The sequence below is a fragment of the Lysobacter sp. TAF61 genome, from assembly GCF_052113485.1.
Classification (GTDB): Bacteria; Pseudomonadota; Gammaproteobacteria; order Xanthomonadales; family Xanthomonadaceae; genus Lysobacter_J.
On the sequence record NZ_JBFRDH010000004.1, the window covers coordinates 341124 to 398794 of the forward strand.

The following is a 57671-nucleotide window of genomic DNA, read 5'->3' on the forward strand; positions in this document are numbered from 1 at the left end:
CACCGCCAGGCCAAGGAAGATGAAACCGAACACGCGCTGCACCGCGACCATCCACGGGCCGCTGGTGGGCAGGCCCTTGCCGGCGGCAACGCCGAAGGCGAGCAGCGGCACGCCCATGCCCATCGCCAGCAGGAACAGCGCGGCGCCGCCGAATAACGGATCCTGGGTCTGGCCGATGTAGAGCACGCCGGCCGCCAGCGGCGGTGCCACGCATGGCCCGACGATCAGGGCCGACAGCGCGCCCATCACGGCAACACCGGCCCATGAGCCACCGCGTTGCTGGTCGCTCATCGAGCCGAGCCGGTTGCGAAGTCCGGCCGGCAACTGCAGTTCGTACAGGCCGAAGCTGGACAACGACAGCACCACGAACAGCAGCGCGAATGCGCCGATCACCCACGGATTCTGGAACGCGATCTGCAGGTTGGCGCCGACCAGGCCGGCGACCACGCCGGCGACGGTGAACACCAGCGCGCTGGACAGCACGTAGACGAACGACAACGCGAATGCGCGGCGCGCGCCCAGGCCCGGGCCATGGCCGGCGATCAGGCCCGACAGGATCGGGATCATCGGCAGCACGCAGGGCGTGAACGAAAGCAGCAGGCCAAAGCCGAAGAAGCTCGCCAGTGCCCACCAGCGGTTCGGCCCGGCGAGCGAGGCCGCAAGGCGGCTGTCCTCGGCCAGGTCAGAAGCGGGCGCGACAGCAGCGCCGCCGCTTTGCTCGCTCCCCTTCAAGGGGAGGGCCGGGGAGGCGATGGGCTGTCGGTCAGCCGCCGCCGCAACCGCCCCCACCGCAACCACCCCCGCCGGCAACGCAACCTCCACCGTCCGCGTCATCGGCGGATAGCAGATGCCGTCGGTCTGGCATCCCTGGAAGCCGGCCGTGAGCCGCACCGTCGCCGCATCGGCCTTGCTGCGCGTCAGTGCGATCGGCAACTCGACCTGGTCGAAATAGACAATGACGTTGCCGAAGTGTTCGTCGCGATGAGCCACGCCCTGCGGCCAGTGCGGGCTCCCCAGCGCGATGCCGGCCTTGCCCGCGGCCTCGTCGAGACGCAGCGTGGTCTTGTCGCGATACAGGTAATAGCCCCGCGCCGGAGTGAAGCGCAGCAGCAGGGTGTTGCCGTCGCCGGCGATCGCCTCGAAACCGAATGCCTGTTCCGGCGGCAGCGGCAGCGCATCGGCAGCGCCGCTGCCAGCCACCATGCCACCGCCAAGCGCGGCGCCACCGCGCGCCGGACCGAAGGCGACGACGGGTTCGCCGGAAGCGGCGGCGTTGGCCGTTGGCAGTGTCACGGTCAGGTTGCGCGTCTGCGGCGGATAGCAGATGCCGACGTCCGCGCAGCCCTGGTAGCGGATCTTCAGCGTGACCTGGCCAGGTCTGGCGCCGCCCGTGCCCGCGGTGCCTGGGAGCACCGCCGTGAGCGCCTGCCGGTAGGTCTCCACGCGCCCGAAGAACTCGTCCTGATGGGCTTTGCCAGGCGGCAGCTGCAACGGCTGCGCGGCAAAGGCCGGGTCGGCCTGCACGGCGATGCGGTGCTTGTAGAGGTAGTAACCGTCGGCGATATGCCAGCGGATCTCGATGCGGTCGGCGCTGGGCGCTTCGGCGCGCAGCGCGAAGGCCTCGTCGACCGGCAGCAGGTCGTCGGGGTTGATCGCGGCAAATGCCGGCGCCGTCGTCAGCCCGGAGGCGACCAGGAAGGTCTTCAGCAGCGCGGCGCGCAGTCGTGGTCGCAGTCGAATCGATTCAGTCATGTTCACGGGTCTGTTCGGCCACCCACTGCAGGTAGGGGGCAAGGCCGCCAACGGCTTCGACCGCGACCGCCTCGGGCAGTTCATAGGAATGCAGGGCCTGCAGCCTGGCGATCAGCGCGTCCTGGCGGTCGGCAGTGGTCTTGATCACCAGCAGCACTTCATGCGCCTGCTCGATCGCGTCGTTCCAGCGGTAGGTCGAGGCCACCCCGGGGAGCACGTTGACGCAGGCGGCCAGGCGCTCGCCGACCAGGGCCCTGGCAATGGCGTCGGCGCTTTGCGGGTCGGCGCAGGTGCTGAGAACCAGCCGTACGGGCGATGCGGGGGGCGGGGTCATGAGGGGCGCAAGTGTAGCTGCCGCCTCCGGGGTGGGCGAATGACCCGGTGCAACGGCCTGTGTTGCCCAATGCGCCGGTGGATGCCGTAGGCTGCCGGCGCCGGCACCCGTCCGGCCGCGCCGGAGGAGGTTCGATGTCCCATCGCCACTGCCCACGCCCGCTGCCGACCGTCCCGGTCGCGTTGTTGTTCGCGCTCGCCTGTGCCGCCCCGGTCATGGCTGCAGCCCAGCCGGCCTACGGCATCCGCGTGCATGCGGCCTGCCAGCTGGCCGATGCCGCGGCGCCGCGGGTGCTGGCCGACCTCAGCTGCGAAAACGCGATGACTTGCTGGAGCGAGCCGGAGACGATGAGCCTGCTGGACGCAGCCAGCGCCGAAGGCGTCGCCTCGGCGCCGGGCCAGCTGCTGTACGTCGATGCCAGCGGCAACCCGCTGGCCGAGCCGCCCATGCAGGGGACCATCCGCGCGGTCTGGGCAGCCACGATCAGTGCGCCGCCGGTGCCCAGGCGCCTGCAACTGGCGATCGACGGCGCCGCCGCAACCGCCCCGTTCGAACCGGCCGGCGACTGCTCGGCGCTGCCGCCGGCTGTGGTGAAACGGCTCGGCGGCGGCTGAGCCGCTACGGCGCCGGTGCCCGCCCGCGGCCGCGCCCGGTTCGCAACTGCGCCAGTTGTTCGACCACCTCCACCAGTGGCGCCTTCGAGCGGGTCGGCGCTTCGCGGAAGGCCGCCAGCAACCGCAGCTCGAGCGGATCATCGACCAGCAGCGCGTCGGCAGCGGCGACCGAATCCAGGGCGGTATCTGCCGACAGCCCCATGGTTCCGCGCCCGGTGGCCAGCCACTCGAACTGCACGCCGGTGACCAGCGCGATCTCGCGGAGGTGGGCCACGCTCGGGTACTTGCCCCGCGCCGCCTCCCAGTGCCCCACCGCGCTGCGCTGCACGCCCACGGCGGCCCCCAGGGCGGCCTGCGAAAGCCCGCAATGACGGCGGGCGAGTCGAATGCGCTGTTGCGGAGTCATGTCGGGTTGCTACCGTTACTCACGTAGTGAACAAAATTCACCCATTGCTGTGTCCAATGGGTAGCGCAGTGCGTCAATACCTGCAACGGAGACCAACGATTTCAAGCTTTTCCGGAACGTCACGCTACCAGAATTCAACACACCGACGCTGGCCGAACTGTGCCGAAGCGCAGAGTATTGAGCCCTGCCGACAAGGGCGTTGGTAGTGACAAGGCGTCGGTTCGGGGCCGTGCGCAGGACGCGACGAGCACAGGACAGCCACCTCCGTACCAGAAAGAGCGCGTCCCTTCGGGGCCGCGCTCTTTCCTTTTGTGGCCAGGTCCCACCCCAGGCTCGGGCCTCAAACGCATGAGCCCCTTGAAAGCCCTCCGCGCGGACCCAATCTCCCCCGCTGTCCCGGTTCGCCGGGTTTCTTCGTCCCTGACATTGGCACTCATCAGGGTCGACTGCTAAAATTCGATCACTTTTCCCGTTCGTTCAACAACTTACGTACATCCCTCGGAGATTTGTCGCGATGAATATCAAGCCGCTCTACGACCGCGTGGTCATCAAGCGCATGGAAGAAGAAAAGATGTCCGCTGGCGGCATCGTGATTCCGGACTCGGCTACCGAGAAGCCGATCAAGGGTGAAGTCGTCGCCGTCGGCGGCGGCAAGGTCCTCGACAACGGCACCGTCCGCCCGACCTCGGTCAAGGTTGGCGACAAGGTCCTGTTCGGCAAGTACAGCGGCACCGAAGTGAAGCTCGACGGCACCGAATACCTGGTGGTCAAGGAAGACGACATCTTCGCGGTGCTCGCCTGAGAGCCACTGCGGCAATCGGGAATCGGGAAACGGGAACGTAGCGCATCGCGCACTTCCCCCTCCCGCCCCATTCCCGCCGCGAACCTTTCGTTCCCAATTCCCAATTCCCAATTCCCGCTTTTGAGGTAATAGAAAATGGCTGCCAAGGAAATTCGTTTCGGTGAGGACGCGCGCGTCAAGATGCTGCGCGGCGTCAATGTGCTCGCCAATGCCGTCAAGGCCACGCTCGGCCCGAAGGGTCGCAACGTCGTGCTCGAGAAGAGCTTCGGCGCCCCGACCATCACCAAGGACGGCGTCTCCGTCGCCAAGGAAATCGAGCTTGCCGACAAGTTCGAGAACATGGGCGCGCAGATGGTGAAGGAAGTCGCTTCCAAGACCTCCGACAACGCCGGTGACGGCACCACCACCGCCACCGTCCTCGCCCAGGCGCTGATCCGCGAAGGCATGAAGGCCGTCGCTGCCGGCATGAACCCGATGGACCTCAAGCGCGGTATCGACAAGGCCGTCGTCGCTGCTGTCGACGAGCTCAAGAAGATCTCCAAGCCGTCCTCGACCAGCAAGGAAATCGCCCAGGTCGGTACGATCTCGGCCAACTCCGACGCCAACATCGGCGACCTGATCGCCCAGGCGATGGACAAGGTCGGCAAGGAAGGCGTGATCACCGTTGAAGACGGTTCGGGCCTGGAGAACGAGCTCGACGTCGTCGAGGGCATGCAGTTCGACCGCGGCTACCTGTCGCCGTACTTCATCAACAACCAGCAGTCGATGCAGGCCGAACTGGATGATCCGTTCATCCTGCTGTACGACAAGAAGATCTCCAACGTGCGCGACCTGCTGCCCGTCCTCGAGGGCGTGGCCAAGGCCGGCAAGCCGCTGCTGATCGTCGCCGAGGAAGTCGAAGGCGAAGCGCTGGCGACCCTGGTGGTCAACACCATCCGCGGCATCGTCAAGGTCTGCGCCGTCAAGGCGCCGGGCTTCGGCGACCGTCGCAAGGCGATGCTGGAAGACATGGCCGTCCTCACCGGCGGCACCGTGATCTCCGAGGAAGTCGGCCTGCAGCTCGAGAAGGCCACGATCAAGGATCTGGGCCGCGCGAAGAAGGTGCAGGTCTCCAAGGAGAACACCACCATCATCGACGGCGCCGGCGAAGCCGACGGCATCCAGTCGCGCATCAAGCAGATCAAGGCGCAGATCGAGGAGACCTCTTCCGACTACGACCGCGAGAAGCTGCAGGAGCGCGTGGCCAAGCTGGCCGGCGGCGTTGCGGTGATCAAGGTCGGCGCTTCGACCGAGATCGAGATGAAGGAAAAGAAGGCACGCGTCGAAGACGCCCTGCACGCCACGCGTGCTGCCGTTGAAGAGGGCATCGTCCCGGGCGGCGGCGTTGCACTGCTGCGCGCCAAGGCTGCGATCGCCAACCTCAAGGGTGCCAACGAAGACCAGAACCACGGCATCCAGATCGCCCTGCGCGCGATGGAAGCGCCGCTGCGCGAGATCGTCACCAACGCCGGTGAAGAGCCGTCGGTCATCGTCAACAAGGTCGCCGAGGGCAAGGGCAGCTTCGGCTACAACGCCGCCAACGGCGAGTTCGGCGACATGATCGAGCTGGGCATCCTGGACCCGACCAAGGTCACCCGCACCGCGCTGCAGAACGCAGCGTCCATCGCCGGCCTGATGATCACGACCGAAGCAATGGTCGCCGAGCTGCCGAAGAAGGACGAGCCGGCGATGCCGGGCGGCGGCATGGGCGGCATGGGCGGCATGGACTTCTGATCCAGCCTCCAGCGCTGATGTAGCGATACCAAAGCAACACGAAAAGCCCCGCAGCGATGCGGGGCTTTTTTTTGTGCGCGACCGCAATTGCGCGATTCGCTTTTTGGATGGCAATTTCCATGCCATCCAGATGCGCCCATTCACTGGCCGACGCACCACTGCTTGCGCGTTTGACTCCTTGCGCTATCGCTCGAGCCCCGGGCAGGCGTGAAGCCATTGTGAAGACCGGCGCAGTCATGTTGCTGCCCCGGGGCAGGCGCGTTTTCTTGTTGCATCGCCGCGCGCGGAGACTGCCAATTTCAGGCAACAATGGCACCACAGGGGGCTGTTCCATTTTGCGTCATCACCTACTTTGAAGAAGGGGATTCGCAGTGAAGAAGCCAACCGTACTTGTAGTTACGGCGATTGCCAGCGCCTGCATGGCCGCCCTCGCCGCGCCGGTGTCGACGGCGCTGAAACAGGTATTTCCCGACGATCCCCCCGCTCAGCCCGAGGCCGGACCGCCCAAGGATGAAAGCCCGCAACGCTGGTTCGTGGAACTCAGCGCTTCACCCAAGGCAGACGGCGGCTCGGCGGCATCGCTGGATGCCGAGAAGAAAGCCTTCCGCGACGGCGCGCGCGCCGCGGGCGTGAGGTACCGCGAGAACTTCGCCTACAACGATCTGTTCAACGGTCTGTCGCTGACGGTCACGCGCAGCCAGCTGAGCACGGTCGCGCGCCTGCCCGGCGTCAAGGCAATCTATCCGGTCGAGGTCATGCAGATGCCCGATCCGGAAACCAACCCGCATCCGGACCTGATCACCGCGCTGACGATGACCGGCGCCGACATCGCCCAGAACGAACTCGGCCTCGACGGCCGCGGCATCCGCGTGGCGGTGATGGATACCGGCATCGACATCGACCATCCCGACCTGGGTGGCAATGGCACCAATCACAGCACGCCGTTTCCGACCTCGCGCGTGATCAAGGGTTGGGACTTTGTCGGCGACGCGTTCAACGCCGATCCGGATTCGCCGACCTACAACCCGGTCGCAACGCCGGACAGCAACCCCGACGACTGCAACGGCCATGGCACGCACGTGTCGGGCATCATCGGCGCCAACGGCGCGGTGAAGGGCGTTGCGCCGAAGGTGAAGTTCGGCGCCTATCGCGTCTTCGGCTGCGAAGGCTCGACCACTGCCGACATCATGATCGCGGCCATGGAACGCGCGGACCACGATGGCATGGACGTGCTCAACATGAGCATCGGCTCGACCTACCAGTGGCCAGACTACCCGACCGCGAAGGCGGCATCGCGACTGGTCAACAAGGGCATCGTGGTCGTTGCCTCCGCTGGCAACAGCGGCGCCACCGGCATGTATTCCACGGGTGCCCCGAGCACCGGCGACAAGGTCATCAGTGTGGCCTCGTTCGACAACATCTCGGCCCGCCAGCGTTACTTCACCGCATCGCCTGACAACCTGAAGGTCGGTTTCAACCCGGCCACCGGTTCGCCGAATGCACCGGTGTCCGGCAGTCTGCCGCTGGGTCGCGTCGGCACCGCGGCCAGCGTCGATGCGGCTTGCCTCGCGCTTCCCGCCGGCAGCCTCACCGGCCAGGCAGTGCTGATCCGTCGCGGTGGCTGCACGTTCTACATCAAGGCCATCAATGCGCAGAACGCAGGCGCCGCTGCAGTGGTGATCTACGACAACGTCTCCGCCGCACCGTTGAACCCGACCGTGGCCGGCGTCCCGTCGGTGAACATCCCGACCGTGGGCACGACCAAGGCCTTCGGCGACCTGCTCGATGGTCGCGTCGCCGGTGGACCGGTGCAGCTGACCTGGAGCGGCGATACCGACTCGTTCCCGAACGTGGCCGGTGGCCTGATTTCCAGCTTCAGCGCCTATGGCCTGTCGCCGGACCTGCAGCTCAAGCCGGACATCGGTGCGCCGGGCGGTTCGATCTGGTCGACCTATCCGCTGGAAAGTGGCGGTTACGCATCGATCAGCGGCACGTCGATGGCATCGCCGCACGTGGCCGGTGCTGCCGCGTTGTTGCTGCAGTCGGCGCCGGACACCAACCCGCAGGCAGTCGCCAGGATCCTGCAGAACTCCGCCGTGCCCAAGCCCTGGTCGCTCGCTCCGACCGCCGGCTACCTCGACAACGTGCACCGTCAGGGTGCGGGCATGCTGCGCATCGACGATGCGGTGACGGCAGCAGTGCGCATCAACCCCGGCAAGCTGTCGCTGGGTGAAGGTGCCAGCGGTGCGACCACGCAGGCGATCACGCTGAAGAACACCGGCAAGACGACGGTGACCTACACGCTGTCGTATGAGAACGCACTGACCACAGGGCCCAACACGTTCACGCCGAGCTTCTTCGAAGGCGATGCCGGAGTGACCTTCTACGCGTCGACGGTGACGCTGACGAAGAAGCAGAGCGTGACCATCCCGGTGACGATCGCACCGCCGGCCGAGCCGGTGGGTGGCCAGTACGGTGGCTACCTGGTGTTCACGCCGAACGATGGCAGCCCGACGCTGCGTGTGCCGTTTGCCGGCTACATCGGCGATTACCAGCTGCGTCAGGTGCTGGTGCCGACCGTCAATGGCTTCCCGTGGCTGGCCAAGCTGTCGGGTGGGTTCTTCAACAACCAGCCGGCCGGTGCGACCTACTCGATGGTTGGCGACGACATCCCGTTCTTCCTCGTCCACCACGATCACCAGGCGCGCGAGATGCGGCTTGATGTCTACGAGGCCGGTTCGGGCAAGCTCTGGTACACCGCGTACAAGGAAGAGTTCCTGGGCCGCAATTCGACTTCGACCGGCTTCTTCGCCTATTCGTGGGATGGCGTGACCACGAAGAACAAGAACAAGCAGATCGTCGTGCCCAACGGCAGCTACATCCTGCGGCTGTATGTCCTCAAGGCCCTGGGTGATGAAAACAACCCGGCGCACTGGGAGCAGTGGCAGTCGCCGGTGGTGACCATCGCCCGTCCCTGATCCCCTGTTCAGGTACTGATGGCCAGCAGGCCCCGCCGCAAGGCGGGGCCTGTGTTTTTTGCACCTTCGTATGCAATTGCGCTGACAAATCCCTATTCATGAAAAGGTGGGGTGGCTGGCTCAAAGCGGCTGTTTTCAGGGCTTTCTATACCCGTGAGTTCTTTTTTGCAGTGCAGCGTGCAAGGCCCTAACGGTTCCTTCACGATCGGCCCCGCATCCCGACGTGGGGGAGGGAGCAGGCCCGCAACCGGTTCGACCGGGGCGGGCTTTTTTATTGCCCGCTGTTTGGTGAGGCGTCTTTTTGCGGCCATGTGGTCGCGTGATCGCGTGGTCGGTGGGGGAGGGGGTGGGGTGCATTTCGCGAACCTCCGCTTCGCTCCGTTAATCGTTCACGAAATACACCCCACCCCCTCCTTCACAACGTTTTCGCCAATTTATTGACTTCGCGTGTTGGTGCTCTTGCGCTGCCCGCGTGAGGTCGCTGCAAGGATGGGACTCGGGCTGGTTGGATACAGGGCGGTGTCCGTGCCCTCGACTCATTCGCGCGTCCGCTCGGTGAGCTCGGTCCCGAACGCCCGCGAAAGGCTCCAGTGGTTCAAAAAACGCGCGCCCGTCATTCCCGCGAAGGCGGGAACCCAGCGACGTTGCCCCTGACCGTCATCCCGGCGAACGCCGGGATCCGCGTTGATCTTCGCTGTCGCCGATGAGGTCTACGTCCCTGGGTTCCCGCCTTCGCGGGAATGACGGTTTTCGGACGAAGACCGGGCAATGAATTGGCAGAGCGTTGTCCGTCGGGTCGGGGATTGCGTAGCAGCGGGACATGGATGTCCCGCGCCCCGCATCGGACAAGGATGTCCGATTAAGGGGCGGAGCAATCCCCGGCCCGGCGGACAGCGCCCCACCGCAGCCAGCAGCCCCGCACCGCACCGCACCGCAGCAGCAAGGCGTCCGCCAACGCCAATGCCAACGCCAACTCCGACCCGCACACGTGCGTGCCATCATTTGGCGATGACCGATGTCGAACCCTTCGTCGCGCGCGCACTCGCCCGCCTTCGCGCTGCCGCCCCCGAGGCATGGCACAACGATCCCGAGCTTGATGCACGCCTGACCGCGCTGGCGCGCGCCAGCGACTTCGCCGTGGAGACCCTGCTGCGGCAGCCAGACCTGCTACTGCGACTGTCCGTCGATGCCGATGCACCGCCGGCACCGCCGCCGGAACTGCTGGCTGGCCAGCGCGAACAGTGGCCGGCACTGCTGCGCCGCTACCGCACGGCCGAATCGACGCGAATGATCTGGCGCGACGTCCTCGGCCTCGACGACGTCGATGCCACGCTCGCGGCAAGCACGCGCCTGGCCGAACAATGCCTGCAACTGGGCCTGGCCGCGATCGAAGAGGAATTCGCGCAGCGCCACGGCGTGATCCGCGACAGCGAGGGTCGCCCGCAGCGACTCGTGGTGTTCGGGCTGGGCAAGCTCGGCGGCGAAGAACTGAATTTCAGTTCCGACGTCGACCTGGTCTATGCCTACGAACACGACGGCGGCGCATCGTCTCCAGGCAGCGACGGCCCGCGCCCGCTCGACGCCGAGCACTACTTCGCCCGCCTTGGCCAGCAACTGGCCAAGTTGCTCGACGAACCCACCGTCGACGGCTTCTGCCATCGCGTCGACCTGCGCCTGCGGCCGTACGGCAATGCCGGCCGCGTGGCGTGGTCATTCAACGCCATGGAACAGTACTTCCAGCGCGAAGGCCGCGACTGGGAACGCTACGCCTGGCAGAAGGCGCGCCCGGTGGCCGGCGACATCGAAGCCGGCGAACGCTTCCTCGAGAGCCTGCGGCCGTTCGTCTACCGCCGCTACCTCGACTTCGGCGCACTCGATGGACTGCGTGCGATGAAAGCGGCGATCAGTGCCGAAGTCGCGCGCAAGGAACTGGCCGACGACATCAAGCGCGGCCCGGGCGGCATCCGCGAGATCGAATTCCTCGTACAGGCGCTGCAACTGATCTACGGCGGTCGCGAACCGGCACTGCGCGGCCGGCGCCTGTTGCCGGCGCTGCAGGCGCTGGTCGAGGCGCGACAGGTCAGCGAAGAGGCCGCCGCCCTGTTGGCGCAGGCCTATCGCTACCTGCGCCAGCTGGAAAACCGGTTGCAGATGTTGCGCGATGCGCAGACGCACGCCTTGCCGGAGGCAATCGAGGACCGCGCACGCATCGCCACCGCGCTGGCCTACGCCGACTGGGACACCCTGCGCGACTCGCTGGACGTCCAGCGCGGCCGCGTCACGGCCGAGTTCGAAGCCCTGCTGGCGCCGCGCCGTCGCCGCAGCGCGCCCGATGCGCTGACCGCCTACTGGCGCGCGCTGCCCGACGGCGGCGATAGCGCGGTGCTTGGCGATGCAGGGTTCATCGAGGCCGGCAACGCCGACGGCGTCCTGCGCGATTTCGCCCGCAGCCCCGGCGTGCGGGGCCTGTCCGACAGTGCGCGATCGCGCCTGGACCGGGTATTGCCGGCGCTGTTGCAGGCCGCTGCCGCCTCCAGCGAACCGATGCTCGCGCTGCGCCGCCTGCTGGCGCTGCTGCACAACGTACTGCGTCGCAGCGCTTACCTGGCGCTGCTCGACGAACAACCGGCGGCGCTGGCGCGGCTGGTCGAAGTGGTCGGCCGCAGTGCGCTGCTGGCCGAACGCCTGGCGGCGCATCCGCTGCTGCTGGATGAACTGCTCGATGCGCGCGTGGCCGGTCCGCTGCCCGGGCGCGACGCATTGCATGCGGCGTGCTTCGCCGTGGCGCAAGGCGCGGACGACGACGCCGAAGCCGTGCTGCAGGCCCTCAACGAAGTGCGCCAGGCGCTGAGCTTTCGCATTGCGATGGCATTGCGCGATGGCCGCCAGCCGGCGGCGGAATGCGCACGCCAGCTCGCCTGGCTGGCCGACGGCGTGGTGATGCGGGTGTTGCACCTGGCCGACCACGAGGTCGCCAGCGCGCACGGTCGCGTCGCCGGCGCGCGATTTGCGGTGATCGGCTACGGCAGCCTGGGCGGCGAAGAGCTCGGCTTCGGCTCCGATCTCGACCTGGTATTCCTCTACGAAGCGCCCGGTGGCGAGAGCGCGGCCTCCGACGGCGCGCACTCCGACGGCGCGCGCCCGCTGGAAGCGTCGCGCTGGTTTGCCCGGCTGGCGCAGAAGGTGGTCGCGCTGCTGGGTGCGGTCACCGGCGCCGGACGCCTGTTCGATGTCGACGTGCGCCTGCGGCCCGACGGCGCCAAGGGCCTGCTCGTGTCGAGCCTGGCCAGTTATCGCGACTACCAGCGCGAGCGTGCGTGGACGTGGGAGCACCAGGCGCTGGTGCGCGCGCGATTCGTTGCCGGCGACGCCACGCTGGCTGCCGATTTCGAGGACGTGCGCGCGCAGACGCTGGCACGCACGCGCGACGCGGCGGCCCTGCGCGGCGATGTGGTGGCGATGCGGCGGCGCATGCGTGCCGAGCTCGACCGCAGCGACGCGGCCGCGTTCGACCTCAAGCAGGGCGAGGGCGGGCTGGTCGACCTGGAGTTCCTGCTGCAGTACGCGGTACTGGCCGAGTCGGAAGCGCATCGTGACTGGCTGCAGCCGCGCAGCACGCCGGAGCTGATCCGAGTCATGGGCAGCAGCGGCTGGTTCGGCGAAGCGGAAACCGATGCGCTGCTGCAGGCGCATGCGGTGCTGCTCGAAGCCGGCCTGGCCTGCACGCTCGATCGCCGCCCGCGGCGGTTGCCGGTGACCGACGCCATTGCCGATGCGCGCCGGGTCATCACCGAAGCGGCGGCGCAGCGCGGACTTACATTCGACGCCGGGCCGGCCGCGTTGTCGTAGATGCGGTCCGTCAGGCAGCTGCGCTACACGCGCAGCCGCGCCTGCACCTGCGCAGCCACGCGCGCGGTTTCGCGCAACGGATTCACCGGGAAAGCATCTGGCGCGGCGTCGAGCGTGCGGATGCGTCCACGTTCCAGCAGGCTGTCGAGGAAGCGTCGCGGCCGACCGTCGATACGCTCCAGCCCGGCGACGAACACCGGCGCCCACGTCGCCGCGGCCTCCGACAGCATGTTGACCGAGTCGGCCGTGCAGACGATCCGGTCGGCCCAGCCGAGCAGGCCGTGGTACGGGTTGGCGCCGTCTTCCTCGCCGCGCCATACCACCCCCGGCAGTGCCGACAGCCGCTCGCGCAGACCCTGGCGAACCCTCGCCGGCGTGCGTCGCGACGCCGTCGCCAGCAGGCTTCCGCCTTCGTCGCGCACGATCGCCTCGACGCGGGCGAGAACCTGTTCGTAGAGGGCGTCGTCGAACCGCGCATGCGCGCTCGCGCCGCCGAGCAGCAACGCGGTGCGCGGGCCGGGCAGGGCGGCGTAGCCTGCGAACTCCTGCCGCGCCGCCGCCAGCCAGAGGTCGTCGACCGGATGCAGGCTGCCCACCATCGCAATGACATTCTCGCCATACAGGCGGTCGTGTTCCGGCGCGACCACCAGGTCCCAATGCGTGGTGGCCATGCGTGGATCCAGGATCTGCACCGTGCGTGCGCCGCGCTCGCGCAGCAGGCGCGTGGCCAGCCCGGCCTGGCGCCCGCAGCCGATGGCCAACCGCGGCGGCGCAGCCAGCGCCTGGGCGAAGCCGGCGCCGAAGGCGCGCCCGGATCCCGGCCAGCGGCGCGGCGCCAGCCATTGCCAGGGTGCCTGTGGCGACAGCGACCACTCGCGGAACGGCTGCCCCAGCGCGCCCGCCAGCGCATTGGACTGGCGGCGATTGCCGGCCTTGCCGTCGCTGATCGACCAGACCGTGGTGCTGTCGGTGGAAGTCGCAACATTCATGGTGCTGGAACCTGGTTGTTGCACGATTGTGCTCAATCCGTTCTGGAAGCGTCGAGTGTTGCGATCGCGCCAGACTCTACACTTTCATTCCTCGGCCGCGGGGCACTCCCGGCGGCTTCACATGGAGTATTTGATGTCGCACCCCTCCCACGCCGCGCTCGACGAGGCCACCCTCGACCGCCTGTTCCGCACCGCCCGCACGCACAACGAGCTTGCCGGCGAGGTCAGCGACGAAACCCTGCACCAGCTGTACGAGCTGGCCAAGTGGGGTCCGACCAGCGCCAACATGTCGCCGCTGCGGCTGGTGTTCGTGAAGTCGGCCGAAGCCAAGGCGCGGCTGGCGCCGGCCCTGGACGAGGGCAACCTGGCCAAGTCGATCGCCGCGCCGGTGACGGTGATCGTCGGCTTCGACATGGCCTTCTACGAAAAACTCCCCTATCTGTTCCCGCATGCCGACGCGCGCTCCTGGTTCGAAGGCCGGCCGGCGCATGACCTGGAGGTCATCGCCCTGCGCAACGGCAGCCTGCAGGGCGCCTACGTGCTGATGGCGGCGCGGGCGCTGGGCCTGGATACCGGCCCGATGTCGGGCTTCAAGAACCATGTGGTCGACGAGACGTTCTTCGCCGGCACCCAGGTCAAGTCCAATTTCCTGATCAACCTCGGCCACGGCGACCCCGCCAAGCTGTTCCCGCGCTCGCCACGGCTTTCGTTCGACGAAGCCGCCCAGATTCTCTGAGCCTCGCTCCCATGAACTGCGCCGCACGCCCCATCCACAAGGAGATCCACACCATGTTCAAGCGCATTGCCCTGGTCGTCGCCCTCGCCGCCGCCAGCACCGTCGCCTTTGCCGCGCCGGTGACCTACAAGATCGACCCCAACCACACCGACGTGATCGCCAGTTGGAGCCACTTCGGTTTCTCCAACCCGATCGCCCATTTCGGCGAAGTCGATGGCTTCGTCACCTACGACCCCGACCACGTCGGCGCGTCGAAGGTCGAGGTGACCATTCCGATGTCGGGTCTGGAAGCGCACGTGTCGGACTTCAACGAGCACCTGCGCAGCGCCGATTTCTTCGACGCCGAGAAGTACCCGACCATCACCTTCAAGAGCACCAAGGTCGAAGCCGCGGGCAGCAACAAGCTGCGCGTGTTCGGTGACCTGACCCTGCACGGCGTGACCAAGCCGGTCGTGCTCGACACGACCATCAACAAGGTCGGCGAGAACCCGATCTCCAAGCGCGCCGCCGCCGGCTTCGATGCCACCACCACCATCAACCGCAGCGATTTCGGCATCGCCAAGTACGTGCCCAACGTCAGCGACGCAGTCACCATCCGCATCACCACCGAAGCCAACGTGCCCAAGCCCGACGCCAAGAAGTAAGCTTGGGCAATGATCATCGAACGCCCATCCAGTGCCCGGGGCCATGTCCGCACGGACTGGCTCGACAGCCGCCACACGTTTTCGTTCGGCGGCTATTACGACCCGGCCTGGATGGGCTTCGGACCGTTGCGGGTGATCAACGAAGACCGCGTCGATGCCGGCGCGGGTTTCCCGCCGCACCGCCACGCCAACATGGAAATCCTCAGCTACGTCATCTCCGGTGGCCTGGCGCACAAGGACAGTTCCGGTGGCGGTGGCCTCATCGGTCCGGGTGAGTTGCAGTGGATGAGCGCCGGCCACGGCGTGGAGCACAGCGAGTACAACGGCTCGCCGACGCAGCCGGTGCACTTCCTGCAGATCTGGATCCAGCCCTCGCGGCTCAACCACGAGCCGGCCTACGCGCAGCGCGCGGCGGTAGCCGCCGATGCCCGCGGCTGGACCCTTCTGGCCGCGCCGGATGGCCGCAACGGAAGCGTGCCGCTGCGCCAGGATGCGATCGTGCGCGACGTGCGCCTGGACCAGGGCGAGTCCGCCGAGCACGTGCTCGACCCGGCCCGCCTGTACTGGCTGCAGGTGGTGCAGGGCACGGTCAGCGCCAACGGCCGCGAGTTGCAGGCCGGTGACGCGCTCGGTTTCCAGGACGAATCGGGCCCGTTGCGACTGCACGGAGGCGGCCAGGGCCGCGCCGACGTGCTGTTGTTCGACCTGGGCCACTGACGCCGTCCGAGGCTACAGTTGGCGATCAGGGTGAGGGTGAGGGTGTCGGCAGGCTGCTAAACTAGCCGTCCCGCGTCGCCACCTGTCCAGTCCCATGACCGCAGCCACCGCCCATCCGACCCAGGCCAATGCCGAGCTGCGCTATGTCGTGCATCGCAGCGACCTGCCGCTGAGCTGCCCGCTGCCGTCGATGGGCCTGTGGAACTCGCACCCGCGCGTCTACCTGCCAGTCGAGGCCGAGGGCGAGGTGCAGTGCCCGTACTGCGGCTCGCATTTCGTCCTGGAAGACTGACGACGCCGGCTCGCCGCCATTCCTCCGGGCATGCGCCGCCTGACCGTCGTCCAGCTGCTGCCCGCGCTTGAATCCGGCGGCGTCGAACGTTCCACCCTCGAAATTGCCCAGGCCCTGGTCGCGGCCGGACATCGCGCGATCGTCGTCTCTGCCGGTGGCCGTCTGGTGCCACGGTTGCAGGCGCTCGGCGCCGAGCACGTCACCCTCGATGTCGGTCGCAAGTCGCTGCTGACGTTGCGCCATGTCCGCACGCTGCGCGCGCTGCTGCTGCGCGAGGGCGCCGACGTGGTGCATGCACGTTCGCGCCTGCCGGCCTGGATCGGCGTGCTGGCGCTGCGTGGCATCGATGCCGCGCGGCGGCCGCACCTGGTGACCACCGTCCACGGCCTCAATTCGCCGTCGCGCTACAGCGCGGTGATGACGCGCGGCGAGCGCGTGATCTGCGTATCGCAGACCGTGCGCGACTACGTGCTCCGGCATTATTCCGACACCGACGCCGCCAAGCTTCGCGTCATCGAACGCGGCATCGACCCGACCCAGTTTCCACGCGCACCGCTGCCCGATGCGGCGGCGCGCGCATGGGCCGCGTCCCTGCATCCGGCGCTGGGCGGCAATGGGCCGCTGCTGCTGCTGCCCGGTCGCGGCACGCGCCTGAAGGGCCACGCCGATGCGCTGGAACTGCTGGCGCGGCTGCGCGGCGATGGCCTGGATGCGCGACTGTGGTTGCCGGGTGCGCGCGAGGCAGGGCGCGAGGCCTACGTCGCCGAGCTCGAGGCCGATGCACGCGCGCGCGGCATCGACGCCGCGGTCGCCTTCACCGCCCCGACCGATGCCATTGCCCGTGCCTACGCCGCCAGCGACCTGGTGCTGCAGCTGTCGCGCAAACCCGAGTCATTCGGACGCACCGTGCTGGAGGCGCTGTCGGTGGGTCGTCCGCTGCTGGGCTGGGGCCATGGCGGCGTCGGCGAACTGCTTGCGCGCTGGCAGCCCGATGGCGCGGTGACACCGTTCGACCAGGGTGCGCTGCATCACAGAGCCCACGAACTTCTTACGCATCCGTCCGCGCCAACGGCTAGGATTCCCGATTCCTTGCGCGCGATGCAGGAGGCCACGCTTGCCGTCTACGCCGAGTTCGCCGATGAACCCAGCCGCCGCTGACCACGCTGTCATGGACACGGGCATGGGTGGCGCGGCGCCGCGCGCGCACGGCTGGCGCTGGGCGCCGGCGTGGATCCTGACCTATGTCGCCCTGTGGCCGGCCCCGGGCTATGCCGAGGGCGTGCTGGTGCTGGGTGCGCTGGCGGCGATCATCCGCCTGGCCCTGTCGCGCTTTCGCGGCGGCACGCAGTTGCTGAGCAACCCGGCGTGGGCGCTGACCAGCGTGCTGTTCTTCGCCTACTGGACGCCGGAACTGGTGTCGGCCATCGACGCCATCGACCCGGCCCGCGCCCTGCGCGAAGCGGCGGTGGACCTGCGTTACCTGCCGTTCCTGTGGCTGGTGGCGTCGGCCGTGGCCGATCCGCGCGGACGCCGCATCACCTTCGGCGGGCTGGCGGTGATCGTCGCGATCTGGACCGTCGACGCGCTGCTGCAGGCGGCCACCGGCAGCAGCCCGTTGTTCTCGGGCATCGATGCCATCAAGCATGCGATCAGCAACCACGGCATGTGCACGCCGCAGGAGATCGCCGGCGTGGATCGCCTGAGCGGCGTGCTCGGGCCGTGCAACCTCAAGCTGGGGCCGGTGCTGGCGAGCCTGTCGCCGTTCGTGCTGTTCGCTGGCGGCCGTCGCCTGGGAACGCTGGGCTGGCTGGTTGCCGCCGCCTCGGTCGGCGTCGTGCTGGTGCTGGCCGGTTCGCGCGCATCGTGGATCACCTTCTCCGTTGCGCTGGCGCTGTCGGGCTGGCGCCTGCTGGGCTGGAAGAAGCTGGCCGCCGTGTTCGTGTTCGGCGCGATCGCGGTGGTGGCGCTGGGCACCTCGGTGCCGCAGGTGCGCGAGCGCATCGCCCGCACCACGCACGTGCTGGCTGCCGATGTCGAAGGCGTCGACAGCGCGCTGTCGGGGCGGGCACGGATCTGGACGGCGGCCGGGTGCATGGTGCGCGAGCATCCGTTCAACGGCGTCGGTGCGCGCGGCTTCCGCGAGGCGTTCCCGCATTGCGATCCGGCACCGGGGCAGGTCGCTGCCTGGGGTACTGGACCTGCGCTGCATGCGCACCAGATCGTGCTCGAGGTGATGAGCGAGACCGGTGTTTTCGGCCTGCTGATGTGGCTGGCCGGTGTCGCCCTGGCGTGGCGCGCGTGGAGCTTCGCCGACGAGCAGGCGCGCGAGCGCGCGCGTCCGGCGCTGTGGGCATTGGCGGCAACGGTATTCCCGTTCAACACCCACCTGGCGTTCTATTCGACGTTCTGGGGCGGGCTGACCCTGCTGCTGGCGGCGTTGTATGCGGGCAGCCTGCTGGCGCGGGAGTAGCGACAGCCTGCGGTGCATGTCAGCGGTGGTGACGCCGAGTGGACGGCCGCCAAGCCGCGCCAAGGCACGTGCAGGAAAGCCACGGAGAATCGCATCCGTGATCGTCATGAGCGTTGATAGCCAATGAGCTTCGGCCCAGCTTTGCGTCCTTCCCGGTGGTTGCATACGGTGGCGGCGGCGCTGCTCTTCTGCACGCTTGCGCAACCCGCGCGGGCGAATTCACCGGCCGTTGCGGCGCCGCTGGAGATGGTCGTACTCGGCTCCGGCGGGCCCGGCGCCAGTGGCCGCGCCGGCGCAGGCTACGTCCTGCTGGTCGATGGCGAGCCGCGCATTGTGGTGGATGCGGGGCCGGGAACGCTGGTGCGCCTGGGTGAGGCAAAACTCGACATCCGCCATCTGGACACCGTGCTGTTGACCCACCTTCATGCCGATCACGCGGCCGAACTGCCCGGGATCGTCAAGGCGCGCGCCGTCAGCGCCCGCACCGACATCGACTTCCGGGTATTCGGCCCCGATGGCGCGCAAGGCGATGGCGACGCCGCCCGGTTTCCATCCACCCGTGACTACATCGGATTGCTGTTCGGCAAGGCTGGCGCCTACAGCTACCTGGCCGACTTCGCCGGGACCGTAAACTTCAATGCCGAAGACCTCTTCCCCGCGGGAAGCGCATCCTCAGCACCCCAGGTCATCCATCGCATCGACGGCCTGGTCATCAGCGCCATCGCAGGCCATCACCGCGATGCGCCTGCGGTGATCTACCGCGTCGACTACAAGGGAAAGAGCATCACGTTCAGTGGCGACATCGACGCCCAGGGACATGCCGCCCTGACGCGGATCGCCAAAGGCTCCGGCCTGCTCGTGTTCAACGCCGTCGTCCTCGACCCGCCCGACGCTCCGCCGGCGCTCTATACCCTGCACACCTCGCCTGGCGATATCGGCCGGATCGCGGCCTCGGCCGGGGTCGGCGCGGTGCTGCTCAGCCACCTTTCGGCGAGTGTCGATACGTCGCGCGGGCGCGTCACCCGATCCATTCGCAGGCACTACCAGGGAAGGTTGCAGTTTGCCGAAGACGGGATGCGAATCGAACCCTGACCGGGGCTTCGTTCCGCGTTCAACTCAATCGCGGCGCGCGTACGGCGACGTCATCCCTGGCGGTCGCCGCTTGAAGCGGCGATGGATCCACAGGTACTGGCTCGGCGCTTCGCGCACCATCGCCTCGATCGCGGCGTTGACGCGGGTGCTGTCGACGGTGGCGTCGGCGGACGGGAAGTCGGCCAGCGGCGCGCCAATGCGCAGCACGTAGTCGCCGCCCTCGCGACGGTGGAAGAACGGCACGACCGCGCTGCCGCTCAGGCGCGCGAACTGGTGGGTGGCGGTGATGGTGGCGGCGGCGACGCCGAAGAACGGCGCGAACACGGTGTCCTTGCCGCGCATGTCCTGGTCCGGCGCGTACCACAGGAAGCCGCCCTGCTTGAGGTGGCGTATCGCCGGACGCACTTCCTCGTTGGTGAACATCGCCTTGGCGTAGCGCAGGCGACCGCGCTTGACCGCCCACTCCATCACCGGGCTGCGGTGGCGGCGGTACATGCCGGTCAGCGGCAGGTGGTCGCACATCAGCCGGCCGCACATTTCCAGGGTCATGAAATGGCCCGACACCATCAGCACGCCACGGCCCTGGGCGCGGATGTCGTCGAGCAGTTCCAGGCCCTCGATCCGCACCGTGCGCCGCATCGCCGCAGCCGAGCCCCACCATGCGCGCGAGAACTCGAACAGGCCGATGCCCAGGTCGCGGAAGCTGTCGCGGAGCAGGGTCTCGCGTTCGTCCGGCGTCTTCTCCGGGAAGCACAGCGCGAGGTTGATCCGCGCGGCGCGGCGGCGATCGGCGGCGACCAGGAACGCCACTGCGCCGATGCCGCGGCCGAGCCAGCGCTGCAGCGCCCACGGCAGGCGGGCGCCCAGGCACATCACGGCCAGCGCCAGCCACATCGGCCAGTGTCGCGGGCCGAGCGGCGGGGAGGGCGGCGAGGTGGGGGATTCGATGGCCTTGGGCATGGGTGGATTCTAGGCATCCGGGCGCGATTGGTCTGCCCCGCTCTCCTTTCCCTCATGCGCCTTGGTTATCCTAGTGTCGATGTCGACAGACCCTATCGAGCGCGTAATGCGTGGCCTGTACTCGGTCGCGCTCTATCTTTTGGCGCCCATTACGGTCTACCACCTGATCTGGCGTGGCCTGCGCCAGCCGTCGTATTTCCTGCGCTGGCAGGAGCGCTATGCGTTCTATGCCCAGCGACCGGACCTGCGGACGCTGTGGGTGCATGCGGTGTCGGTGGGCGAGGTCAACGCGGCGGTGCCGCTGATCAATGCGCTGCGCCGCACCCGGCCGGACCTGCGCCTGCTGGTCACCACCATCACGCCGACCGGGTCTGAGCGTGTGCAGGCGCTGTGGGGCAACACGGTCGAGCATGTCTACCTGCCCTACGATCTGCCCGGCGCGGTCGGGCGCTTCCTCGCGCACTATCGGCCGCACGCGGCGCTGATCATGGAAACCGAGCTGTGGCCGAACCTGTTGTTCGGCTGCCGCGACCACGGCATCCCGGTGCTGATCCTCAATGCGCGGTTGTCGGAGCGTTCGCTGCGCGGTTACCGGGTGCTGGCGCCGCTGGTGGCGCGCGCGCTGCGGACGGTGCGTACGGTGGCGGCGCAGTCGCGTGCCGACGGTGAGCGTTTCCAGCGCCTGGGGGCGCGTGCCGATCAGGTTGTCGAGGTCGGCAACCTGAAGTTCGACGTGGCGGTGCCGGAAAATATCGCGGTGTTCGCGGCGCAGTGCCGCAGTGAGGCCGGCGCGCGTCCGGTGTGGATTGCCGCGAGCACGCACGAGGACGAGGAGATGGCGGTCATCACCATCCATCGTCGGCTGCGCGCGCTGTTTCCCGATCTGCTGTTGCTGTGGGCGCCGCGCCATCCGGAGCGGTTCCGCATGGTCGCCGACACGGCGCGTGCGGCAGGCTGGCAGGTGTCGACGCGTTCGCGGGCGCAATGGCCGAAGGCGGACGATGCGGTGTTCGTGATCGATACGCTGGGTGAGTTGATGAGTTTCTACGCCTGTGCCGACGTGGCATTCGTCGGCGGCAGTCTGCAGGCGATCGGTGGCCACAATCTGCTCGAGCCGGCCGCAACCGGGACGGCCATCGTCACGGGTCCGCATCTGCACAATTTCGTCGAGATCGCGCAACGTCTGCAGGATGCCGGGGCGGTGCGGGTGGTGAAGGATGCCGACGCGGTGCGCGAGGCGCTGGAGGAACTGCTCGGCGATCGCCAGGCGCGTGAGCGCATGGCGGCGGCAGGACGGGCGCTGGTGGAGACGGGTCGGGGTGCGCTGGCGCGGACGTTGGCGCTGTTGCAGCCGCTGTTGCCGCCTGCTCCGTAGTACCGCGGGCGCGTCGGTCTTCGTGGGGGCAATCCCCGGCCCGGCGGACGACGCTCCAGCGTTTTGTTGCCCGGTCTTCGTCCTCAAGCCGTCATTCCCGCGAAGGCGGGAACCCGGCGACGTTGCCTTTGATCCGCCCAACAAAAAACCGCCGGAGGTCCGGCGGTTTTTCTTTCGCTGCCGATGTCGCTGCGACTCAGCCCTTCACGTCGCCCGGTGCCACGTACGACTCGGTGTCGAGCGTGAGCAGGCGGTTGATGTCCTGCACGTCGGCGATGTCGAGCGTGCCGGCGGCCTGTTCCAGGAGCAGGCGGTTCTGCAGGTGGTTGTAGCGGGCGCGGGCGTACTCGAGCTGGGCGCGGAAGAGGTTGTTCTGGTTCTGCAGGACGTCCAGCACGGTGCGGGTACCGACTTCCAGGCCGACCTGCGAGGCGTCGTACGCGCTCTTGGCCGAGACCAGCGCCAGGCGGCGGGCTTCGACTTCGCTGACGCTGGCGACCAGGGTCTGGTAGGCGTTGCGGGTGTTGCGGATCAGTGCGCGCTTCTGCGACTCAAGCTCGTCGTTGGCGACGTCGTGGCGGGCCAGGGCCTGGCGCACGCCGGACTGGGTGGCGCCACCGGCGAAGATCGGCACCGACAGGGTCACGCCGACGGCCGGGCCGTACTGGCGGCTGTCGTTGTCGCGGGTGATGCCCAGGTCGCGCAGGGTGCTGTCGCCCCAGGCGGTGGAGTCGCCGTAGCTGCCGTTGAGGTACAGGCGCGGCCAGTGGCCGGCGCGTGCGGTCTCGATGTCGGCCTCGGTCGACTGCACCTGCAGGTCCTTGGCACGCAGCGCCGGGTTGTTCTCGATGGCGGTCTGCACCCAGCCTTCGGCGTCGCGCGATTCCGGCAGCACCGGCTGGAAGTCCTTGGGCAGGCCCTTCACTCCGCGCACGTCCTTGCCGGTCAGCTCGGTCAGGCCCTGGTAGGCGTCTTCGAGGATGTTGCGGGCGAGGATCGTGTTGGCGCGGGCGCTGTCGTACTGGGCGCGCGCTTCGTGCACGTCGGTGATCGGCGCCAGGCCGACTTCCAGGCGCTTGGAGGCGTAGTCGAACTGCTTCTTCAGCGCGGTCTCGGCGGCTTCGGCCGCGACCAGCGATTCCAGGGCGATGAGGACGTTGAAGTACGCCGCCGAGGTGCGCGTGATCAGGTCGTTGCCGGCTGCCGCAAGCTGGAAGTCGCTGGCTTCGCTCAGCGCCTTCTGGCTCTTGTGGCGGGTGAAGTTGGCGCGGTCGTAGATCATCTGGCTCAGACGGACCTCGCTGCTGCGCGTGGTCGTGTCGGTCTGGCTGTTGCCGCCGCTGACGGTGCCGTCGGGGTTGAGGGCCAGGTCGCCGCGGTTGTGGTTCTCCGAGCGGCCCAGCGATGCGGTGCCGTCGATCTGCGGCAGCATCGCGGCGCGGGTCTGCACCGCGCCTTCCTTGACGGCCAGGCGGCTGGCTTCGGAGGCGGACAGTTGCGGGTCGCTATCGCGCGCCAGCTCGTAGGTCTGCAAGAGGTCTTCGGCGGCAGCCGTGGCCGGCATCAGGGCCGACAGGCCCATTGCAGTGGCGAGGGCGATTACGAGCGGGCGGCGGATCATGCGATGTCCTTGTCCGTGTCTATGAACCGTCGGCATGCGTCATGCAGACGTGTGAAGGGGCTTCAGAACGTGAAAGTCGGGGCGGGGGCCGCACCGGCGAGGTAAGGCAGATCGGTTTCGAACAACGATTGGATGCGCGAAGCGTTGACATCGTTGCGCAGCAGCACCGCTTCCATGACCGGCGAGCGGCCGCGCACGACGAACAGTCGGCCGTCCGGCTGCAGCCAGTCGATGAAGCGCTGCGGGATGGCATCGACCGCACCGGTGACGCAGATCGCGCTGAAGCGGCGATCGGGCGTCCACGAAAAGGCATCGGCGCTGATGACCTGGGTGTTGTCGACGCCCTGCTGCGCCAGAACTGCGCGCGCGCTGTCGGCCAGGTCGGCGTGGCGTTCGATGCTGACCACTTCGCGCGCCAGGCGGCCCAGGCAGGCGGTCAGGAAGCCGCTGCCGGTGCCGATCTCGAGTACGTCGTCGCCCGGGTCGATCGCCAGCGCCTGCAGGGTGCGGCCTTCGACCACCGGCTTCATCATCGCTTCGCCATGGGCCAGCGGCAGGGCCAGGTCGGCGTAGGCCAGGCGGCGGTGTTCAGCGCCAACGAAGGCCTCGCGCGGCAGCGCCGCCAGCACCTCGAGCACGCGCGGATCGAGCACGTCCCAGGGACGTACCTGCTGCTCGACCATCAGTTCGCGTGCCTTGATGTAATCCATGGGGGTCATTGGGGGAAATCTCGCGCGGAAGACCGCGAATTGTACCGGTAATGCCTCATCGGGCCGGTGTCGGCGCGGCGCACAGGATGGCCGAGCGCAGGCACGGGGACTGAGTGCCGGAAGTAATCAACACCAGTCACCCTCCCGCGACAAACCGCCAGATCTGGCCATATCGAGCCTGCAAGTTGCCTCGGCAAGTTGTCACTTTCCGTCATCAACGCGCTGGCCGCGCGGACCGGGCCGGCGCCTCTGCCCGCACCGCGTAGGCGCGCAGGAACAGGTCGACCGACGCGGCCAGGTGCGCTTGGATTTCCTCCGCTTCCGGCCCCGGGCCGCCGAACACCAGGCAGGCATGCGGCTCGCCCTTGAGCAGGGCGAAGAACTGCCCGGCCGCGCGCGGCACGTCGCCGATGTCGAGCTCGCCGGCGCCGATCCGGCGCTCCAGCAGCGTGGCGAAATCGCCCTGCACGCGCATCGGGCCGGCTTCCCAGAACAGCTTGGGCAGCGCCGAGTTGGCGACCTGCGGGGTGCACAGCATGCGGTGCCCGGCAACGGCTTCGGGGGCGCTGATCATGGCGTAGAAGGCGTGGGCGATGGTCATCAGGCGCTCGCGCAGCGGCGTCGCCGGCGAGGGCTCGAACAGCGACGACGGCAGCGACTGCTCGCAATGCGCCTCGATGGCGGCCGCGAACAGCGCGTCCTTGTCGCCGAAGTGGCTGTAGACGGTGAGTTTGGAGACTCCGGCCTCGGCGGCGATCTGGTCCATGCTCGAACCGTCGTAGCCGTGCTGAGTAAACATTCTTTTGGCCGCCTCCAGGATGGCGGCGCGCTTTCCCAGATCCTTGGGACGACCCGGTCCGGTGGACTTCGGGGGGCTGGGCTGGCGTGAAGCGATCATGCAGGAATACTAGACTATTGAGTTTGATATTTATACAGTACCGCCAGGTACATTAATTAACCTCGAGGTCGCCCGCAATGCGCAGCACGCTTGGCCAGGATGCCCCTACCGCTGCCCGACTCGCGATCGCCGCGATGCTCGCCCTGTCGACCCTGGCCCTGGTGGCCTGCGGCAAGGATGCCAAGCCCGAGGAGGAAGCCCGGCCGGTCCTGGTGACCCACCCCGGGGAGTCGAACCAGACCGCTACCGCCTTTGCCGGTGAAGTGCGTGCCCGCGAGGAGAGTCCGCTGTCGTTCCGCGTCGGCGGCAAGCTGATCGAACGCAAGGTCGATGTCGGCGCCCATGTCCGCAAGGGCGACCTGCTGGCGACGCTGGACCCGGGCGATCTGCAGGCGCAGGCACGCGCCGCGCAGGCGCAGCTGACGGCGGCGCAGGCCGAACTCAGCCGCGCCCGGGCCGACCAGGCCCGCTTCACCCGCCTCGCCAATGACCAGCTGGTCAGCCGCTCCACGCTGGATGCGCAGAACGCCGCGACCCAGGCCGCCCAGGAGCAGGTCAACTCCGCCCGCGCCAACCTCGAGGTCGCGCGCAACCAGGCCGCGTACTCGCAATTGCGCGCGCCGGCCGATGGCGTGATCGCCACGCGCAGCGCCGAAGCCGGGCAGGTGGTCGCCGCCGGCCAGGCCGTGTTCTCGCTGGCCGCCGACGGCGTGCGCGAAGTCGCGTTCGCCCTTCCAGAAGGCATCGTGTCCGACATCAAGCCCGGTCAGCCGGTGCTGGTGGAATCGTGGTCGCAGACCGGAAAGCGCTGGCCCGGCCGCATCCGCGAGATTTCGCCCGCCGCCGATCCGGCCTCGCGCACGTACGCGGCGCGGATCAGCGTCGATGCGCCGGAAGGTGCGCTCGAACTGGGCCAGAGCGCGCGCGTCTACCTGCCGGGCGATGGCCAGGGCGGGTTGAGCGTGCCGCTGGCGGCGGTGCAGCGCGGCGCCAACGGCAGCGCGGTGTTCGTGGTCGACCCGAAGACGTCGACGCTGAAGCTGCAGCCGGTGCAGACCGGCCCGTTCGGCGAGGATCGCGTGCCGGTGATCAGCGGCATCGACGCCGATGACTGGGTGGTCGCGGCCGGTGGTCATCTGCTGCGCGTCGGCCAGAAAGTGCAGCCGGTCGATCGCGACAACCGTCCCGTGGCGGCGAACTGAGCCATGCGCTTCAATCTCTCCGAGTGGGCCCTGCGTCATCGCAGCCTCATCATCTACGCGATGCTGGTGTGCGCCATCGCCGGCACGTTCTCGTACCTGCGCCTGGGGCGCAGCGAGGATCCCTCGTTCACCTTCAAGGTGATGGTCATCCGCACGCTGTGGCCCGGCGCCACGGCCGAAGAGGTCTCGCGCCAGGTCACCGAGCGCGTCGAGAAGAAGCTGATGGAGACCGGCCAGTACGAGTTCATCCGCTCGTACTCGCGCGCCGGAGAATCGCAGGTGATGTTCATCGCCAAGGATTCGCTGCGCTCCAAGGACATCGGCCCGCTGTGGTACCAGGTGCGCAAGAAGATCGGCGACATCCGCCCGACCTTGCCCAGCGACGTCGTCGGGCCGTTCTTCAATGACGAGTTCGGCGACACTTTCGGCAACATCTACGCGCTGACCGGCAAGGGCTTCGACTACGCCGTGCTCAAGGACTACGCCGAGCGCGTGCAACTTGCGCTGCAGTCGCAACCCGACGTCGGCAAGATCGAACTGTTCGGGGTGCAGGACGAAAAGGTCTGGATCGAGCTGTCGAACGTCAAGCTGGCCACGCTCGGCATCCCGGCCTCGGCGGTGCAGCAGGCGCTGGACGAGCAGAACGCGATGGTGCCGGCCGGTTTCTTCGAGACCGGCAGCACGCGCGTGCCGCTGCGCGTGGGCGGCAAGTTCAAGACCGTCGAGGAGATCCGCGAATTTCCGATCCGCGTCGGCGACCGCACCTTCCGCCTCGGCGACGTCGCCGACGTGCGCCGTGGCTTCTCCGACCCGCCGGCGCCGCGCATGCGCTTCATGGGCGAGGACGCGATCGGGATAGGGGTCGCGATGAAGGAGGGTGGCGACATCCTCAAGCTCGGCAAGACCCTGGAAGGCGAGTTCGACAAGCTGCAGAAGACGCTGCCGGCAGGCATGCAGCTGCGCAAGGTCGCCGACCAGCCGGCTGCCGTCGAGGAATCGGTGGGCGAGTTCATCAAGGTGCTGACCGAGGCGGTCGCCATCGTGCTGCTGGTGAGCTTCTTCTCGCTCGGCCTGCGCACCGGCCTGGTGGTGGCGCTGTCGATCCCGCTGGTGCTGGCGATGACCTTCGCGGTGATGTCGTTCTTCGACGTCGGCCTGCACAAGATCTCGCTGGGTGCGCTGGTGCTGGCGCTGGGCCTGCTCGTCGACGACGCGATCATCGCGGTGGAGATGATGGCCATCAAGATGGAGCAGGGCTTCAGCCGGTTGAAGGCGGCCGCGTTCGCCTGGGAAAGCACCGCGTTCCCGATGCTGACCGGCACCCTGATCACCGCCGCGGGTTTCCTGCCGATCGCCACCGCGCGCTCGAGCACCGGCGAGTACACGCGCTCGCTGTTCGAGGTGGTCACCATTGCACTGGTGGTGTCGTGGATCGCCGCGGTGGCGTTCATTCCGTTCCTCGGCGACAAGCTGCTGCCGGACTACGGGCATGCCGCGGCGCCGCCGAAGCCCGGCTCGCTGCCGGCGCGCTGGCACGGTTTCCGTGAACGCCTGGCCGATCGCTTCCCGGCGTTCCACGACTACCTCGCGCCGAAGCCGCCGATCGACGGGCACGTCCACGATCCGTACGCGAGCAGGTTCTATACGCGTTTCCGCAGCTGGGTCACGTTCTGCGTGCGCCGCCGCTGGCTGGTCATCGGCATCACGGTTGCCGCGTTCGTCGCGGCGGTATTCGCCTTCCGCTTCGTGCCGCAGCAGTTCTTCCCGGATTCGACCCGGCCGGAGCTGATGGTCGATGTCGAACTGGCCGAAGGCAGCTCGTTGCGCGCCACCGCCGAGCAGTCCGAGCACCTCGAGAAGATCCTCGCCGGCCGCAAGGATCTGGCGAGCTATGTCTCCTACGTCGGCACCGGCTCGCCGCGTTACTACCTGCCGCTGGACCAGCAACTGCCGGCGGCGAACTTCGCCCAGTTCGTGCTGACACCGAAGAGCCTGGAGGCGCGCGAGGACATCCGCCACTGGTTGATCGAGGACGTGTTCAAGCGCTTCCCGGACCTGCAGATGCGGGTGACGCGACTGGAGAACGGCCCGCCGGTTGGCTATCCGGTGCAGTTCCGCGTCTCCGGCGAGCACATCGACCAGGTGCGGAAGATCGCCTACCAGGTGCAGCAGAAGATCCGCGCCAACGCGCATGTGGTCAACGTCAACTTCGACTGGGACGAGCCCAACAAGGTGGTGCGCCTGGTCGTCGACCAGGAGCGTGCGCGCGCGCTGGGCGTGAGCTCGGCGCGTCTGGCGCAGTTCCTGTCGAGTTCGCTGTCGGGATCGCACGTCAGCACCTACCGCGAGGGCAACGAGCTGGTCGAGATGCTGTTGCGCGGTCCGGCCGAGGAGCGCCTGCGCCTGGAGATGCTCAGCAGCCTGATGGTGCCGACGCAAAGCGGCCAGAGCGTGCCGCTGACCCAGATCGCCACGCTCGAATACGGTTTCGAGGAAGGCATCATCTGGCATCGCGACCGCAGCCCGACCATGACCGTGCGCGCCGACATCTACGACGGCACGCAGCCGGCGACGGTGACCGCGCAGATCTCGCCGACCCTGGATGAGTTGCGCGCCAAGCTGCCCTACGGCTACTCGATCGATGTCGGCGGCAGCGTCGAGGACTCCGCGCGTGGGCAGAACTCGATCGTCGCCGGCGTGCCGCTGTTCCTGTTCGTGGTGTTCACGTTGCTGATGGTGCAGCTGCGCAGTTTCTCGCGCAGCTTCATGGTGCTGCTGACCGCGCCGCTGGGATTGATCGGCGTGACGCTGTTCCTGCTGGTGTTCCGGGTGCCGTTCGGATTTGTCGCGATGCTCGGCACGATCGCGCTGGCGGGCATGATCATGCGCAACTCGGTGATCCTGGTCGACCAGATCGAGCACGACATCGGCGCCGGCGCGGAGCACTGGCAGGCCATCGTCGAAGCCACCGTGCGCCGCTTCCGGCCGATCGTGCTGACTGCGCTGGCGGCCATCCTGGCGATGATCCCACTGTCGCGCAGCGCCTTCTTCGGGCCGATGGCGGTGGCGATCATGGGCGGCCTGACGGTGGCGACATTCCTGACGCTGCTGTTCCTGCCGGCGCTGTACGCGGCGTGGTTCCGGGTGAAGGCGCCCGCTTAGCGAAGGGCGCCTACCAGCCCCACGGTGCCGGCGGCGCCGGCACCGGCCGGGTCAGGTCGAACTCGATGCGGAACCGCCGGCCCGGGCGCGAGCGTTCGTAGGCGGCGATCCGGCCCGGCTCGATCTCCAGCGTCCAGACATTGCTGAGCAGGTCGCTGCGCTCGTTGCGCTGGAACAGCGCCTTGGACTGTGCGTCGATCGGAAACACCTGGCGGGTGGAGCTGCCGCTGTCGACCGTCTTTCCGCCGTACATCGACAGGATGTCCTCGCCACCGTCGCGATGGCGACGGTCGTGGTCGAGGGTGATGCCGGATTTCGTGCGTGTCAGCAACAGCGTGCGCGAGTGGTCGTCGCCAACGTGGAAAGGGATGGCGATGCGGTCGTGCTCGCACTGGCGCACGTGCATGATCAGCGCCTTGCCGGCGAACGGCGCACCCGGCGTCGGCGGCTCGTCGATCACGATCCGTCCGACGAACGCCTTGCCGCACAGGGTCTGCAGATTGGCGAAGAAGGCGTCCGCGGGCTGTTGCCGCTCGCCGCCGGAGGCAGGCGGCGTCTCCTGCCTGGTCCACGCGGAGTGACACCCCGACAGGACCAGCGCGGTGGCAATGGCTGCGGCAGCGAGGCTGAGGATGCGCGTCATGCGCGCACCCTAGCTGCGGGGATGTGACTGCGTGATCACGCTGGCGGCGCCAGGCAATCGGCCAACGGAACCTTCAGTCGCGCATCACGACCGGCTCACATTCGATCTGCAGCTGCGCCAGTACCGCCGCCGTCGCCGCCTGGGTGCCGACGCCACGTCCGGCTGCGGCGATGTCGGCGGTGAACACCCCGGCGTCGAGCGCCGCCCCGACCGCCTTCTCGATGCAACGCGCCTCGCTTTCCAGCCCCAGCGAGTGGCGCAGCAGCAGCGCCGTGCTGAGGATCGTGGCGTAGGGATTGGCGATGCCGCGGCCGGCGATGTCCGGCGCGGAGCCGTGGATCGGCTCGTAAAGTCCGACCCGACCCTCTCCGAGCGATGCCGACGGCAGCAGTCCCAGCGAACCGGCCAGCATCGAGGCCTCGTCGGTGAGGATGTCGCCGAACATGTTCTCGGTGACGATCACGTCGTACTCGCGCGGCTTGGCCAGCAGGTGCATGGCCATCGAATCGACCAGCTGGTGCTCGAGGGTGATGTCGGCGAACTCGTCGCGAACCACGCGCGTCGTCACTTCCCGCCACAACCGCGAAGTCTCCAGCACATTGGCCTTGTCGACCGAGGTGACGTGCCCACGACGCTCGCGCGCCAGTGCGCACGCGCGGCGGACCACACGCTCGATCTCGGCGACGGTGTACTCGCACAGGTCGCTGGCCGAGGTGTCGCTGCGTTGCTTGCTGCCGAAGTAGATGCCGCCGGTCAGTTCGCGCACCACCACCAGGTCGACACCGTTGAGCAGGTGCGGCTTGATCGGCGATGCGCCGAGCGCGGCCGGATGTGGCTTCACCGGTCGCAGGTTGGCGTACAGGCCCAGGGCTTTGCGGATCGCCAGCAATCCCTGTTCGGGGCGGACAGCCGCCTTGGGATCGGACCATTTCGGTCCGCCCACGGCGCCCAGCAATACCGCATCGGCACGCTGCGCGGCCGCCAGGGTTTCAGGCGGCAGCGGCGAGCCGGTGGCGTCGATCGCGGCGCCGCCGATCAGGTGCTGTTCGAAGCGGAAACTGTGGCCGTAGCGTTGCGCGACGGCGCGCAGCACCTCGACCGCGGCGGCGGTGACCTCCGGGCCAATGCCGTCGCCGGGCAGAACGACGATGTCAGCTTGCATGGGCGAACTCCTGGTGGGATGGCGACTGGCGTTGCGATTCGAAGCCGGTGATGGCCGCGTCCTGGCGCAGCAGGTAGCCGAGCTGGTCGACGCCTTCGAGCAGGCAGGTGCGGGCGAACGCATCGAGCGGGAACTCGACGCGGCTGCCGCCGGGCAGCACCACGCAGCGTTCGGCCACCTCGATGCGCAGCTCGATGCCAGGCCTGTCGAGCAGTTCGTCAACGACGGCCTCGTCGAGCACGATCGGCAGCAGGCCGTTCTTCAATGCGTTGCTGCGGAAGATGTCGGCGATCTCGGCGCTGATCACCGCGCGCAGGCCGAGGTCGGCCAGTGCCCACGGTGCATGCTCTCGCGATGAGCCGCAGCCGAAGTTGCGACCGGCGACGAGGATCGCGGCGCGGGCATTCTCGGCCCGGTTGAACGCGAACTCCGGGTTCAGCGAACCGTCGGCCAGGCGCCGCCAGTCGTTGAAGGCGAACTGGCCCAGGCCCTGGCGCTGGGTGGTGGTCAGGAACCGCGCCGGGATGATCTGGTCGGTGTCGATGTTGCGCTCGCGCAGGACGACGGTGCGCGAAGTGAGTTCGGTAAAGGGGCGCATCAGGCCACCTCCATGATGTCGGTGGGCGTGGCCGGTGCGGTGGTCAGGTACGGGCGCGGGTCGGTGATTTCGCCGGCGACCGCGCAGGCCGCGGCGGTCAGCGGCGAGGCCAGTACCGTGCGCGCGCCCTTGCCCTGGCGGCCCTCGAAATTGCGGTTGCTGGTCGACACCGCAAGCTGCCCCGGACCGACCAGGTCGCCGTTCATGGCGATGCACATCGAGCACCCGGGCTCGCGCCATTCCGCGCCGGCGGCCCGTACGACCTGGTCGATGCCCTCGGCCTCGGCCTCGCGCTTGACCTGTTCCGAGCCCGGCACCACCAGCATGCGCACGCGGGGATGCACACGGCGGCCACGCAGCACGCTCGCGGTTTCGCGCAGGTCCGACAGGCGCGAATTGGTGCAGCTGCCGACGAAGACGACATCGACCGGGCGACCGGCCAGCGCCGCGCCGGCCTGCCAGCCCATGTAGTCGCGCGCCTTGGCCTCGTCGCCGCCGCTGCCGGAAGGCACGTGAGCAGCGATGGCGGCGACCTGGCCGGGGTGGGTGCCCCAGGTCACCGTGGGCTGGATGTCGGCGGCATCGATCCGCACTTCGCGGTCGAAGCGGGCACCGGCGTCGCTGTGGAATTGCCGCCATTGCGCAATGGCCGCATCGAAGTCGGCGCCTTGCGGTGCGCGCGGGCGCCCGCGCAGGTAATCGAAAGTGACGTCGTCCGGTGCGACCAGACCGGCGCGGGCACCGGCCTCGATCGACATGTTGCACACCGTCATCCGCTGCTCCATCGACAGCGCACGGACCGTGGAGCCGCGGTACTCGATGACATGGCCGGTGCCGCCGTTGACGCCGATCACGCCGATCACGTGCAGGATCAGGTCCTTGGCGCTGACGCCTGGTGCAAGCGCACCGTCGATGATGATCGACAGCGTCTTCGCCTTGCGCTGCAGCAGGCACTGCGTCGCCAGCACATGGCCGACTTCGCTGGTGCCGATGCCGAACGCCAGCGCGCCGAATGCGCCGTGGGTGGCGGTGTGGCTGTCGCCGCAGACGATGGTCTGGCCGGGCTGGGTCAGGCCCAGCTCCGGTCCCATCACGTGGACGATGCCGCGCTGCGGGCTGTCGTAGTCGAACAGCTCGACACCGAACTGCGCGCAGTTCTCACGCAGCCGCTCGACCTGCGCGCGCGCTTCGTCGTTGACGTACGGTTGCTGACCATCGGCGCCGGCCGGCAGCGTCGGCGTGGAGTGGTCGAGCGTACCCTTGGTGCGCTCCGGGCGACGCACCGCCAGGCCGCGCTCGGCGAGTTCGGCGAAGGCCTGTGGCGTGGTGACTTCGTGGATCAGGTGCAGGTCGATGTAGAGCGTCGCCGGCGCGGTCTCGCTCTCGGGCGTGACGACGTGGGCGTCCCACAGTTTGTCGAACAAGGTTCTGGGTGCGTGGCTGGTCATTGGCTGGCTTGTAGGTGTGTTTTCAAAGCCCTTCTCCCGCATGCGGGAGAGGGTTGGGATGGGGGCGTTCTTGCGCTAGGCGATCGCAGCCGTCCTGCGCTCGGGCTCCACCTCGCCGGCCGCTCGCGTGCGCGTCACCCGGTTGGCGATATCCAGCCATGCCAGCGCGCTGGCCTCGAGGATGTCGGTGCTGGTGGCGGACCCGGTGACCTCGACGCCGTCGACGCGGGCGATCAGGCTGGCCTGTCCCTGCGCGTCGTCGCCGGTGGTGACGCTCGATACCTGGTAGCTGTCGATCTCCAGCGCCAGTCCGGTCGCGCGCGCAAGCGCGGCGAACAGCGCATGCACCGGGCCATCGCCCACTGCCGCTTCGCTGACAGTCGCGCCGTCGGCGTCCACCAGCTGCACGCTGGCGGTCGGCAGGCTGTCCTGGTTCACACCCGTGCTGACGTGCAGGCGGGTGAGGCGATGGCCGCGGGCCGCGCGCGCATCGGCGCCGAGCACGAGCGCCTCCAGGTCGGCGTCGAATACTTCGCGCTTCTTCTCGGCCAGCGCCTTGAAGCCGGCGAACACCGAGTTGAGTTGTACTTCGTCGAGGGCGAAGCCCAGTGTCTGCAGGCGGTCGCTCAGCGCGGCGCGGCCGCTGTGGCGGCCCATCACCATCTGCGACTGCGCCCAGCCGACATCCTCCGGACGCATGATCTCGTACGTGCCGCGGTGCTTGAGCATGCCGTGCTGGTGGATGCCCGATTCGTGCGCGAACGCGTTCTGGCCGACCACGGCCTTGTTGCGCTGCACCGACATGCCGGTGATGCGCGACAACAGGCGCGAGGTCGGCACCAGTCGGCGGCTGTCGATGCGGGTCTGCGCGCCGTAATACTCGCCACGCACGCGCAGCGCCATCACCAGTTCCTCGAGCGCGCAGTTGCCGGCGCGCTCGCCGATGCCGTTGATGGTGCATTCGACCTGGCGCGCGCCGCCTTCGATTGCGGCCAGCGAGTTGGCGACGGCCAGGCCGAGGTCGTTGTGGCAGTGCGCGGAGAACACGGCCTGGTCGGCGCCCGCCACATTCGCGCGCAGGTACTCGAACAGCGCACGGATCTCGCTGGGCGTGGTGTAGCCGACGGTGTCGGGGATGTTCAGCGTGCGCGCGCCGGCGGCCACTGCGGCGCTGCAGATCTGCGCGAGGAACTCCGGCTCGGTGCGCAGCGCGTCCTCGGCCGAGAACTCGACGTCGTCGGCATGCCTGCGTGCAAGTTCGACGCCCATGACCGCGCGTTCGAGCACCTGTTCGCGGCTTAGTCCGAGCTTGTGCTCGCGGTGCAGCGGGCTGGTCGAGATGAAGACATGGATGCGTGGGGCCAGTGCGCCTTCGAGCGCACGTGCGCAGGCTTCGATGTCGCCCTCGTGGCAACGCGCCAGCGTCGCCACGGTGGCGCCACGCACTTCGCGGGCTATGGCGCGCACGGCGCCCATGTCGGCCTCGGAGCTGGCCGGGAATCCGGCCTCGATCACGTCCACACCCAGTTCCGACAGCGCATGTGCGAAGCGAAGCTTCTGCGCCGGCGTCATGCTGCAGCCGGGCGACTGCTCGCCGTCGCGCAGGCTGGTGTCAAAGATGCGGATCCTGGAGGCCGGTACTCGGGATGCGGGGTCGTTCATGCGGTGAGCTCCTCGTTGCGGATGCGCACGGCAACGGCGCGAATGGGTGGGTTGGATTGGGTGGCGCTTCGGAGCGAGACGATGGCCGGCTCCAGTGACGCCTGCGCTGGCTGCTCGCGATGGCGGCGGCGCGGACGTCGCGGCGCACGCGGGCGGACTTCGGAAAGCAGTTGCGCCAGCACGCCGGCATCGAGGTTGCCGCCGGAGACCACCGCGCACTTGCGCTTGCCGGCAACGCGACGCCCGGCGGCCAGGGCCAGCGCGCCGGCGCCTTCGGCGATGACGTGTTCTTCCAGGGCCAGGCGAACCAGGGTTTCGCGCAGCTCGGCCTCGCGCACCACGACCACGTCGTCGAGGTACTGCGCCAGCAGCTGGCGGGTCAGCTGGCCCGGCACCTTGACGCGCACGCCGTCGGCCAGCGTCGCTGCCGGTTCGCGCAATGTGTTGTCGCCGCGCAGCGCGCGCAGCATCGAATCGACGCCCTCGACCTGGGCGCCGATCACGCGCACACCCTGGGACTTCAACGCCAGCACCACGCCGGAGGCCAGGCCGCCGCCGCCAATGGGCACCAGCACCACGTCCGGGGCCAGCGCGGCCAGCTCCAGGCCGACCGTGCCCTGGCCGGCGATCACGTCGGGATCGTCGAACGCCGACAGCACGCGGTAGTCGTTCTGCAGGGCCAGTTCGGCGGCGAATGCCTTGGCCTCGTCGTAGCTGTCGCCGTGCAGGCGCACCGTCGCGCCCCAATGGGCGACGCCGGCGATCTTGGTCTGCGGCGCGCAGCGCGGCATCACCGTGATCGCCTGCACGCCGAGCCGATAGGCCGCCCAGGCCAGGCCCTGTGCATGGTTGCCAGCGGACGCGGCGATGACCGTGCGATGGTCGCCGCGTTCGCGCGCAGCCAGCAGCGCGTTGAGTGCGCCGCGCACCTTGTAGGAGCCGGTGCGCTGCAGGTTCTCCAGCTTCAGCCAGCAGCCGAAGCGCTCGGCGTAGTGGAGCGGGGTCGGCGGCAGGTAGCGGCGCAGGCGTGCCTGCGCGGCCAGCACATCGCCTGCGTCCACGGTCTGTGCATGGGAGATGGCCTCTACGTGGCTTACGTCGCCGTCCATGGCATCAGACCGCCGTCAACCAGCCGGCATGCGCCGGCTCTTCACCACGAACCACGCGCGCATACAGCGCCGAGATCTCGCGCGTCACCGGGTTGTCGCCGAACTCGCGACGGTCGAGCGCGCTGATCGGCGCCGCCTCGGCGGCCGTGCCGCAGACGAACACTTCGTCGGCATCGAGCAGCTCGTGATGGGTGACCGCGCGCGACTGCGCTCCGGTGAGCCTGATCAGCGTGTCGCGGGTGATGCCCGGCAGCGCGTCGCGGTGCTCGACGGCAGTGACCTGGCTGTTGCGGACCATGAACACATTGGCTCCGGTGCACTCGACCACGTTGCCGTCGTCGTCGACGAACAGCGCCTCGTCGAAGCCGCGCGACTTGGCTTCGCGCTTGGCCAGGATCGAGTTGACGTAGCCACCGCACAGTTTCAGCGGCGGCAGCGCGCTGGCCGGATTGCGCCGCCACGGAGACACCGTCAGGCGGGTGCGGTCGCCGGCCAGGTGCACGCGCTGGGCCATCGTCGCGACCATGAAGTGCTGGGTCAGCAGCGACACGTCCAGACCGATCGAGCCGGTACCGAACCACGCCAGCGGGCGGATATAGGCGTCGCGGTGGTCATTGGCGCGCAGCGTTTCCAGCGTCGCCTCGAAGGCGCGGTCGATGTCGAAGTCCAGGCCGATCAGCTCGGCGCCCTTGCGCATGCGCTGCAGATGCTCGGTCAGGCGGAACACGGCGGCGCCGTTGCGCGTGGCGTAGCTGCGGATGCCTTCGAACACGCCGGTGCCGTAATGCATGGCATGCGTGGTCAGCGGCGCCTGCAACGCGTCGGCGCTGGCCAGTTCGCCATCGAACCACAGCATCGGGGTCGTATCGGTCGGAGTCTGGCGACGACGCGCGTCGTCCAGCATCGACAGCGGCATGGCGGTGCCGCGCTGGCGCGTGCCCTGTTGACTCTCGGTGACGGTCATTGACACGGCGACACCTCCACCGAGAGGCAGTCGTAAAGCTTGGCGAGCTGGGTCTGCAGGCTGGTGTCGGCGCGATCGCCTTCGACGGTCAGGCGCAGGTACCAGCGGTCACCGTCGGGCTGTGCCTCGCCATCGACGGCAAGCGGGCGGAAGCCGCGACGTTCGGCGGCGCCAAGTACACGCGCCAGCGCACCTTCGGCCTGACGCAGGGTGAGATCAAGCTGGTATCGCATGGCGGGGGTCCTCGGCGGTGGGGGTGGCAATGGCATTGCGCGCGTCCGCTTCCGGATCGAGCATCTGCGCGTTGTTGTGGTTGGGCGGCACCAGCGGCCACACGTTCGCGGCCTGGTCGATGGCCACGTGCAGCAGCGCCGGGCCGGGCGCGGCCAGCAGCTGTTGCAGGGCGTCCTCGACGCCATCGGCGCGATCGACGTGCAGCGCCTGCACGCCGAAGGCGGCGGCAACGGCGACGAAATCGGGGTTGTCGGACAGGTCGATCTCGGAATAGCGGCGCTCGAAGAACAGCTCCTGCCACTGCCGGACCATGCCCAGCGCCTGGTTGTCGAGCAGCACTATCTTCACCGGCAGCCCGTAGCGGCGCAGCGTCGCCAGCTCCTGCACGTTCATCAGGAACGACCCGTCGCCGCTGACGCACACGACCTGCGCCGACGGCTCCTGCATCTGCGCGCCGATCGCCGCAGGCAGGCCGAAGCCCATCGCGCCGAGCGCGCCGCTGGTCAGGTGCTGGCGCGGATGCTTCATGCGCCAGTGCTGGGCGACCCACATCTGGTGTTGGCCGACGTCGCAGGCGACGACGGCGTTGGGCGCCAGCTCCGACAGGCGCTTGAGCAGCGCCGGCGCGTAGACCGTTTCACCGGGCGCGTCGTAGCGCGCGGCATGGTCGCGTGCGCGCTGCTGGCAGGTCGCGCGCCAGGCGCGGCGGGCGATGCCGTTGCGGCCATGCAGGTGCGCCGCGCACGGCAGGGTCAGCGCGGTCAGCGTGGTGCCGATGTCGCCGCGCACGCCGACGTCGGCATGGCGCAACTTGCCGATCTCGCAGGCGTCCAGGTCCATATGGACGACGCGTGCGTTCGGTGCGAACTCGGCCAGCTTGCCGGTGGCGCGGTCGTCGAAGCGGGCGCCGACGACGATCAGCAGGTCGGCTTCCTGCACCGCCAGGTTGGCGGCACGGCTGCCGTGCATGCCGAGCATGCCCAGGTTCAATGCGTGGCCCGACGACAAGGCGCCCAGGCCTTTCAATGTCAGCACCGTCGGGATCTGGGTGGCATCGACGAAGGTGCGGAACGCCGCCACGGCATCGCCCAGTGCGATGCCGCCACCGCCATAGACCAGCGGCCGCTGCGCCTGCGAGATCAACGCCAGCGCCGCGTGCAGCGAGGCGTCCATCGGCGCCTCCACGTCGTCGATCTGCGCCGGCACGTGCGTCGGCAACTGCGAGGCATCGCCGAACTGCACGTCCTTGGGCAGGTCGATCAGCACCGGCCCCGGGCGACCGGAGCGGGCGATGCGGAAGGCCTCGGTGACCATCCGCGGCAGGTCTTCGACCCGCCGCGGCAGAAAGCTGTGCTTGACGATCGGCATGGTCATGCCGAACACGTCCAGCTCCTGGAAGGCATCCGTGCCCATCAGCGCGGTCGGCACCTGGCCGGTGATGACCACCATCGGCACCGAGTCGAGCATCGCGTCGGCGATGCCCGTCACCAGGTTCGAGGCGCCAGGACCGGAGGTGGCGACGCATACACCGACCCGCCCACTTGCTCGTGCATAGCCATTGGCCGCGAATGCCGCGCCCTGTTCGTGGCGGACCAGCACATGGCGCAGGTCCGACCCGTGCAGGGCGTCGTAGAAGGGCATGATCGCGCCGCCCGGGTAGCCGAAGAGCGTGTCGACGCCTTCGGCCACCAGAGCCTGCACCAGCCAGCGGGCACCGTTCATCACGCGGCCTCGGTCTGCGCCGGGCGCGCGGTGGCGGCTGCTGCCTGCTGCTGTGGCGATGCCAGCCACTTCATGTTGGCGCGCAGCTTCTTGCCGACGGCCTCGATCGGATGGTCGAGGTCGGCCTGCTTGAGCGCCTTGTAGTTGGCGTTGCCGGCCGCGTACTCGGCGATCCATTGGCGCGCGAACGTGCCGTCCTGGATTTCGGTCAGCACCTTCTTCATCTGCGCGCGCGTGTTGTCGTCGACGACGTAGGTGCCGCGGGTGAGCGCGCCGTACTGCGCGGTCTCGCTGATGAACTCGTGCATGCGGGTGATGCCGCCTTCGTAGAACAGGTCGACGATCAGCTTCAGTTCGTGCAGGCACTCGTAGTAGGCGACTTCCGGTTGATAACCGGCTTCGACCAGCGTTTCCCAGCCGGCCTGGACCAGCTTGGTCGCGCCGCCGCAGAGCACGGCCTGCTCGCCGAACAGGTCGGTCTCGGTCTCTTCCTTGAAGGTGGTCTGGATGGCGTTCTGGCGTGCGCCGCCGATGCCGGCGCAGTAGGTCAGCGCCAGCTGCTCGGCGTTGCCGCTGCGGTCCTGGTGGACGGCGTAGACCGAAGGAACGCCGCGGCCGATCTCGTACTCGCGACGCACCAGCGCGCCCGGGCCCTTGGGCGCGACCAGCACCACATCGAGGTCCTCGCGCGGCGTGATCTGGCCGTAGTGGACGTTGAAGCCGTGCGCGAACAGCAGGCAGGCGCCCGGCGCGATGTTTGGCTCGATCACTTCGCCGTAGAGCTGCGGCTGGACCATGTCCGGGGTGAGCACGGCAACGAGCTGCGCGCCCTTGACCGCCTCGGCCGGCGTGGTGACGGTGAAGCCGTCGGCCCTGGCCTTGATCTCGGTCGGGCCGCCCGGTCGCAGGCCGATGGTGACGTCGAAACCGGAGTCGCGCAGGTTCAGTGCATGGGCGCGGCCCTGGCTGCCGTAACCGACGATGGCGACGCGGGGTTTGGAGCTGGTGGTCATTGCAAAGTCCTTGTGGTGTTCACGAGCGGGATTGGAGGGAGCAGATGAAGGGCAGGGACGAACGACTTCAGTTCAGGCCGGGACGGGTTCACGGGGTGCAGCGGCGTTGCTCGCGCCGGCATCGATCAGCTGGCTGGCGATGCGGCGGTCATCGAGCGGACCGGGCGCGGTAACTGCGCCGCGCGAGGCCGAGCTGACCAGACGCGCGTACTTGGCCAGCACGCCGGTGGTGACACGCGGCGCAATGCGCGTAGCGGTGCGCGCCGACAGATCGGCATCGACATCGATGCGACGCGTGCCGACATCGATCCGCACCCGGTCGCCTTCGTGCAGCTTCGCGATCGGGCCGCCATGCGCGGCCTCCGGCGAGATGTGGCCGACCATGAAGCCGTGCGTGGCGCCGCTGAAGCGGCCGTCGGTGATCAGGGCGACGTCGTTGCCCAGGCCCTGGCCGACCAGCGCCGCGGTAACCGCCAGCATCTCGCGCATGCCCGGGCCGCCGGCCGGGCCCTCGAAGCGGATCACCACGACGTCGCCGGCATTGACCTGCCTTGCCTGCACCGCCGCGAACGCCGCTTCCTCGGAATCGAACACGCGCGCGGTGCCTTCGAAATGCTCGCGGCCGTGACCGGCCAACTTGACGATGCAGCCTTCAGGGGCGAGGTCGCCGTAGAGAATCGAGTAACCGCCGCGCGGCTTGATCGGGTCATGGATCGGGCGCACGACATCCTGCGTCGCCGGTGCGGGGATCTCGTCGAGTTCGGTGAAGAACGAACGGCCGGTGACGGTGGGGATGTCGTCGATCAGGCCGGCCGCGCGCAGCTCGCGTGCGACCAGCGCAGTGCCGCCCTGCTCGAACATCTCCGCGGCGGTGTAGCGGCCACCGGGCTTGAGGTCGGCGATCACCGGCGTCATCCGTGACGCCTCTTCGAACTCTTCCAGGCCGAAAGCAACGCCGGCTTCGTGCGCGATCGCCAGCAGGTGCAGTGCGGCATTGGTGGAGCCGGCAGTGGCCGAGACCGCGCGGGCCGCGTTGCGCAGCGCAGCTGGGGAGAGGATGTCGCGCGGTCCCGGCCCGCCGTTGCGCAAGCGGTCCATCACCAGCGCGCCGCAGGCCCGCGCGGCGGCGGGCTTGTCGGCGTGGATCGCCGGGATGTCGTTCAACTGCAGCGGCGACAGGCCGAGGAAGGTCAGCACCATCGCCATCGTGTTGGCGGTGAACTGGCCGCCGCAGGCACCGGCGCCGGGGCAGGCATGGGATTCGATGCGGTGCAGCTCGGCGTCGTCGATGCGGCCGGCCGAGTGCGCGCCGACGGCCTCGAAGACGTCCTGCACGGTGAGGGGGCGATCGCTCTCGCCCAGGCTGGCTTCGCCCTGCTTGGACGGGCAGTGGCCCGGCATGATCGTGCCGCCGTAGAGGATCACGGTGGGGATATCCATGCGCGCCGCCGCCATCGCTGCGGCCGGGATCGTCTTGTCGCAGCCGACCAGCAGCACCATCGCGTCGAGGCAGTGGCCGTTGACCGCCAGCTCGATCGAGTCGGCGATGGTCTCGCGCGAGGCCAGCGAGGCGCGCATGCCGTCCGAGCCCATGGCGATGCCGTCGGTCACGGCGATGGTGTTGAACTCGATGGGCGTGCCGCCGTTGTCGATCACGCCGCGGCGCACGTCCTGCGCCAGGTCGCGCAGGGTGAAGTTGCACGGCGACACGTCCGACCAGGTGTGGACGACGGCGACCAGCGGTCTGGCGATCGCGGCGTCGTCCAGGCCGGTGGCGCGCAGCATCGCGCGCGCCGGTGCGTGTGCGGGGCCTTGCTTGATGGCGTTGCTTCTCACGAACTGGCGTCCTTGATGGATTCCAGGCCCGTAAAAACAAAAACCCCGCGCCGTTTCGGGCGCGGGGTCTTGGTGTTTCAGACCTGGGTGGTGTGGTGTTGCTTACACGAACCCGTACCCCGCGCTGGCATGCCCGGTAATAAGTACGAGTACAAGAATGAGTGCCGCCGATGCGGTCAGGGTCAACGCAAGTCGCAGCGACTCGACCGTGCCTTGCGGCCGGGCCTGAGCGGTCTGCGGGTGGTTGTTGCGCTGCGTCATGGAACTGAGGGAAACATGCCCGGCGCGGGCATGTCAACAGTTTCGTTTGAAACGGCGCATGACATGGCGCGAGGGCGTGACGGGATGCTCATCGCCTCAGAAGACGCTCGCGCAACGCCGCATAGTCCACTGCCAGAGACTCGGCAGACGCCGGCCATGACAGCGTCCGGGCCAGCTCCGGCGGTGGCTCGACGGCATGGCCGACGAGCGGCTCGACGATGCTCTCGAACTTGGCCGGATGGGCCGTGGACACGACCGCCCAGGGCCGGCGGTCGCCCTGCGTGCGGATGCCTTCGAGCACGTGCAGACCGGTGGCGGTATGCGGGCAGGGCACCACGCCATGACGCTGCGGCGCATCGCGGATGGTGGCGGTGATGGTGCTGTCGTAGACCGCCTGCGCGCGCATTGCCGCACGCAACTCCATATCGCTGTCATGCCAGTGACGAAGCCGTTCGAAGTTGCTCGGTGCGCCGACGTCCATGGCGTTGGCCAGCGTTGCGCGCGTCGTCTGCGGTGCGTAGTCCTCGCCCGCGAAATAGCGCGGCAGCACGTCGTTGGCGTTGCTGGCCAGCACCAGGTCGCCGACAGGCACGCCCATCCTTCGCGCCAGAAACGCGGCGCAGGCATTGCCGAGGTTGCCGGTGGGCACGATGAAGTTCAGCGCCTGGCCGTGCTGTGCGTGGTAGGTCAGGGCGGCATGCGCGTAGTAGCCCACCTGCGGCAGCAAGCGGCCGAGGCTGATGCTGTTGGCCGAGCTGAGCGACATCGACTGCCGCAACGATTCGTCCGACAGCGCCTGCTTGGCCAGCCGCTGGCAGTCGTCGAAACTGCCGGCTACCCGGTAAGTGCGCACGTTGTCGCCCCAGCACTCCAGCCCATGCGCCTGTCGCGGCGAGACGCGACCCTCGGGATAGAGGATCACCACTTCGAAACCCGGGCGGCGGTGGAAGGCTGCCGCGACGGCGGCGCCGGTATCGCCGGAGGTCGCCACCAGGATGGTGGTCGGCGCGGCGCCATCGTCGCGCAGACGCGACAGCGATTCGGCGAGAAAGCGCGCGGCGTAGTCCTTGAATGCCGCGGTGGGCCCATGGAACAGCTCGAGCAGGTAATCGCCTTCGCCCGACATCGGCCGCAGCGGGGCTGCGAAGGAGTAGGCGTGTTCGCAGATCGCCGCGAGTGAGCCGTGCAGCGACGAGTCTTCGAAGTAGGACGCCAGTGCGGCGTGCGCAGTGTCGGCCAGCGTCGCGCCCGGCTGCAGTTGAAGCAACGGGACGCTCTCGGGCACGTACAGGCCGCCATCGGGCGCGAGGCCGGCGACAAGGGCCTCGTCGATGGCGGTGGAGGGCGTGTTGCCGCGGGTGCTGGTGAAGTTCATGCCGGCAGCGCGATCAGATCGGCCCGCGGCCCCGCCACCGGCGTCACGTACGCGCGCGAGCCGTATCCGGCCAGCGCAAACGCCGCCTGCATCGCCGGCGCCGACGCCTCCGCTTCGGCCTTGGATGCGAACCACGCGAACGTGCTCGGGCCGGCGCCGGAGATGCTCGCGCCCAGTGCGCCGTGCTCGAGCGCCGCCGCCTTGGCCTCGACGAATCCGGGAATGAGCGGCGCGCGCCGCGGTTCCACCAGCAGGTCGTGCAGCCCTTCGCGCAGCAGCGATGCATCGCCGCGTTGCAGTCCGGTCAGGAACAGCGCCAGGTGCGAGCTCTGCTCCACGACCAGCGACAGCGGATACGGTTCGGCCAGCACCGCGCGTGCGCGGCGCGTCTCCAGCACCTGGTCGGGGTGCACGACCACTGCATACAACCATTCGGGCACCGCCAGCGGGATCATCCGCGTGGCCGTGGCCATCACCACGCCGCCGAGCAGCATCGGTGCGACGTTGTCGCCGTGGCGGCTGCCGCTGGACACCGACTCGCCATCGAGGGCGAACTCGTAGAGCGCCTCGCGCGGCAGAGGTGCATCCAGCAGCGCGTTGGCCGCGACCAGTGCGGCGACGCACGACGCGGCCGAGCCGCCCAGGCCGGAGCCCAGCGGTATGCCTTTCTCCAGTTCCAGCTCGAAGCCGTGGTCGAGGCCGAGCCTGGCCCGCAGCGAGACCAGCGCCTGCCCGGCGGTGTTGCGCGAGGCTTCGAGAGGCAGCGATGCGGCGCCGGCGACATCGCCGCGGATCGCCGCGATGCGGACTTCGGCAGCGGGGATGCGGCGGACCAGGGCGACATCGCGCACGCCGGCGATGGTATGGCCGAGCAGATCGAAGCCGACGCCGATGTTGCCGACGCTGCCCGGTGCGAACGCGCGGCACTGCAGGCGCTGGCCATGCCCGGCCCGGTCGTGCCCGGCCCGGCCATGCCCAGCCCGATCATGCCCAGCCCGGTCCGGCGATGCCTCGATGTCGACGTTCATGCGCGCGCCTCGGCCGGTACGCCGGCATGCAGCAGCGGCATCCCGCACGGCGATCCCAGCGACTGCGCGATCGCCAGCACATCGCCGAAGACGCCGGCGGCGGTGACGTCCGGACCGGCGCCAGGGCCCTGCACGACGAGCGGATTGTCGGCGTAGCGGCGCGTGCTGAACTGCACCAGGTTGTCGGTCAGGCGGGTATGGCAGCAGGCGTGCTCGCGCGGCAGTGCGACCACGCCCACGCTGGCGCGACCGTCGCGGTCGAGGCGGGCGAGATGGCGCAGCGCCCGCTGCTGCGCATCGGCTTGGCGGAAGCGCGCGAGCATCGGTGCGTCCATGTCCTCAAGCCGGGCCAGGAACTCGTCCCGACTGACCGCGCGCAGCGCCTGTGGCACCAGGTTCTCCACTTCCACATCCTCCAGCGACAACGCGCGACCGGCTTCGCGCGCCAGGATCACCAGTTTGCGCGCGACATCGAGGCCGGACAGGTCGTCGCGCGGATCGGGTTCGGTATAGCCCAGCGCCTGCGCCTCGCGCACCAGCTGCGAGAACGGCACGCTGCCGTCGAAACGGTTGAACAACCACGCCAGTGTGCCCGAGAGCATGCCGTCGATGCCGAACAGTTCGTCGCCGGTATCGAGCAGGTTGCGCAGGGTCAGCATCACCGGCAGGCCGGCGCCGACCGTGGCTTCGTAACGGAAGTGGCCGCCGCCGCTGCGGCTGGCGTCCTGGATGGCGGCGTAGCGGGCCCAGTCGCCGCTGCCGGCATGTTTGTTCGGGGTGACCACATGGATGCCGGCGGCCAGCCACTGCGGGTACAGCGACGCCACCGCCGGGCTGGCGCTGCAGTCGACGATCAGGGCATGCGGCAGGTGTTCGCCGCGGACGTGCTGGGCGAAGCGCTCGAGGTCGACCGGCTCGGCTGCGCCGCCGTCCAGGCGCGCCACCGCGTCGGCCGGCTCGATGCCGCGTTCGTCGAGGTGCATCGCGCGGCTGTTGGCGAGCGCGCGCAGGCGCAGGTCGAGGCCCGAGCGCCTGCGCAGCTGCGGCAGCGCCGCCGACAGCTGCGACAGCAGCGCGCGGCCGACCTGGCCCGGGCCGATCACGCCGACCGACAGGCTCTGCGGCGACAGCCAGAACGCGGCATGTGCCGCACGCAGCGCACGGGTGGCGTCCTTGTCGCCGATGGCGACGGAGATGTTGCGCTCGCCGGCGCCCTGGGCGATCGCGCGGGCATTCACGCGCGCCTGGGCAAGGCCGCCGAGCAGCCGCGCCGCCACGCCCGGCGTGCCGACCATGCCATCACCCACCGCGGCCAGCACCGCGATGCCGTCGGTGAGGGTGACGCCCTGTGCCTGGCTGTCGGCGATGGCATCGGCGAATGCGCTGGCGACGGCATCGCGCGCACGCGGCGCCTGGTCGGCGCGGACCACGCAGCAGATGGAGTGTTCGGAGGAACCCTGCGAGATCATCGTCACCGATACACCGGCGCCGCGCAGCGCGCCGAACAGGCGCTCGGCCGCGCCGGGCACGCCGACCATGCCGTTGCCGACCAGCTCGATGATCGCCATGTCGCGGACCAGGCTGAGGCCTTTCACCGGCGCGCCATCGGGGTCGCTTTCCGGGCTGATCAGAGTGCCCGCCAGCTGCGGCCGGCGGGTGTTGCGGATCCGCAGCGGGATGCCGCGCTCCTGCACCGGCGCCAGCGTCTGCGGGTGCAGCACCTTGGCGCCGAAATACGCCAGCTCGCAGGCTTCGGCGTAGGACATCGACGGCAGGCAGACCGCTTCGGGCACCAGCCGCGGGTCGGCCGAGAGCACGCCGTCGACATCGGTCCAGATGGTCAGCGCGTCGGCATCGAACAGGTTGGCGAAGATCGCCGCGGAGTAGTCGCTGCCGTTGCGGCCCAGCGTGGTGGCGCGTCCCTGCGTGTCGCGGGCGACAAAGCCGGTGACGACGACGTGGCCGCTGCCGTGCTGCGCGCGCCAGTCCGCCAGTCGCGCGCGGCTGGCGGCCCAGTCCACCGCCATGCCCATTTCACCGGGGTGCACGACCAGTACATCGCGCGCGTCCAGCCGCAGCCAGCCCTGGCCGGGCGTGGCGACGGCGGCATGCATGAGTCGCGATGACCAGACCTCGCCCCATCCGGGCAGCGCAGCCGCGATCGGGTCCGCATCCGCGCCGTTGCCGGCCACGACTGCGAGCTGTCCACGGACCGACTCGAAGTCCTCATCCAGGGCCGCCTGCAGTGCCTGCGCGCCGTCGCCGCCGAGCGCGTCGGCCGCGACGCGGTGGCGCTGTCGCAGTGCTGCCCATGCCGGCGCCCAGTCCTGTCCGGATCGCGCCCCGGCCACCAGCGCGATCAGCGCATCGGTGACGCCCTGCATCGCCGAGACCACCACCACCCGCGTGCGGGCCGGCCCATCAAGCAGGCCGGCGGCGACGCGATACAGCGCGGCGTCGGCGAGGCTGCTGCCGCCGAACTTGTGGACGTGGCAGTGCGTGGAGGGTTTCCGGGGAACGGGCGGTGCAGCATCGGCGGAAGGCATCGGTCGGGCTCCTTGTGGGCCCCGCTTCCGGTCCGGGTGCCAGGCCAGCGCACCCGGGTCGGGTGCGGAGGCGTGGTCTGGTTCAGCTGGACACGCCCGTCCGCACCCCGAAAGGAGTGGTACCGGTACCAGTGGTAATCGCAATGGCCACGACGGCGGCGGCCTGGTCATCGACCAGGCTGGGCGGCGTCTGTGGCGGCATGTTGCGATGCGTCATGGAAGCGAGAGAACCACGCGCTTTCCGTGGCTGTCAACAGTTGCAAACGAAACCTGCGCTGGCGCTCGGCCGCCCCGTGCTGGCCCGCATCGCGTTCGCGTGGTCAAATGCGCACTGAAGCGGGGGTACCTGCGCCAGGTGGCGCCGGTTGAGACAGACCCTTCGAACCTGATGCGGTTGAGACCGCCGTAGGGAAGCTTCGCGACACCGCCATCGCCGCGGTGCGCGCCGCCGCTTCGTCCCGCCCCCATCCGGACGAACGTCATGAATGCAGTCCCCTCCGAGTTGATCCGCCAGGCCGAGCAGTTGTCCGGCGACGTCACCCGCCCGATCCCGGGTTCGCACAAGATCCATGTCGAGGGCTCGCGTCCCGATATCCGCGTGCCGATGCGCGAAATCGCGCTGGCGCGCACGCCGACCATGTTCGGCGGCGAGGACAATGCGCCGCTGGCGGTGTACGACACGTCCGGTGCGTACACCGACAGCAACGCGGTGATCGATCTCGCCCAGGGCCTGGCGCCTTTGCGCGCGCAGTGGATCGCCGAGCGCGGCGATACCGAGGCGCTGACGGGGCTGTCGTCGGAGTTCGGCCGCAAGCGCGAGCACGATCCCAAGCTCGATGCCGTGCGTTTCGGCAACCGCCCGCTGCCGCGCCGCGCGATCGCAGGCGCCAACGTCACCCAGATGCACTACGCGCGCCGCGGCATTGTCACGCCGGAGATGGAGTTCATCGCCATTCGCGAGAACCAGCGCCTGGAGTCGATCCGCGAGGCGCACCTGTTGCGCCAGCACGCCGGCGAGACCTTCGGCGCCAACATCCAGCAGATCATCACGCCGCAATTCGTGCGCGACGAAGTGGCCCGCGGCCGCGCCATCATTCCCAACAACATCAACCACCCGGAAAGCGAGCCGATGATCATCGGCCGCAATTTCCTGACCAAGGTCAACGCCAACATCGGCAATTCCGCGGTCTCCTCGGGCATCGCCGAGGAAGTCGAGAAGCTGGTGTGGTCGATGCGCTGGGGCGCCGACACGGTCATGGACCTGTCGACCGGCAAGCACATCCACGAGACCCGCGAGTGGATCATCCGCAACTCGCCGGTGCCGATCGGCACGGTGCCGATCTACCAGGCGCTGGAAAAGGTCGACGGCCGCGCCGAGGAACTGACCTGGGAGATCTTCCGCGACACGCTGATCGAGCAGGCAGAGCAGGGCGTGGACTACTTCACCATCCACGCCGGCGTGCTGCTGCGCTACGTACCGCTCACCGCCAAGCGCGTCACCGGCATCGTCTCGCGCGGCGGCTCGATCCTGGCCAAGTGGTGCCTGGCGCATCACCGCGAGAATTTCCTCTATACGCACTTCGAGGACATCTGCGACATCATGAAGGCGTACGACGTGGCGTTTTCGCTCGGCGACGGCCTGCGTCCTGGCTCGATCGCCGACGCCAACGACGCTGCCCAGTTCGGCGAACTCGAAACCCTTGGCGAGCTCACCAAGATCGCCTGGAAGCACGACGTACAGACCATGATCGAAGGCCCCGGCCACGTGCCGATGCAGCTGATCAAGGAGAACATGGATAAACAGCTGCGCGAGTGCGGCGAGGCGCCGTTCTACACGCTCGGGCCGCTGACCACCGACATCGCGCCGGGCTACGACCACATCACCAGCGCCATTGGCGCGGCGATGATCGGCTGGTTCGGCACCGCGATGCTCTGCTACGTCACGCCCAAGGAGCACCTGGGCCTGCCCAACAAGCACGACGTGCGTGAGGGCCTGATGGCCTACAAGATCGCCGCGCATGCAGCGGACCTGGCCAAGGGGCATCCGGGCGCGCAGGCGCGCGACAACGCCATGAGCAAGGCGCGCTTCGAATTCCGCTGGGAGGACCAGTTCAACCTTGGCCTGGATCCGGAGCGTGCCCGCGAGTACCACGACGAGACGTTGCCCAAGGATGCGCACAAGGTCGCGCACTTCTGCTCGATGTGCGGCCCGCACTTCTGCTCGATGAAGATCACCCAGGATGTGCGCGACTACGCCAAGGAGCACGGCGTCGACGAACAGGTCGCGCTCGACGAGGGCATGGCCGAGAAGTCGGCCGAGTTCCTCGCCCAGGGCGCGCAGGTCTACCACAAGGCCTGATCGCCCCCGGGGAGTGTCGTCACCGCGGGCCGTCACCGCGCGCCATCACCACGCGGTGGCGCGCGGTTCGGCTACGCTCTGCCGCAATCACACGGACGAGGTGAGCAGATGGCCGAGACCCACATGGGCTGGTTGCGCTGGCGGGTGCGGGCGCGCCGCAATCCGTCGGCGTTCCTGCTCGGCGTGCAGCTGCTGAGCCTGGTGCTGTACCCGCTGTTCGACGAGATGCGCGCCGGCCGCGTCTTGTTCAGCGCGTTCGGCGTGGTGGTGATCGTGCTTGCGGTGTTGGTGGTCAACCACAGCCCGGCCAAGAACTGGATCGCCTGGGTGCTGGCGGTGCCGGCGCTGTTGCTGTCGATCGTCGGCGTGCTGATCGACGACCACTCGCTGGTGACGGTGTCCGCCGCGCTGGAAGCGTTGCTGTACCTGTATGCGGCCACCAGCCTGATCTCCTACATGCTCGGCGACCACAAGGTGACCACCGACGAGTTGTTTGCTGCCGGCGCCACCTTCACCCTGCTGGCCTGGGGCTTTGCCTACGTCTTCTTCGTCTGCCAGGCGCTGCATCCGGGCAGTTTCACCGGCGCGGTAAACCCGGGCCAGCCGCGGCCATGGCTGGAGCTGCTGTTCCTGAGCTTCACCACGCTGTCGGCGACCGGCCTGGGCGACGTCCTGCCGATCTCGTCGCCGGCGCGGGTGCTGGTGATGCTCGAGCAGTTCGCCGGCGTGGCCTATATCGCGGTGGTGGTGTCGCGCCTGATCGGACTGACGATCCTGCGCAAGTGAGGCGCGCCGGCTGGGCGGCCTGGCCGTTCCGGGAGCTCCAGCCCGCCCCGGCGGCCTCGCGGGGGCGCAGCGGGCAAAAAAAACGCGCCGAAGCGCGAATGGTGGAACAGAGAATTCTGTAGGACGTCGGCGAGAGAGGGCCTGGAGCCACCCCAATGAATGGGGTTAAGCCTCTCAGACGTTAGAATGTCTTCCTGAGCAGCGCTTTCCCGATAGCGCCCACGCGATTTGCCGCATCGGTCAATTGGAAGGATCCAGACCGAACGGCACATGACGGCTGTTCAGTTTGCTGTCCACCATTTCGGATCCATGCCCCGACCCATCGAGCCAATATCGCAACCGCTACCGTCTGAGCGGTTGCGCGTGGGCGATTGTCTGGTGGACGTGCCGCTACGCGAGATCCGGGCGCCCGGCAAACGGCGGCCGCTGCGCATCACTCCCAAGTCCATGGCCGTCCTGCTGGTGCTCATCGAGCAGGCCGGCCGTGTGGTCAGCCGTGACGCACTGATGGCCGAAGTGTGGCCCGACACGCTGCCGACCAATGACGTCGTCACCCAGGCCATCACCCAGTTGCGCAAGGCCTTCGATGACGAGCGCGGCAATCCGCGCTACATCGAGACCATCGCCAAGAACGGTTACCGCCTGCTGGCACCGGTGGAATGGTTGTACGCGCAGGCCGCGGCGATGGCCGCCGAGCAGGCCGATGCGCGCTGGGCCGATCCGTCGCGGACCACATCCAAGTACCCGGCGATCGCGCCGGCCGATCCCAGTGAACCACTGGCGCCGGTGCCGCTGCCGGCGTCATCGATGCCGCGCGGCAACTGGGTCTCGCTGGCGGCAGCCGTCGGTGCGGTGGCGGTGCTGGTGTCGGCGCTGCTGGGCTGGGCGCTGTTCCGCGATGGCAAGAGCCTGCATGGCGGCGCCGCGGCGGCGCCGCCCGCGGTGTCGCAGGGGCTGCGGATCGAGCGCCCGTACCGCCTGATCACGTCGATGCCGGGCTTCGAGCTGTCGCCGACGCTGTCGCCCGACGCCGGAATGGTCGCCTACGTTGCCCTGCCCGAAGGCCAGCGCGGCACCTCGATCATGGTCCAGACCACCGAACAGACCCAGCCGCGCCTGCTGACCCGGCCGCCCGAGGGCGCTGACGACAGCGCCCCGGTGTGGTCGCCGGACGGGCGCTGGATCGCCTTCATCCGCACCGCCGGCACTACCTGCAGCGTCCGTGTGGTCACCCCCAACGCGCGCGGCGAGCACGAGGTGGGCAACTGCGACTACCGCAGCCCGCCCACCTTCGACTGGACGCCCGATGGCAATGGCCTCTTGTTCGGTGGCATGCCCGGCGATCGCGGCAGCCTCGGCCTGCGCCTGCTCGACCTGGACAGTGGCGACTGGCGCGCGCTGCCTTACGACCACGACGCGGATGATCTGGATTCGTCGCCGCGCTATTCGCCCGACGGCCAGTGGATCGTGTTCGTGCGCAATTCGCCGCTGGGAGATTTCTGGCGCATCCCCGCCGCCGGCGGCAGGGCCGAACGGCTGAGCCACCTGCGCGCCGACATGCGCGGCTGGGACTGGCTGCCCAACGGCCAGACCCTGTTGTTCAGCGTGATGATCGACGGCGACTACCGGATGTTCCAGCTCGACAGCGGCACCGGCGAGGCGCAGCCGATGGGACTGGACGACGCGCAGTCGCCGGTCACCGCCAAGGCCCGCCGGGCCATGGCCTTCGTCCAGCGGCGGCCATACTTCGGCCTGTACCGGGTCGCCCTGGCGCCGGAAGGCAAGGGCAGCGTCCACGTGGTCGAGCCGCTGTTCGCCTCGACCTCGCGCGACCTGCTGCCGACCATCGCCCCGGACGGCCGCCAGCTCGCCTTCGTTTCCGACCGCTCCGGCAGCAATGCCCTGTGGTGGGGCGACCTGACCCAGCCCGACACGCTGCGGATGATGAGCGGGGTGCGGCCGGGCACGCGCTACGCCCCCTCCTGGTCGAGCGACAGTTCACGGATGCTGGCCACCGGTGTCGATGCCACCGGCCACGGCGTGCTGCACGAAGTCACCCCCGCCAATGGCCGCGTGGTCCGTCTCGAGCTGCCCGAACCGGACCCGCTGCAGGCCCGCTACACACCGGACCCGAAGCGCCTGCTGGTGCTGTCGGCCAACGCCGACGGCCACCCGCAGCTGCGGCTGTACGACCGCAGCCTGACGCCGTGGCGGTCGCTGGCGCGGATCAGTGGCGTCTCCAACTTCCAGGTAGATGGCGAGCGCAACCGGATCCTGTTCACCCGCCTCACCGAGAGCGGCCTGTGGCAGGCCGACCTGGACCTGAGCGCCGCCAGCGTCACCCGTATCGACGAAGTCGAGCCGACGTCCGACCGCTATCGCCTGTGGGCGCTGGCGCCCGACGGCGAGGTCCGTTACCTGGAACAACTGCAGGGTTGCGCGGCCAGCCTGCGCCGGATCGTCCCGGCCGACACCGCCGCCGTGGCGAGCTGCATGGACCAGACCCGGCGCTCGGCGATCAACGGTTTCAGCCTCGGTGGCCCGCGCGGAGATGTGGCCTACGTCGCACTTATCGAGTGGGACGGCGCCGATATCGGTTACATGGAGCTGCCGGAAGAACCGAAAGCATTTGTCCCCGGATGGGGCAGGTGATTGAAAGAAAAGAGGAAAGTGCTTTCGGAAGTCCTTCGGTTAATCGTTCGGTGCGAATTCGTATAAGTCTCCGCCAACTTTCCTGACGTAGACGGCCGTCTCAGGCAAATCCATTAGCCATTCTCGGCACATGAGGTGGACCAAATGGAGCAAGTGCAATGGGCGGACCGCGGGCAGCTACTGCAGCTCGACACGCCGGAAGGCGCGGTTCAAGGTGGTTGCATCGGCGTTTCGCGCCTGGGCAGCGTGCAGCTGGCGGGCGGCTTCTCGATCTGGGTGCAGATGCATGGCAGCTCGTGGGTCGAGGCGAAGGAAGGCAAGTTCCGGCTGCGACGCGGTGACTGGATCGCCTTCGAGAAGGACTCCAAGCCCAACGTCCAGGCCGACCGTTTCGGTGTCTGCGTGGGTCTCACCCTGTCCGGAGATGCCCTGCGCGAAATGACCCGGTTCGCCGATCGCGGCCTCTATGCCGGCCGCGGCAGCATGCCGCGCCGCGATGCCCGGATCGCCCTGCACCTGTGGCGCGAGGCTGCCGCCCGCCTGGCCGACTCGTCGGCTGCGACCCTCGATACCGCCTCGCTGCGGCCGATCCTGCTGCACCTGGCCGGCGTCCAGGGCGAACTGGCCGCGCGCATCCCGCGATGCCCGGGCCGCTCGCGCAGCCGCAAGCGCCAGGTGTTCGGACGCCTCCAGCGTGCGCGCCTGTACCTGGAAGGCAATTGCGACCGCGTGGTCCGCATCAGCGAGCTGGCCGAGCTGACCAGCTTCTCCAGCTGGTACTTCTCCAAGACCTTCCACAGTCTCTATGAGGAAAGCCCGCAGGCGGCCTCCGCGCGCATGCGCCTGGAGCACGCGGCCGACCTGCTGACCAGCACCTCGATGATGATCGGCGAAGTGGCCGCGGCCAGCGGATTCGACAACTGCTGCAGTTTCGCCCGCGCCTTCCGCGCCCGTTTCGGCCAGTCGGCGAGCCGCTACCGGAGCGCTTCCGTTCCGGCGCGGGTCGCTGCCGCGAAGTCCAGCAGCAAGGCGCTGGGGCGCACCGGTACCTGACCGGCCACGCGCCTGGCAGCACACATGTCCACGCGGTCTTGCCAACGTTGGCGAGACCGCCGACGGCATGCCACACGATTCCCAGGCGGCCGCAACGGCCGCTTTTCTTTTATGCCTCCCGGACTGCGGAAGTGCCCTCGCAGACCGATTGAGCAAAGTCTCTCAGCGCTACCCGCAAAGCGGCAGAGCCTCCCGGAACGTAAGTTTGATCGGCGTTTAACACGCCCATAACAGTTATCTGGAGAGAGATAAATGAATCATCGCAATCTGCGCACCGCGATGCGCGTCGGCATGCTGCCGGCAGGCATCGCGATCGCATTGGCGCCGGCGTTTGCCAGCGCCCAGGAAGCTGCCGCCGAGCAGCAGGGCGCTACCACCCTCGATCGCATCGAAGTCACCGGCTCGCGCATCCGCCAGGTCGACCTCGAGACCGCCGCACCGGTGCTCCAGCTCACCCGCGAAGATATCGAGAACCAGGGCTTCAGCTCGGTTGCCGACATCCTGCAGAACATCACCGCCGTCGGTTCGCCGGCGATCAGCCGTACCTCGCCGCTGTCCTCGGGCGAAGCCGTCGGTGGCCAGTACATCGACCTGCGCAACCTCGGTGCCAACCGCACCTTGATCCTGGTCAACGGCAAGCGCCTGGGCATCACCAACGACGGTCTGCAGGACGTCGCGCAGATCCCGGCGTCGATGGTCGAGCGCATCGAAGTCCTGAAGGACGGCGCCTCCACCATCTACGGTTCCGACGCCATTGCCGGCGTGGTGAACATCATCACCCGCAAGAACTTCGACGGCGCGGAAGCCAATGCCTACATGGGTCAGTACGACCAGGGCGACGGCACCCGCCAGGTCTATGACTTCGTCATGGGCTTCACCGGCGACCGCGGTTCGGTCACGGCCGGCGTCGAGTACTCGAAGGAAGATCCGGTGTGGGCGCGTGACCGCTGGTTCAGCGAAGTGCGCTTCCCGACCGGCGAGAAGAGCACGCCGCGTCCGGGCGGCCTGTCGGCCACCAACCAGTTCGGCACGATGATCCGCGCCGACGGCAGCCGCTGGAACCTGATCCGTGACGGACAGGACCGCGATGCTTCCGACTTCGCCAACTACCGTCCGCGCAACGGCACCGACGTCAGCAACCCGAACCAGCAGTCGACCGTCTATTCGGGCATCGAGCGTCGTTCGGTGTTCTTGAATGGCACCTTCGACATCACCGACAACATCCATTTCGACACGGATGTGCTGTACACCGACCGCGATTCGTTCGCACAGAACGCCGGTTACCCGTACCAGTCGGTCGATCCGGGTGGCAACTGGCACACCCCGATCTCGGCTGACAGCTACTACAACCCGGTCGGCAACCGCGCCAACCCGGGTGCTGGCGAAGACGTCGAGTTCATCCGCCGTGGCTGGGACGTGCCGCGTGAAGTCAACAACAGCCTGACCACGTTCCGCTTCACCGGTGCCTTTAGCGGTTCGTTCCAGACCGGCGAGCACTTCTGGGACTGGGATGTCGGCTACCTGTACAACCAGAACGAAGGCAAGCAGATCAGCACCGGCAACCTCAACACTGCCGCTGTTGCCAAGGCTGTGGGCCCGTCGTTCCTCAATGCACAGGGCGTTGTCCAGTGCGGTACCGCTGCTGATCCGATCCCGCTGGGCTTCGGTCCGGGCGCGTGCACGCCGTGGAACCCGATGGTTCCGGCCGGCGTGACCGGCCAGGGCGGTCTGGCTGACCCGGGCGTGCAGGCATTCCTGTACCTGCCTGGCCAGGCACTGTCGGAAACCGAGACCAAGAGCTACTTCGCCAACATCTCCGGCACGCTGTTCACCCTGCCGGCCGGCGACGTCGGCGTTGCAGTGGGTTACGAGTACCGCAGTGAAAGCGGCTACTTCTCGCCCGACGCACTGGCCCAGACCGGCATCTCGACCGACCTGGCCTCGGGCCCGACCAGCGGTGGCTACTCGCTCGACGAAGTCTATGCCGAGTTGAGCATCCCGCTGCTGGCCGACCTGCCGTTCGCGAAGGAACTGAGCGTCAGCCTCGCAACCCGTTACTCGGATTACGACACCTTCGGCGACACCACCAACAGCAAGTTCGGCTTCACCTGGAAGCCGCTCGACCAGCTGCTGGTGCGTGGTACCTGGTCTGAAGGCTTCCGTGCTCCGACCGTGGCCGACCTGTACGGCGGCGTCTCGCAGAGCTTCGAGGACTACACCGACCCGTGCGATACCTCGTTCGGTTCGGCCGCAGGCAGCGCAGCATGCTTGGCCGACGTTCCGGCCGGTTACCGCCAGCCGGCGCAGTCCGGTGGCGTCGCCGCCGGTCCGGGTGAGCAGTCGCCGATCCCGTTCCTGTCCGGTTCCAACCCGAACCTGACGCCGGAAACCTCCGAGTCCAAGACCCTGGGCTTCGTGTGGAGCCCGACGTTCGCCGAAGGTCTGAACCTGACGCTGGACTGGTGGAACATCCGCATCGACAACACGATCGTGCCGGATAGCCCGACCGACATCCTCAACGACTGCTACATCCGTGGCATCGGTTCGCGTTGCCAGAGCGCCACCACGTTCATGCGTGACCCGAACACCGGTGAGCTGACCTTCCTGTCGTTCGGCGGCCGCAACGCCGGCTTCCAGGAGACCGAAGGCTTCGACTTCGACGTCAACTACAGCCTGGCGACCGACTACGGCAAGTTCTCGGTGGCATGGCTCAACACCTACGTCAGCAAGAACGAGCTCAAGACCGACAGCCTGGAAGGCGCACCGCAGCAGCTCAACGGCTTCGACGGCAACTTCCGCCTGCGTTCGAACATGAACCTGACGTGGGAGAAGGGTGCATTCGGCGTGAGCTGGGGCATGCGCTACTACTCGGGCACGAAGGAAGATTGCTACTTCGACGACCGCTGCAGCCTGCCGAACTACCAGGCTCCGGACACCAACGGCACCGTCGTTCCGATGAACGAGCTGGGTTCCAACACCTTCCACGACCTGCAGGTCCGTTGGAATGCACCGTGGAACGCCACCGTTGCAGTGGGCGCGAACAACGTGTTCGAGCACTACGCAGCTCCGGCCTACAACCAGCCGAACTCGGGCTTCTCGTACTACGGCGGCTTCGACATCGGTCGCTTCATGTACCTCAAGTACCAGCAGCGCTTCTGATAGGCTGAAAAGCAAGACGCAAGACCACTACGGCCCCGAAAGGGGCCGTAGTTCTTTCTGGCCCCGTGCCGAGTCCCTGGGGCTGGCGATGCGCTGGATGCTGGCAGGCCAGGTCTGGCGGCGGGCGCTGCGGACGGTACGATAGCCGCAGTCTTTCCGGCCGGATCCGCAATGAAACTGCAGGTGCCCTTCATCCAGTTGCCCCTGGTCTTCGACGCCGGCGTGCTCGCCGCGGAGATCGCCGCCCTCGGCGAGGGCCCGTGGCGACCGCACCCGCAGGGGTTTCCGGGCAACTCGATGCTGCCGCTGGTGGCGGTCAATGGCGATGCCGGCAATGAGGCGTTTTCCGGCCCGATGGCACCCACGCCCGAGCTGCAGCGCTGCCCGTACCTGAGCCAGGTCTTCGCCAGCCTGGGCGTCACCGCCGGTCGCAGCCGGCTGATGCGCCTGTCCGGCCACGCCGAGGTCACCCGCCACGCCGACCAGGGCTACTACTGGGCCGAGCGGGTGCGCGTGCACATCCCGGTGGTGACCCAGCCGACCGTGCGCTTCGAATGCGGTGATGCCGCGATCAACATGGCGGCCGGCGAATGCTGGATCTTCGACACCTGGCGCCAGCACCGCGTGCTCAATGACGCCGTGGAATCGCGCGTGCACCTGGTGGTCGACACGGTCGGCGGCGGCC

The 57671-nt window shown here is 68.4% G+C and carries 43 protein-coding genes and 1 riboswitch (2 of these 44 cut by a window edge); of the genes, 21 read left to right on the forward strand and 22 right to left on the reverse strand.

Translation table 11 applies throughout. The features are described 5' to 3' along the window. Positions 1 to 1752: the 5' portion of a protein-disulfide reductase DsbD gene (gene dsbD / locus AB4Y64_RS11685; RefSeq protein WP_441816616.1), read on the reverse strand. Its footprint begins 615 nt before the window's first position; only the first 1752 of its 2367 coding nucleotides appear in the window; the start codon lies at positions 1750 to 1752; its stop codon lies off the left edge, out of view. Then, a complete protein-coding gene (gene cutA, locus AB4Y64_RS11690) occupies positions 1745 to 2086 on the reverse strand; it encodes a divalent-cation tolerance protein CutA (protein ID WP_441816617.1) in 342 nt (113 codons plus the stop codon). The genes dsbD and cutA overlap by 8 nt, the downstream gene beginning before the upstream one ends. A 134-nt stretch (positions 2087 to 2220) precedes the next feature. On the opposite strand from cutA, the gene AB4Y64_RS11695 reads away from it, so the two are divergent. Next, a complete protein-coding gene (locus AB4Y64_RS11695; protein WP_441816618.1) occupies positions 2221 to 2700 on the forward strand; it encodes a hypothetical protein in 480 nt (159 codons plus the stop codon). A 4-nt stretch (positions 2701 to 2704) separates the two neighbouring features. On the opposite strand, the gene AB4Y64_RS11700 is transcribed toward AB4Y64_RS11695, so the two are convergent. Then, positions 2705 to 3106: a helix-turn-helix transcriptional regulator gene (locus AB4Y64_RS11700; protein WP_441816619.1), complete on the reverse strand. Its 402-nt coding sequence runs from the start codon at positions 3104 to 3106 to the stop codon at positions 2705 to 2707. A 514-nt stretch (positions 3107 to 3620) separates the two neighbouring features. Between AB4Y64_RS11700 and groES the strand changes: the two genes are divergently transcribed. The 4 genes from groES to glnE all read left to right on the forward strand — a co-directional run bounded on the left by groES (position 3621) and on the right by glnE (position 12508). After that, positions 3621 to 3908 carry a co-chaperone GroES gene (gene groES, locus AB4Y64_RS11705; protein WP_441816620.1) on the forward strand — a complete coding sequence of 96 codons (288 nt, stop codon included), beginning with the start codon at positions 3621 to 3623 and terminating at the stop codon, positions 3906 to 3908. 135 nt (positions 3909 to 4043) lie between these two features. Further along, on the forward strand, positions 4044 to 5681 hold the full coding sequence (gene groL, locus AB4Y64_RS11710) for a chaperonin GroEL (protein ID WP_441816621.1): 1638 nt from the start codon (positions 4044 to 4046) through the stop codon (positions 5679 to 5681). Between the two features lie 371 nt (positions 5682 to 6052). Further along, positions 6053 to 8659: a S8 family serine peptidase gene (locus AB4Y64_RS11715; protein ID WP_441816622.1), complete on the forward strand. Its 2607-nt coding sequence runs from the start codon at positions 6053 to 6055 to the stop codon at positions 8657 to 8659. Between the two features lie 960 nt (positions 8660 to 9619). Next, complete coding sequence (gene glnE, locus AB4Y64_RS11720) at positions 9620 to 12508, forward strand: bifunctional [glutamate--ammonia ligase]-adenylyl-L-tyrosine phosphorylase/[glutamate--ammonia-ligase] adenylyltransferase (protein ID WP_441816623.1); 2889 nt, start codon at positions 9620 to 9622, stop codon at positions 12506 to 12508. Between the two features lie 23 nt (positions 12509 to 12531). Here the strand turns inward: glnE and AB4Y64_RS11725 are convergent, their stop codons facing one another. Further along, positions 12532 to 13497 carry a mitochondrial fission ELM1 family protein gene (locus AB4Y64_RS11725; RefSeq protein WP_441816624.1) on the reverse strand — a complete coding sequence of 322 codons (966 nt, stop codon included), beginning with the start codon at positions 13495 to 13497 and terminating at the stop codon, positions 12532 to 12534. Positions 13498 to 13630: 133 nt separating this feature from the next. On the opposite strand from AB4Y64_RS11725, the gene AB4Y64_RS11730 reads away from it, so the two are divergent. From AB4Y64_RS11730 to AB4Y64_RS11760, 7 genes are all read left to right on the forward strand, one after another. Further along, entirely contained in the window at positions 13631 to 14233 is a 603-nt protein-coding gene (locus tag AB4Y64_RS11730) for a malonic semialdehyde reductase (protein ID WP_441816625.1), read from the forward strand. A 53-nt stretch (positions 14234 to 14286) separates the two neighbouring features. Beyond that, entirely contained in the window at positions 14287 to 14877 is a 591-nt protein-coding gene (locus AB4Y64_RS11735; protein ID WP_441816626.1) for a YceI family protein, read from the forward strand. Positions 14878 to 14886: 9 nt separating this feature from the next. Further along, positions 14887 to 15594: a pirin family protein gene (locus AB4Y64_RS11740; protein ID WP_441816627.1), complete on the forward strand. Its 708-nt coding sequence runs from the start codon at positions 14887 to 14889 to the stop codon at positions 15592 to 15594. 94 nt (positions 15595 to 15688) lie between these two features. Further along, positions 15689 to 15886, forward strand: a complete 198-nt coding sequence (locus AB4Y64_RS11745) for a zinc-finger domain-containing protein (RefSeq protein WP_441816628.1) — start codon at positions 15689 to 15691, stop codon at positions 15884 to 15886. Between the two features lie 30 nt (positions 15887 to 15916). Next, positions 15917 to 17044, forward strand: a complete 1128-nt coding sequence (locus AB4Y64_RS11750; protein ID WP_441816629.1) for a glycosyltransferase — start codon at positions 15917 to 15919, stop codon at positions 17042 to 17044. Positions 17045 to 17054: 10 nt separating this feature from the next. After that, entirely contained in the window at positions 17055 to 18356 is a 1302-nt protein-coding gene (locus AB4Y64_RS11755) for an O-antigen ligase family protein (RefSeq protein ID WP_441816685.1), read from the forward strand. Between the two features lie 123 nt (positions 18357 to 18479). Beyond that, positions 18480 to 19448 (forward strand): MBL fold metallo-hydrolase, encoded by a 969-nt coding sequence (locus AB4Y64_RS11760; protein ID WP_441816630.1) that lies wholly within the window; start codon positions 18480 to 18482, stop codon positions 19446 to 19448. A 24-nt stretch (positions 19449 to 19472) separates the two neighbouring features. Here the strand turns inward: AB4Y64_RS11760 and lpxL are convergent, their stop codons facing one another. Then, positions 19473 to 20408 (reverse strand): LpxL/LpxP family Kdo(2)-lipid IV(A) lauroyl/palmitoleoyl acyltransferase, encoded by a 936-nt coding sequence (lpxL, locus tag AB4Y64_RS11765; protein WP_441816631.1) that lies wholly within the window; start codon positions 20406 to 20408, stop codon positions 19473 to 19475. Positions 20409 to 20487: 79 nt separating this feature from the next. Here lpxL and waaA point away from each other — a divergent pair, with 79 nt between their 5' ends. Further along, positions 20488 to 21783, forward strand: a complete 1296-nt coding sequence (waaA, locus tag AB4Y64_RS11770) for a lipid IV(A) 3-deoxy-D-manno-octulosonic acid transferase (RefSeq protein ID WP_441816632.1) — start codon at positions 20488 to 20490, stop codon at positions 21781 to 21783. A gap of 196 nt (positions 21784 to 21979) precedes the next feature. On the opposite strand, the gene AB4Y64_RS11775 is transcribed toward waaA, so the two are convergent. The 3 genes from AB4Y64_RS11775 to AB4Y64_RS11785 form a co-directional block, all read right to left on the reverse strand. Next, positions 21980 to 23404: a TolC family outer membrane protein gene (locus AB4Y64_RS11775; protein WP_441816633.1), complete on the reverse strand. Its 1425-nt coding sequence runs from the start codon at positions 23402 to 23404 to the stop codon at positions 21980 to 21982. Positions 23405 to 23466: 62 nt separating this feature from the next. Then, positions 23467 to 24123 (reverse strand): protein-L-isoaspartate O-methyltransferase family protein, encoded by a 657-nt coding sequence (locus AB4Y64_RS11780; protein WP_441816634.1) that lies wholly within the window; start codon positions 24121 to 24123, stop codon positions 23467 to 23469. A gap of 205 nt (positions 24124 to 24328) precedes the next feature. Then, a complete protein-coding gene (locus AB4Y64_RS11785; RefSeq protein WP_441816686.1) occupies positions 24329 to 25009 on the reverse strand; it encodes a TetR/AcrR family transcriptional regulator in 681 nt (226 codons plus the stop codon). 137 nt (positions 25010 to 25146) lie between these two features. Between AB4Y64_RS11785 and AB4Y64_RS11790 the strand changes: the two genes are divergently transcribed. Then, entirely contained in the window at positions 25147 to 26214 is a 1068-nt protein-coding gene (locus tag AB4Y64_RS11790; RefSeq protein ID WP_441816687.1) for an efflux RND transporter periplasmic adaptor subunit, read from the forward strand. 3 nt (positions 26215 to 26217) lie between these two features. Further along, positions 26218 to 29376, forward strand: coding sequence for an efflux RND transporter permease subunit (locus AB4Y64_RS11795; protein WP_441816635.1), 3159 nt, complete (start codon positions 26218 to 26220; stop codon positions 29374 to 29376). Positions 29377 to 29386: 10 nt separating this feature from the next. Here the strand turns inward: AB4Y64_RS11795 and AB4Y64_RS11800 are convergent, their stop codons facing one another. The 14 genes from AB4Y64_RS11800 to thrA form a co-directional block, all read right to left on the reverse strand. Then, complete coding sequence (locus AB4Y64_RS11800) at positions 29387 to 30019, reverse strand: hypothetical protein (protein WP_441816636.1); 633 nt, start codon at positions 30017 to 30019, stop codon at positions 29387 to 29389. A gap of 73 nt (positions 30020 to 30092) precedes the next feature. After that, positions 30093 to 31181 carry a 3-isopropylmalate dehydrogenase gene (leuB, locus tag AB4Y64_RS11805; RefSeq protein WP_441816637.1) on the reverse strand — a complete coding sequence of 363 codons (1089 nt, stop codon included), beginning with the start codon at positions 31179 to 31181 and terminating at the stop codon, positions 30093 to 30095. Continuing rightward, positions 31171 to 31779 carry a 3-isopropylmalate dehydratase small subunit gene (gene leuD / locus AB4Y64_RS11810; protein ID WP_441816638.1) on the reverse strand — a complete coding sequence of 203 codons (609 nt, stop codon included), beginning with the start codon at positions 31777 to 31779 and terminating at the stop codon, positions 31171 to 31173. The genes leuB and leuD overlap by 11 nt, the downstream gene beginning before the upstream one ends. Further along, a complete protein-coding gene (gene leuC / locus AB4Y64_RS11815) occupies positions 31779 to 33227 on the reverse strand; it encodes a 3-isopropylmalate dehydratase large subunit (protein ID WP_441816639.1) in 1449 nt (482 codons plus the stop codon). The genes leuD and leuC overlap by 1 nt, the downstream gene beginning before the upstream one ends. 75 nt (positions 33228 to 33302) lie before the next feature. After that, complete coding sequence (locus tag AB4Y64_RS11820) at positions 33303 to 34889, reverse strand: 2-isopropylmalate synthase (protein ID WP_441816640.1); 1587 nt, start codon at positions 34887 to 34889, stop codon at positions 33303 to 33305. Beyond that, on the reverse strand, positions 34886 to 35998 hold the full coding sequence (locus tag AB4Y64_RS11825) for a threonine dehydratase (RefSeq protein WP_441816641.1): 1113 nt from the start codon (positions 35996 to 35998) through the stop codon (positions 34886 to 34888). Before AB4Y64_RS11825 ends, AB4Y64_RS11820 begins: the two co-directional genes overlap by 4 nt. Before the next feature lie 4 nt (positions 35999 to 36002). Further along, positions 36003 to 36962 (reverse strand): aminotransferase class IV, encoded by a 960-nt coding sequence (locus AB4Y64_RS11830; protein ID WP_441816642.1) that lies wholly within the window; start codon positions 36960 to 36962, stop codon positions 36003 to 36005. After that, entirely contained in the window at positions 36959 to 37195 is a 237-nt protein-coding gene (locus AB4Y64_RS11835; RefSeq protein ID WP_200608666.1) for an ACT domain-containing protein, read from the reverse strand. Before AB4Y64_RS11835 ends, AB4Y64_RS11830 begins: the two co-directional genes overlap by 4 nt. Beyond that, positions 37179 to 38918 (reverse strand): acetolactate synthase 2 catalytic subunit, encoded by a 1740-nt coding sequence (ilvG, locus tag AB4Y64_RS11840; protein WP_441816643.1) that lies wholly within the window; start codon positions 38916 to 38918, stop codon positions 37179 to 37181. The genes AB4Y64_RS11835 and ilvG overlap by 17 nt, the downstream gene beginning before the upstream one ends. After that, the gene (ilvC, locus tag AB4Y64_RS11845; protein WP_441816644.1) at positions 38918 to 39931 is read right to left on the reverse strand and encodes a ketol-acid reductoisomerase; all 1014 of its coding nucleotides are present in this window, start codon (positions 39929 to 39931) and stop codon (positions 38918 to 38920) included. The genes ilvG and ilvC overlap by 1 nt, the downstream gene beginning before the upstream one ends. Before the next feature lie 72 nt (positions 39932 to 40003). Further along, the gene (gene ilvD / locus AB4Y64_RS11850; protein WP_441816645.1) at positions 40004 to 41767 is read right to left on the reverse strand and encodes a dihydroxy-acid dehydratase; all 1764 of its coding nucleotides are present in this window, start codon (positions 41765 to 41767) and stop codon (positions 40004 to 40006) included. Between the two features lie 349 nt (positions 41768 to 42116). After that, positions 42117 to 43403, reverse strand: coding sequence for a threonine synthase (gene thrC / locus AB4Y64_RS11855; protein ID WP_441816646.1), 1287 nt, complete (start codon positions 43401 to 43403; stop codon positions 42117 to 42119). Continuing rightward, complete coding sequence (locus AB4Y64_RS11860) at positions 43400 to 44431, reverse strand: homoserine kinase (RefSeq protein WP_441816647.1); 1032 nt, start codon at positions 44429 to 44431, stop codon at positions 43400 to 43402. The genes thrC and AB4Y64_RS11860 overlap by 4 nt, the downstream gene beginning before the upstream one ends. Next, positions 44428 to 46977, reverse strand: a complete 2550-nt coding sequence (gene thrA, locus AB4Y64_RS11865) for a bifunctional aspartate kinase/homoserine dehydrogenase I (protein WP_441816648.1) — start codon at positions 46975 to 46977, stop codon at positions 44428 to 44430. Before thrA ends, AB4Y64_RS11860 begins: the two co-directional genes overlap by 4 nt. A 328-nt stretch (positions 46978 to 47305) precedes the next feature. After that, positions 47306 to 47407, forward strand: a riboswitch (TPP riboswitch). A 51-nt stretch (positions 47408 to 47458) separates the two neighbouring features. Between thrA and thiC the strand changes: the two genes are divergently transcribed. From thiC to AB4Y64_RS11895, 6 genes are all read left to right on the forward strand, one after another. Next, positions 47459 to 49336, forward strand: coding sequence for a phosphomethylpyrimidine synthase ThiC (gene thiC / locus AB4Y64_RS11870; RefSeq protein ID WP_441816649.1), 1878 nt, complete (start codon positions 47459 to 47461; stop codon positions 49334 to 49336). Positions 49337 to 49444: 108 nt separating this feature from the next. Next, on the forward strand, positions 49445 to 50122 hold the full coding sequence (locus AB4Y64_RS11875; protein WP_441816650.1) for an ion channel: 678 nt from the start codon (positions 49445 to 49447) through the stop codon (positions 50120 to 50122). 378 nt (positions 50123 to 50500) lie between these two features. Beyond that, complete coding sequence (locus tag AB4Y64_RS11880) at positions 50501 to 52774, forward strand: winged helix-turn-helix domain-containing protein (RefSeq protein ID WP_441816651.1); 2274 nt, start codon at positions 50501 to 50503, stop codon at positions 52772 to 52774. A gap of 144 nt (positions 52775 to 52918) precedes the next feature. Then, complete coding sequence (locus AB4Y64_RS11885; RefSeq protein ID WP_441816652.1) at positions 52919 to 53827, forward strand: helix-turn-helix domain-containing protein; 909 nt, start codon at positions 52919 to 52921, stop codon at positions 53825 to 53827. Positions 53828 to 54079: 252 nt separating this feature from the next. Beyond that, positions 54080 to 56986 (forward strand): TonB-dependent receptor plug domain-containing protein, encoded by a 2907-nt coding sequence (locus AB4Y64_RS11890; RefSeq protein WP_441816653.1) that lies wholly within the window; start codon positions 54080 to 54082, stop codon positions 56984 to 56986. Positions 56987 to 57157: 171 nt separating this feature from the next. Beyond that, positions 57158 to 57671, forward strand: partial view of an aspartyl/asparaginyl beta-hydroxylase domain-containing protein gene (locus AB4Y64_RS11895; RefSeq protein ID WP_441816654.1) — the 5' portion only. The gene runs 473 nt beyond the window's last position; 514 of the gene's 987 nt are visible here — the first part of the coding sequence; its start codon is at positions 57158 to 57160; its stop codon lies beyond the right edge, outside the window.

Bases quoted from the DNA above. Each gene is read 5' to 3' on its own strand.
- AB4Y64_RS11760 (WP_441816630.1), top strand. From the start codon at position 18,480: ATGAGCTTCGGCCCAGCTTTGCGTCCTTCCCGGTGGTTGCATACGGTG.
- thiC (WP_441816649.1), top strand. From the start codon at position 47,459: ATGAATGCAGTCCCCTCCGAGTTGATCCGCCAGGCCGAGCAGTTGTCC.
- AB4Y64_RS11875 (WP_441816650.1), top strand. From the start codon at position 49,445: ATGGCCGAGACCCACATGGGCTGGTTGCGCTGGCGGGTGCGGGCGCGC.
- thrA (WP_441816648.1), bottom strand. From the start codon at position 46,977: ATGCCTTCCGCCGATGCTGCACCGCCCGTTCCCCGGAAACCCTCCACG.
- AB4Y64_RS11830 (WP_441816642.1), bottom strand. From the start codon at position 36,962: ATGACCGTCACCGAGAGTCAACAGGGCACGCGCCAGCGCGGCACCGCC.
- ilvC (WP_441816644.1), bottom strand. From the start codon at position 39,931: ATGACCACCAGCTCCAAACCCCGCGTCGCCATCGTCGGTTACGGCAGC.
- AB4Y64_RS11740 (WP_441816627.1), top strand. From the start codon at position 14,887: ATGATCATCGAACGCCCATCCAGTGCCCGGGGCCATGTCCGCACGGAC.
- lpxL (WP_441816631.1), bottom strand. From the start codon at position 20,408: ATGCCCAAGGCCATCGAATCCCCCACCTCGCCGCCCTCCCCGCCGCTC.
- cutA (WP_441816617.1), bottom strand. From the start codon at position 2,086: ATGACCCCGCCCCCCGCATCGCCCGTACGGCTGGTTCTCAGCACCTGC.
- AB4Y64_RS11890 (WP_441816653.1), top strand. From the start codon at position 54,080: ATGAATCATCGCAATCTGCGCACCGCGATGCGCGTCGGCATGCTGCCG.
- AB4Y64_RS11775 (WP_441816633.1), bottom strand. From the start codon at position 23,404: ATGATCCGCCGCCCGCTCGTAATCGCCCTCGCCACTGCAATGGGCCTG.
- ilvG (WP_441816643.1), bottom strand. From the start codon at position 38,918: ATGAACGGTGCCCGCTGGCTGGTGCAGGCTCTGGTGGCCGAAGGCGTC.
- AB4Y64_RS11780 (WP_441816634.1), bottom strand. From the start codon at position 24,123: ATGACCCCCATGGATTACATCAAGGCACGCGAACTGATGGTCGAGCAG.
- AB4Y64_RS11700 (WP_441816619.1), bottom strand. From the start codon at position 3,106: ATGACTCCGCAACAGCGCATTCGACTCGCCCGCCGTCATTGCGGGCTT.
- glnE (WP_441816623.1), top strand. From the start codon at position 9,620: ATGCCAACGCCAACTCCGACCCGCACACGTGCGTGCCATCATTTGGCG.
- AB4Y64_RS11885 (WP_441816652.1), top strand. From the start codon at position 52,919: ATGGAGCAAGTGCAATGGGCGGACCGCGGGCAGCTACTGCAGCTCGAC.
- AB4Y64_RS11735 (WP_441816626.1), top strand. From the start codon at position 14,287: ATGTTCAAGCGCATTGCCCTGGTCGTCGCCCTCGCCGCCGCCAGCACC.
- AB4Y64_RS11790 (WP_441816687.1), top strand. From the start codon at position 25,147: ATGCTCGCCCTGTCGACCCTGGCCCTGGTGGCCTGCGGCAAGGATGCC.
- AB4Y64_RS11835 (WP_200608666.1), bottom strand. From the start codon at position 37,195: ATGCGATACCAGCTTGATCTCACCCTGCGTCAGGCCGAAGGTGCGCTG.
- leuC (WP_441816639.1), bottom strand. From the start codon at position 33,227: ATGACCAGCCACGCACCCAGAACCTTGTTCGACAAACTGTGGGACGCC.
- waaA (WP_441816632.1), top strand. From the start codon at position 20,488: ATGTCGACAGACCCTATCGAGCGCGTAATGCGTGGCCTGTACTCGGTC.
- leuB (WP_441816637.1), bottom strand. From the start codon at position 31,181: ATGCAAGCTGACATCGTCGTTCTGCCCGGCGACGGCATTGGCCCGGAG.
- AB4Y64_RS11695 (WP_441816618.1), top strand. From the start codon at position 2,221: ATGTCCCATCGCCACTGCCCACGCCCGCTGCCGACCGTCCCGGTCGCG.
- AB4Y64_RS11860 (WP_441816647.1), bottom strand. From the start codon at position 44,431: ATGAACGTCGACATCGAGGCATCGCCGGACCGGGCTGGGCATGATCGG.
- AB4Y64_RS11795 (WP_441816635.1), top strand. From the start codon at position 26,218: ATGCGCTTCAATCTCTCCGAGTGGGCCCTGCGTCATCGCAGCCTCATC.
- leuD (WP_441816638.1), bottom strand. From the start codon at position 31,779: ATGCGCCCCTTTACCGAACTCACTTCGCGCACCGTCGTCCTGCGCGAG.
- AB4Y64_RS11725 (WP_441816624.1), bottom strand. From the start codon at position 13,497: ATGAATGTTGCGACTTCCACCGACAGCACCACGGTCTGGTCGATCAGC.
- groL (WP_441816621.1), top strand. From the start codon at position 4,044: ATGGCTGCCAAGGAAATTCGTTTCGGTGAGGACGCGCGCGTCAAGATG.
- AB4Y64_RS11820 (WP_441816640.1), bottom strand. From the start codon at position 34,889: ATGAACGACCCCGCATCCCGAGTACCGGCCTCCAGGATCCGCATCTTT.
- AB4Y64_RS11755 (WP_441816685.1), top strand. From the start codon at position 17,055: ATGGACACGGGCATGGGTGGCGCGGCGCCGCGCGCGCACGGCTGGCGC.
- AB4Y64_RS11745 (WP_441816628.1), top strand. From the start codon at position 15,689: ATGACCGCAGCCACCGCCCATCCGACCCAGGCCAATGCCGAGCTGCGC.
- groES (WP_441816620.1), top strand. From the start codon at position 3,621: ATGAATATCAAGCCGCTCTACGACCGCGTGGTCATCAAGCGCATGGAA.
- AB4Y64_RS11800 (WP_441816636.1), bottom strand. From the start codon at position 30,019: ATGACGCGCATCCTCAGCCTCGCTGCCGCAGCCATTGCCACCGCGCTG.
- thrC (WP_441816646.1), bottom strand. From the start codon at position 43,403: ATGAACTTCACCAGCACCCGCGGCAACACGCCCTCCACCGCCATCGAC.
- AB4Y64_RS11750 (WP_441816629.1), top strand. From the start codon at position 15,917: ATGCGCCGCCTGACCGTCGTCCAGCTGCTGCCCGCGCTTGAATCCGGC.
- AB4Y64_RS11825 (WP_441816641.1), bottom strand. From the start codon at position 35,998: ATGGACGGCGACGTAAGCCACGTAGAGGCCATCTCCCATGCACAGACC.
- AB4Y64_RS11730 (WP_441816625.1), top strand. From the start codon at position 13,631: ATGTCGCACCCCTCCCACGCCGCGCTCGACGAGGCCACCCTCGACCGC.